The 57,671-nt window shown below is 32.4% G+C and carries 57 protein-coding genes, 1 tRNA gene and 1 riboswitch (2 of these 59 only partly in view); of the genes, 22 read left to right on the plus strand and 36 right to left on the minus strand.

What is annotated here, in order from left to right:
• On the plus strand, positions 1-515 hold the 3' portion of the coding sequence (locus tag TX50_RS08580; RefSeq protein WP_011133231.1) for a ribonuclease III family protein. It extends 235 nt beyond the left edge of the window; 515 of the gene's 750 nt are visible here — the last part of the coding sequence; its start codon lies beyond the left edge, outside the window; it ends in the stop codon at positions 513-515.
• Between the two features lie 4 nt (positions 516-519).
• Here the strand turns inward: TX50_RS08580 and TX50_RS08585 are convergent, their stop codons facing one another.
• Positions 520-705, minus strand: a complete 186-nt coding sequence (locus tag TX50_RS08585; RefSeq protein ID WP_011133232.1) for an NAD(P)H dehydrogenase subunit NdhS — start codon at positions 703-705, stop codon at positions 520-522.
• A 22-nt stretch (positions 706-727) separates the two neighbouring features.
• On the opposite strand from TX50_RS08585, the gene rimM reads away from it, so the two are divergent.
• A complete protein-coding gene (gene rimM, locus TX50_RS08590) occupies positions 728-1,267 on the plus strand; it encodes a ribosome maturation factor RimM (RefSeq protein WP_011133233.1) in 540 nt (179 codons plus the stop codon).
• A 20-nt stretch (positions 1,268-1,287) separates the two neighbouring features.
• On the opposite strand, the gene glmS is transcribed toward rimM, so the two are convergent.
• Together glmS and psaC are read right to left on the minus strand one after the other, a co-directional pair.
• Positions 1,288-3,183, minus strand: a complete 1,896-nt coding sequence (glmS, locus tag TX50_RS08595) for a glutamine--fructose-6-phosphate transaminase (isomerizing) (RefSeq protein ID WP_011133234.1) — start codon at positions 3,181-3,183, stop codon at positions 1,288-1,290.
• 81 nt (positions 3,184-3,264) lie between these two features.
• Positions 3,265-3,510: a photosystem I iron-sulfur center protein PsaC gene (psaC, locus tag TX50_RS08600; RefSeq protein WP_007099573.1), complete on the minus strand. Its 246-nt coding sequence runs from the start codon at positions 3,508-3,510 to the stop codon at positions 3,265-3,267.
• 134 nt (positions 3,511-3,644) lie between these two features.
• Here psaC and acpP point away from each other — a divergent pair, with 134 nt between their 5' ends.
• From acpP to tkt, 3 genes are read left to right on the plus strand one after another with little or no spacing between them, the layout of a single operon-like run.
• The gene (gene acpP, locus TX50_RS08605) at positions 3,645-3,887 is read left to right on the plus strand and encodes an acyl carrier protein (RefSeq protein ID WP_011133235.1); all 243 of its coding nucleotides are present in this window, start codon (positions 3,645-3,647) and stop codon (positions 3,885-3,887) included.
• Between the two features lie 6 nt (positions 3,888-3,893).
• The gene (gene fabF, locus TX50_RS08610) at positions 3,894-5,138 is read left to right on the plus strand and encodes a beta-ketoacyl-ACP synthase II (RefSeq protein ID WP_011133236.1); all 1,245 of its coding nucleotides are present in this window, start codon (positions 3,894-3,896) and stop codon (positions 5,136-5,138) included.
• Between the two features lie 42 nt (positions 5,139-5,180).
• Entirely contained in the window at positions 5,181-7,187 is a 2,007-nt protein-coding gene (tkt, locus tag TX50_RS08615; RefSeq protein WP_011133237.1) for a transketolase, read from the plus strand.
• Positions 7,188-7,194: 7 nt separating this feature from the next.
• On the opposite strand, the gene thiC is transcribed toward tkt, so the two are convergent.
• The 5 genes from thiC to ruvB form a co-directional block, all read right to left on the minus strand.
• On the minus strand, positions 7,195-8,565 hold the full coding sequence (gene thiC / locus TX50_RS08620; protein WP_011133238.1) for a phosphomethylpyrimidine synthase ThiC: 1,371 nt from the start codon (positions 8,563-8,565) through the stop codon (positions 7,195-7,197).
• Between the two features lie 34 nt (positions 8,566-8,599).
• Positions 8,600-8,698: riboswitch (TPP riboswitch) on the minus strand.
• Between the two features lie 60 nt (positions 8,699-8,758).
• Positions 8,759-8,974 (minus strand): DUF3188 domain-containing protein, encoded by a 216-nt coding sequence (locus TX50_RS08625; protein ID WP_011133239.1) that lies wholly within the window; start codon positions 8,972-8,974, stop codon positions 8,759-8,761.
• Between the two features lie 18 nt (positions 8,975-8,992).
• Entirely contained in the window at positions 8,993-10,153 is a 1,161-nt protein-coding gene (locus tag TX50_RS08630; RefSeq protein WP_011133240.1) for an amidohydrolase, read from the minus strand.
• Positions 10,154-10,156: 3 nt separating this feature from the next.
• Positions 10,157-10,945: a tetratricopeptide repeat protein gene (locus TX50_RS08635; RefSeq protein ID WP_011133241.1), complete on the minus strand. Its 789-nt coding sequence runs from the start codon at positions 10,943-10,945 to the stop codon at positions 10,157-10,159.
• Positions 10,932-11,990, minus strand: a complete 1,059-nt coding sequence (gene ruvB / locus TX50_RS08640) for a Holliday junction branch migration DNA helicase RuvB (protein WP_011133242.1) — start codon at positions 11,988-11,990, stop codon at positions 10,932-10,934. The genes TX50_RS08635 and ruvB overlap by 14 nt, the downstream gene beginning before the upstream one ends.
• A gap of 52 nt (positions 11,991-12,042) precedes the next feature.
• Between ruvB and smpB the strand changes: the two genes are divergently transcribed.
• A complete protein-coding gene (smpB, locus tag TX50_RS08645; RefSeq protein WP_036930740.1) occupies positions 12,043-12,537 on the plus strand; it encodes an SsrA-binding protein SmpB in 495 nt (164 codons plus the stop codon).
• A gap of 25 nt (positions 12,538-12,562) precedes the next feature.
• Here the strand turns inward: smpB and TX50_RS08650 are convergent, their stop codons facing one another.
• The 6 genes from TX50_RS08650 to TX50_RS08675 form a co-directional block, all read right to left on the minus strand.
• Positions 12,563-12,814 carry a hypothetical protein gene (locus TX50_RS08650; RefSeq protein WP_011133244.1) on the minus strand — a complete coding sequence of 84 codons (252 nt, stop codon included), beginning with the start codon at positions 12,812-12,814 and terminating at the stop codon, positions 12,563-12,565.
• A 27-nt stretch (positions 12,815-12,841) separates the two neighbouring features.
• Positions 12,842-14,380 carry a lysine--tRNA ligase gene (gene lysS, locus TX50_RS08655; RefSeq protein ID WP_011133245.1) on the minus strand — a complete coding sequence of 513 codons (1,539 nt, stop codon included), beginning with the start codon at positions 14,378-14,380 and terminating at the stop codon, positions 12,842-12,844.
• Positions 14,381-14,430: 50 nt separating this feature from the next.
• A complete protein-coding gene (gene rpaB / locus TX50_RS08660; RefSeq protein ID WP_011133246.1) occupies positions 14,431-15,177 on the minus strand; it encodes a response regulator transcription factor RpaB in 747 nt (248 codons plus the stop codon).
• Positions 15,178-15,349: 172 nt separating this feature from the next.
• Positions 15,350-15,889 (minus strand): hypothetical protein, encoded by a 540-nt coding sequence (locus tag TX50_RS08665; protein WP_011133247.1) that lies wholly within the window; start codon positions 15,887-15,889, stop codon positions 15,350-15,352.
• Complete coding sequence (mreC, locus tag TX50_RS08670) at positions 15,890-16,639, minus strand: rod shape-determining protein MreC (protein ID WP_011133248.1); 750 nt, start codon at positions 16,637-16,639, stop codon at positions 15,890-15,892.
• A 4-nt stretch (positions 16,640-16,643) separates the two neighbouring features.
• Positions 16,644-17,696, minus strand: a complete 1,053-nt coding sequence (locus TX50_RS08675) for a rod shape-determining protein (protein WP_011133249.1) — start codon at positions 17,694-17,696, stop codon at positions 16,644-16,646.
• A 132-nt stretch (positions 17,697-17,828) separates the two neighbouring features.
• Between TX50_RS08675 and TX50_RS08680 the strand changes: the two genes are divergently transcribed.
• Complete coding sequence (locus TX50_RS08680; RefSeq protein ID WP_011133250.1) at positions 17,829-18,200, plus strand: single-stranded DNA-binding protein; 372 nt, start codon at positions 17,829-17,831, stop codon at positions 18,198-18,200.
• Here the strand turns inward: TX50_RS08680 and TX50_RS08685 are convergent.
• Both TX50_RS08685 and ahcY read right to left on the minus strand, forming a co-directional pair.
• On the minus strand, positions 18,197-18,856 hold the full coding sequence (locus tag TX50_RS08685; RefSeq protein WP_011133251.1) for a DedA family protein: 660 nt from the start codon (positions 18,854-18,856) through the stop codon (positions 18,197-18,199). The genes TX50_RS08680 and TX50_RS08685 overlap by 4 nt on opposite strands.
• Positions 18,857-18,858: 2 nt before the next feature.
• Positions 18,859-20,277 carry an adenosylhomocysteinase gene (ahcY, locus tag TX50_RS08690; RefSeq protein WP_011133252.1) on the minus strand — a complete coding sequence of 473 codons (1,419 nt, stop codon included), beginning with the start codon at positions 20,275-20,277 and terminating at the stop codon, positions 18,859-18,861.
• 49 nt (positions 20,278-20,326) lie between these two features.
• Here ahcY and tsaE point away from each other — a divergent pair, with 49 nt between their 5' ends.
• Positions 20,327-20,764: a tRNA (adenosine(37)-N6)-threonylcarbamoyltransferase complex ATPase subunit type 1 TsaE gene (gene tsaE, locus TX50_RS08695; protein WP_011133253.1), complete on the plus strand. Its 438-nt coding sequence runs from the start codon at positions 20,327-20,329 to the stop codon at positions 20,762-20,764.
• On the opposite strand, the gene TX50_RS08700 is transcribed toward tsaE, so the two are convergent.
• Complete coding sequence (locus TX50_RS08700; RefSeq protein ID WP_011133254.1) at positions 20,722-21,720, minus strand: carbohydrate kinase family protein; 999 nt, start codon at positions 21,718-21,720, stop codon at positions 20,722-20,724. The two genes, tsaE and TX50_RS08700, sit on opposite strands and share 43 nt — an antisense overlap.
• An 89-nt stretch (positions 21,721-21,809) precedes the next feature.
• Between TX50_RS08700 and TX50_RS08705 the strand changes: the two genes are divergently transcribed.
• Complete coding sequence (locus TX50_RS08705; RefSeq protein ID WP_011133255.1) at positions 21,810-22,724, plus strand: alpha/beta fold hydrolase; 915 nt, start codon at positions 21,810-21,812, stop codon at positions 22,722-22,724.
• Here the strand turns inward: TX50_RS08705 and TX50_RS08710 are convergent.
• From TX50_RS08710 to gyrB, 6 genes are all read right to left on the minus strand, one after another.
• Positions 22,709-23,710, minus strand: coding sequence for an RpoD/SigA family RNA polymerase sigma factor (locus tag TX50_RS08710; RefSeq protein WP_011133256.1), 1,002 nt, complete (start codon positions 23,708-23,710; stop codon positions 22,709-22,711). The genes TX50_RS08705 and TX50_RS08710 overlap by 16 nt on opposite strands.
• A 100-nt stretch (positions 23,711-23,810) precedes the next feature.
• On the minus strand, positions 23,811-25,220 hold the full coding sequence (gene mgtE / locus TX50_RS08715) for a magnesium transporter (protein WP_011133257.1): 1,410 nt from the start codon (positions 25,218-25,220) through the stop codon (positions 23,811-23,813).
• Between the two features lie 42 nt (positions 25,221-25,262).
• Positions 25,263-25,628, minus strand: a complete 366-nt coding sequence (locus tag TX50_RS08720) for a CrcB family protein (protein ID WP_327077671.1) — start codon at positions 25,626-25,628, stop codon at positions 25,263-25,265.
• Positions 25,589-25,960 carry a FluC/FEX family fluoride channel gene (locus tag TX50_RS08725; RefSeq protein ID WP_011133259.1) on the minus strand — a complete coding sequence of 124 codons (372 nt, stop codon included), beginning with the start codon at positions 25,958-25,960 and terminating at the stop codon, positions 25,589-25,591. Before TX50_RS08725 ends, TX50_RS08720 begins: the two co-directional genes overlap by 40 nt.
• 3 nt (positions 25,961-25,963) lie before the next feature.
• Entirely contained in the window at positions 25,964-26,293 is a 330-nt protein-coding gene (locus TX50_RS08730) for a hypothetical protein (RefSeq protein ID WP_011133260.1), read from the minus strand.
• Positions 26,290-28,257 carry a DNA topoisomerase (ATP-hydrolyzing) subunit B gene (gene gyrB / locus TX50_RS08735; protein ID WP_011133261.1) on the minus strand — a complete coding sequence of 656 codons (1,968 nt, stop codon included), beginning with the start codon at positions 28,255-28,257 and terminating at the stop codon, positions 26,290-26,292. Before gyrB ends, TX50_RS08730 begins: the two co-directional genes overlap by 4 nt.
• 152 nt (positions 28,258-28,409) lie before the next feature.
• Here gyrB and miaA point away from each other — a divergent pair, with 152 nt between their 5' ends.
• The 4 genes from miaA to cysE all read left to right on the plus strand — a co-directional run bounded on the left by miaA (position 28,410) and on the right by cysE (position 31,744).
• Positions 28,410-29,309: a tRNA (adenosine(37)-N6)-dimethylallyltransferase MiaA gene (gene miaA / locus TX50_RS08740; protein ID WP_011133262.1), complete on the plus strand. Its 900-nt coding sequence runs from the start codon at positions 28,410-28,412 to the stop codon at positions 29,307-29,309.
• Between the two features lie 51 nt (positions 29,310-29,360).
• Positions 29,361-29,933, plus strand: coding sequence for a translation initiation factor IF-3 (gene infC / locus TX50_RS08745; protein WP_011133263.1), 573 nt, complete (start codon positions 29,361-29,363; stop codon positions 29,931-29,933).
• Positions 29,934-30,031: 98 nt separating this feature from the next.
• On the plus strand, positions 30,032-31,003 hold the full coding sequence (locus TX50_RS08750; RefSeq protein WP_011133264.1) for a GntR family transcriptional regulator: 972 nt from the start codon (positions 30,032-30,034) through the stop codon (positions 31,001-31,003).
• A 6-nt stretch (positions 31,004-31,009) separates the two neighbouring features.
• The gene (gene cysE / locus TX50_RS08755; protein WP_011133265.1) at positions 31,010-31,744 is read left to right on the plus strand and encodes a serine O-acetyltransferase; all 735 of its coding nucleotides are present in this window, start codon (positions 31,010-31,012) and stop codon (positions 31,742-31,744) included.
• 7 nt (positions 31,745-31,751) lie between these two features.
• On the opposite strand, the gene secA is transcribed toward cysE, so the two are convergent.
• On the minus strand, positions 31,752-34,583 hold the full coding sequence (gene secA / locus TX50_RS08760) for a preprotein translocase subunit SecA (protein ID WP_011133266.1): 2,832 nt from the start codon (positions 34,581-34,583) through the stop codon (positions 31,752-31,754).
• Between the two features lie 177 nt (positions 34,584-34,760).
• On the opposite strand from secA, the gene TX50_RS08765 reads away from it, so the two are divergent.
• Positions 34,761-35,216 carry a GNAT family N-acetyltransferase gene (locus TX50_RS08765; RefSeq protein WP_011133267.1) on the plus strand — a complete coding sequence of 152 codons (456 nt, stop codon included), beginning with the start codon at positions 34,761-34,763 and terminating at the stop codon, positions 35,214-35,216.
• 1 nt (position 35,217) lies between these two features.
• On the opposite strand, the gene TX50_RS08770 is transcribed toward TX50_RS08765, so the two are convergent.
• The 5 genes from TX50_RS08770 to psbZ form a co-directional block, all read right to left on the minus strand.
• Positions 35,218-35,670 (minus strand): GtrA family protein, encoded by a 453-nt coding sequence (locus tag TX50_RS08770; RefSeq protein ID WP_011133268.1) that lies wholly within the window; start codon positions 35,668-35,670, stop codon positions 35,218-35,220.
• On the minus strand, positions 35,643-36,074 hold the full coding sequence (locus TX50_RS08775; protein ID WP_011133269.1) for a nuclear transport factor 2 family protein: 432 nt from the start codon (positions 36,072-36,074) through the stop codon (positions 35,643-35,645). Before TX50_RS08775 ends, TX50_RS08770 begins: the two co-directional genes overlap by 28 nt.
• 115 nt (positions 36,075-36,189) lie before the next feature.
• Positions 36,190-36,261: transfer RNA gene (locus tag TX50_RS08780), tRNA-Gly, on the minus strand.
• A gap of 62 nt (positions 36,262-36,323) precedes the next feature.
• Complete coding sequence (gene ribH / locus TX50_RS08785; RefSeq protein ID WP_011133270.1) at positions 36,324-36,800, minus strand: 6,7-dimethyl-8-ribityllumazine synthase; 477 nt, start codon at positions 36,798-36,800, stop codon at positions 36,324-36,326.
• Positions 36,801-36,848: 48 nt separating this feature from the next.
• On the minus strand, positions 36,849-37,046 hold the full coding sequence (gene psbZ / locus TX50_RS08790) for a photosystem II reaction center protein PsbZ (RefSeq protein WP_011133271.1): 198 nt from the start codon (positions 37,044-37,046) through the stop codon (positions 36,849-36,851).
• Between the two features lie 143 nt (positions 37,047-37,189).
• On the opposite strand from psbZ, the gene mutS reads away from it, so the two are divergent.
• Positions 37,190-39,937, plus strand: a complete 2,748-nt coding sequence (mutS, locus tag TX50_RS08795) for a DNA mismatch repair protein MutS (RefSeq protein ID WP_011133272.1) — start codon at positions 37,190-37,192, stop codon at positions 39,935-39,937.
• Between the two features lie 29 nt (positions 39,938-39,966).
• On the opposite strand, the gene TX50_RS08800 is transcribed toward mutS, so the two are convergent.
• A complete protein-coding gene (locus TX50_RS08800; RefSeq protein WP_011133273.1) occupies positions 39,967-40,590 on the minus strand; it encodes a precorrin-8X methylmutase in 624 nt (207 codons plus the stop codon).
• 62 nt (positions 40,591-40,652) lie between these two features.
• Between TX50_RS08800 and holA the strand changes: the two genes are divergently transcribed.
• Positions 40,653-41,654 carry a DNA polymerase III subunit delta gene (gene holA / locus TX50_RS08805; protein WP_011133274.1) on the plus strand — a complete coding sequence of 334 codons (1,002 nt, stop codon included), beginning with the start codon at positions 40,653-40,655 and terminating at the stop codon, positions 41,652-41,654.
• Between the two features lie 39 nt (positions 41,655-41,693).
• On the plus strand, positions 41,694-43,454 hold the full coding sequence (locus TX50_RS08810) for an aspartate kinase (protein ID WP_011133275.1): 1,761 nt from the start codon (positions 41,694-41,696) through the stop codon (positions 43,452-43,454).
• An 8-nt stretch (positions 43,455-43,462) separates the two neighbouring features.
• On the opposite strand, the gene uvrB is transcribed toward TX50_RS08810, so the two are convergent.
• Positions 43,463-45,502 (minus strand): excinuclease ABC subunit UvrB, encoded by a 2,040-nt coding sequence (uvrB, locus tag TX50_RS08815; protein ID WP_011133276.1) that lies wholly within the window; start codon positions 45,500-45,502, stop codon positions 43,463-43,465.
• 29 nt (positions 45,503-45,531) lie between these two features.
• On the minus strand, positions 45,532-46,308 hold the full coding sequence (locus TX50_RS08820) for a DUF561 domain-containing protein (protein ID WP_036930743.1): 777 nt from the start codon (positions 46,306-46,308) through the stop codon (positions 45,532-45,534).
• Positions 46,309-46,393: 85 nt separating this feature from the next.
• Between TX50_RS08820 and tilS the strand changes: the two genes are divergently transcribed.
• Positions 46,394-47,404, plus strand: a complete 1,011-nt coding sequence (tilS, locus tag TX50_RS08825; RefSeq protein WP_011133278.1) for a tRNA lysidine(34) synthetase TilS — start codon at positions 46,394-46,396, stop codon at positions 47,402-47,404.
• Here tilS and TX50_RS08830 read toward each other — a convergent pair.
• The 3 genes from TX50_RS08830 to TX50_RS08840 form a co-directional block, all read right to left on the minus strand.
• Positions 47,401-49,404, minus strand: a complete 2,004-nt coding sequence (locus TX50_RS08830) for a ribonuclease J (RefSeq protein WP_011133279.1) — start codon at positions 49,402-49,404, stop codon at positions 47,401-47,403. The two genes, tilS and TX50_RS08830, sit on opposite strands and share 4 nt — an antisense overlap.
• A gap of 76 nt (positions 49,405-49,480) precedes the next feature.
• A complete protein-coding gene (gene dapA, locus TX50_RS08835) occupies positions 49,481-50,389 on the minus strand; it encodes a 4-hydroxy-tetrahydrodipicolinate synthase (RefSeq protein ID WP_011133280.1) in 909 nt (302 codons plus the stop codon).
• Positions 50,386-51,417 (minus strand): aspartate-semialdehyde dehydrogenase, encoded by a 1,032-nt coding sequence (locus TX50_RS08840; protein ID WP_011133281.1) that lies wholly within the window; start codon positions 51,415-51,417, stop codon positions 50,386-50,388. Before TX50_RS08840 ends, dapA begins: the two co-directional genes overlap by 4 nt.
• Before the next feature lie 127 nt (positions 51,418-51,544).
• Between TX50_RS08840 and tig the strand changes: the two genes are divergently transcribed.
• The 4 genes from tig to TX50_RS08860 all read left to right on the plus strand — a co-directional run bounded on the left by tig (position 51,545) and on the right by TX50_RS08860 (position 56,947).
• Positions 51,545-52,966 (plus strand): trigger factor, encoded by a 1,422-nt coding sequence (gene tig / locus TX50_RS08845; RefSeq protein ID WP_011133282.1) that lies wholly within the window; start codon positions 51,545-51,547, stop codon positions 52,964-52,966.
• Between the two features lie 65 nt (positions 52,967-53,031).
• Entirely contained in the window at positions 53,032-53,679 is a 648-nt protein-coding gene (clpP, locus tag TX50_RS08850; RefSeq protein ID WP_011133283.1) for an ATP-dependent Clp endopeptidase proteolytic subunit ClpP, read from the plus strand.
• 103 nt (positions 53,680-53,782) lie between these two features.
• Positions 53,783-55,150, plus strand: a complete 1,368-nt coding sequence (gene clpX, locus TX50_RS08855; RefSeq protein WP_011133284.1) for an ATP-dependent protease ATP-binding subunit ClpX — start codon at positions 53,783-53,785, stop codon at positions 55,148-55,150.
• A gap of 57 nt (positions 55,151-55,207) precedes the next feature.
• On the plus strand, positions 55,208-56,947 hold the full coding sequence (locus TX50_RS08860; protein WP_011133285.1) for a DNA polymerase III subunit gamma/tau: 1,740 nt from the start codon (positions 55,208-55,210) through the stop codon (positions 56,945-56,947).
• 1 nt (position 56,948) lies between these two features.
• Here TX50_RS08860 and TX50_RS08865 read toward each other — a convergent pair whose 3' ends face one another.
• Positions 56,949-57,671, minus strand: partial view of a glycosyltransferase family 2 protein gene (locus TX50_RS08865; protein ID WP_011133286.1) — the 3' portion only. 579 nt of this gene lie beyond the right edge of the window; the window shows 723 of its 1,302 coding nt (coding positions 580-1,302); its start codon lies beyond the right edge, outside the window — the gene reads right to left on this strand; it ends in the stop codon at positions 56,949-56,951.

Raw genomic sequence — 57,671 nt, forward strand, 5'->3', positions numbered from 1 at the left:
CATATAAAAGCATGAGTGTAGGTTCTAGATCAGAACTAAGATCTCAAATAGTAAGTGATGAATGGTTAACTGAATTAGGTAAAAAAATATTTATAGAAAAAGTAATAATAAAAGGACCAAAAGCAATGGGTGATGAGAATTCAAAAGATACCATAATTGCTGAAACTAGTGAAGCATTAATAGGCGCAATATATAAGTGTTTTAATTCAATAAATGAAGTCAATATTTGGTTAGATAATTTCTGGAAAAAAGATGCCGAATTATATTTACAAGCACCACATAAATATAATGCCAAGTCAGCTTTACAAGAATGGTGTCAAAGCCAAGGATTTGATTTACCTATTTATAAAATATATGAAGTATCAAAAAATCACGGAGACCCGAAAAGATTCTCTTGTGAAATATACATAAATGGATCTAAAAAAGCTTTCAGCTTTGGGCATTCTCATAAAAAAGCTGAAAAAAATGCTGCAAGTATTCTGATACAAAAGATTTTCCAGAAAAAGAAAAATTAATTATTCAAACAAGTTCCAAATTATTTAATTGAAATGTTACTAACTTATCCCAATTACCTCCCTCAAAAAGAACAGCTGCCGTTTTATTAGTTACTCTTTGTACAAATCCTTTATAACCTCTATAAATAGAATTAACATCTTTAACAACTACTATAGAACCGGGGAGTATTGGTTTATTCGAAAATTCCATAGAAATAAATTACATATAAACTATGATAAATCATAATGAGTGGTTAATTGTTGGCTTAATAACATCTCCTCAAGGCATTAATGGAAAAATCAAGATTAAGTCTCTAAGTGATTTTGAAGAAAGATTTACGAAGCCTGGTAAAAGATGGATACAAAAAGGCAACGAGACTCCTATAGAATTCGAGCTTACGCATGGTTTTAAAAAACCAGGTAAAGAATCATTCATAATTACATTTAAAGGGATAAATAATAGAACTCAAGCAGAAAATTTAAAGGGACAAAAAATCCTCGTGAAAGTTGATGCAATTCCAAAATTGAGTCATGGAGAATATCACTTAACCGAACTAATAAATTTAAATGTCAAAATTTCAGAAAATAACCAATTACACATAATTGGAAAAGTTATTAACTTATCTAACGAGAAAAATAATTTACTTGTAATTCAACTTTTGAAAAATAATAAAGAGGTTCTTATACCATTTGTTAAAGAAATAGTTCCAATAGTAGATATTAAAAAAAATTTTATATTACTTACTCCTCCTTCAGGTCTGTTAGAGTTATAAACTTCCCTTTTTTTAAATGTTTACTCTACTGTTACGCTTTTAGCTAGATTCCTTGGTTGATCAACATCAAGTCCTCTATGAGAAGCAATGTGATAACTCAATAATTGAAGAGGAACAATCGCAAGAAGAGGTGAAATCCATTCATTTGTTGAAGGTATGGTCATTAAATAATCAAATATTTCAGTCCCATTACATTGAGGGGCAACACCAATTAAATAAGCATCTCTCGCTTTTGCTTCTTGAGCATTACTAATTACCTTATCAAAGACTTGCCCTGGAGTAGCTATTGAAATTACAGGTACTTTTTTATCAAGTAAAGCTATTGGCCCATGCTTCATTTCCCCAGCAGGATAACCTGCAGCATTAATATAACTAATTTCCTTCAACTTCAGAGCTCCCTCAAGAGCAATGGGATAATTTATTCCTCTTCCTAAAAAAATAACATCTTTAATATTAAAAAAATCATGTGCAAGTTTTTCAGAAGATTCATTATGTTTTTCCAAAAGTTCTTCAACTAATCCAGGTAATTTAGTTAATTCTAAAACTAATTGATTAATATTTTCATTACTTTGACTTCCTTTAATTTGAGCGAATTTTATAGCTAATCCATAAAAAGAAAGAAGTTGCGCAAAGAAAGTTTTTGTAGCAGCAACACCAATTTCAATTCCAGCACTAATATCAATAATATTTGGTATTTGTCTACCAATTGAGCTTTCCACTCTGTTCGTAATAGCAATTAAATTTGGTTTAAAGCTTCTATCTCCTATTGAAGATCTCCTCTTAATTTCCATACTTATAGCCGCAATAGTATCGGCAGTTTCACCTGACTGAGTCACTCCTATTGTTAAGGTATTACAGAGTAATGGTGGTGGGGAGTATCTAAACTCACTCGCAAAAAAAACATTTGTTGGTATGCCTGAGAATTGTTCTAATAAAAATTTACCCACCATTGCAGAATGCTTACTCGTACCACAAGCAACAATATCTATTCTTTCAATAGAGTTTAAAAAATCTGTATCAAAGGAGTAATTAATTTGAAATTGATCAGTCTTTAAATCTTTAATTAAATATTTTTCTAGCCAATATTTAGCTATATCAGGCTGGTCATAGATTTCCTTTAACATATAGTGTTTAAAATTTTTTTTATCACTTACTTGGTCTGCAGTTTGTAGAGAAATTGGATTTCGATATTGTCTCTCGTTATTAGAATCATAAATTTCTATTCCTAAAGGAGTCAAAAGAGCTATTTCCTCATCCTCCAAAGGTAAAATAATTTTTGTAAAATCCGCTATTGCTGGCGTATCACTTGCACAAATAAATTCTCCTTCCCCTAATCCAATTATTAAAGGTGCCTGCTTCCTAGCAACAACTAATGCTTCAGGTGCACCTGACCATAATACTGCTAATGCATATGATCCTTCTAAATCGGAGATTACGTTTCTTAATGCTACTAATAAAGTTGAACCGTTACTTTCAAGCTTTAATTGCCTTAAAGCCAATAATTCTTTTTGTATTAAGTGTGGTATGACTTCTGTATCAGTATCAGAATTAAACACAATTCCTTCTTTTTGTAATTTAATTTTTAATTCCTGATAATTTTCAATAATCCCATTTTGGACAACTGCGACCTCTCCTGAACTATCAATATGGGGATGTGCATTTTTAACCTCTGGTTTTCCGTGAGTAGCCCAACGTGTATGACCTATTCCCACAGTGCCAGGTATTTCGATATTTTTTAAGTTATTTTTTAAATTTTTAAGTTTTCCTTCCGCTTTATTACAAGATACATTCTTTGTTTCAGAGTTAATTATGGCAATACCTGCTGAATCATACCCTCTGTATTCAAGTTTTTCTAATCCATTAATAAGTAATGGTAATGCTTTTTTATAACCGGTAACAGCAACAATTCCGCACATATAAATAATTTTCTTCAATTATATTGAATAAAATTAAGTATTTAATAAGACATGGACTCTCTTCCAACTGCACTATAAAAATTAATAAGCTAAGCCCATACTTCTTGACGTTTCATCACCTAAATAAACCCTGATACTTAAAAAATCTGTTGGGCATGCTGTTTCACACCTTTTACATCCAACGCAGTCCTCTGTCCTAGGAGATGAAGCTATTTGGCCGGCTTTACAACCATCCCATGGAACCATTTCCAGAACATCTAGTGGGCATGCCCTTACACATTGGGTACATCCAATGCATGTGTCATAAATCTTAACTGCGTGTGACATGTAAAAATTGTCTTTGAGAACCTCACAATATAATACTATTGTCTTACAAAGAAATTAAAAAAATTAAGATATGCTTCACTCTTGTTAACTCTAGGGCATAAAATCAAGTAGATAATTAGTAAATTCCATAAACTATGTCACAAGAAGAAATCCTTCAAAAAGTATGCTCTATTGTTTCTGAGCAACTAAGTGTTGAATCAGCCGAAGTAAAATCTGATTCAAACTTTCAAAATGATTTAGGTGCAGACTCCCTAGACACCGTAGAGCTAGTTATGGCTCTTGAAGAAGCATTTGATATCGAGATACCTGATGAAGCAGCTGAAGGTATCGCAACAGTAGGAGATGCTGTTAAATTCATCGAAGAAAAAAAAGGTTAATTTAGAATGCCAAATTTCCATCGAGTAGTTATTACCGGTATAGGGGCAGTAACCCCAATTGGTAACAACATTGATGAATATTTACTCGGCCTACAAAAGGGGTCAAATGGAGTTTCAGATATTACTCTCTTTAATCCTGAACAACATCCCTGCAAGTTTGCAGCAGAAGTTAAAAATCTTCAATCCGAAAATTTTATTGAACCTAAAGAATCTAAAAGATGGGATCGATTTTCACAATTTGGAGTAATAGCTGCAAAGCAAGCTTTCAATGATTCTGGACTTGAAATAACTGAAGACAATGAATCAAGAATTGGAGTAATAATTGGCTCTGGTGTTGGAGGCTTACTTACAATGGAAAGTCAAGCTCAAATATTGAGTCATAAAGGCCCAAAAAGAGTAAGCCCCTTTACAGTTCCAATGATGATACCCAACATGGCGACAGGGCTTGCTGCTATTGCGTTAGGAGCAAAAGGTCCAAGCTCTGCTGTATCTACCGCCTGTGCTGCTGGATCAAATGCTATTGGAGACTCTTTTAGATTGTTACAGCTGGGGAAAGCAGATGCGATGATTTGCGGAGGGGCAGAGGCAAGTATAACTCCTCTTGGAGTAGCAGGTTTTGCAAGCGCTAAAGCACTCTCTTTTAGAAATGACAGTCCTCAAACTGCAAGTAGACCTTTTGATGCTGAGAGGGATGGATTTGTGATTGGAGAAGGATCTGGGATTCTTGTTCTAGAAACTTTTGAAAGTGCAAAAAAAAGAGGCGCAAAAATTTATGCTGAAATTATTGGTTATGGGTCAACTTGTGATGCTCATCACATTACTTCGCCTTCTCCAGGGGGAACTGGAGGGGCAGAAGCAATCAAGCTAGCCATTGATGATAGTTCAATTAACCTTGATCAGGTTGATTACATAAATGCTCATGGAACTAGCACTACAGCAAATGACAAAAATGAAACTTCTGCAATTAAATCCATATTTAAAGACAGATCTTACCTCATTCCTGTAAGCTCTACTAAGTCGATGACTGGTCATCTCTTAGGGGGTTCAGGAGGTATAGAAGCTGTAGCTTGTATTCTTTCTTTGACACATAATTTTGTCCCTCCTACAATAAACTACGTCAATCCTGATCCAGACTGCGATCTTGATTATGTACCAAATAATGCTAGAGATGCTCAAATAAGAGTTGCTCTTTCTAATTCATTCGGCTTTGGTGGTCACAACGTTTGTCTAGCATTTAGCAAACTTGATTGATGAAAACCAACTCTGTATTCCAAAATTACCTTACTTAAAACAATGGTCGCTGCATCTGTTTCATTAGAATCACTATGTGTAAATAGTATAAGAATGCTGGCTGTAGATGCAGTAAATAAATCTAATAGCGGGCATCCTGGCTTACCTATGGGTTGCGCTCCTATGGGTTACGCATTATGGCACAATATCCTCAATCACAATCCCAATAATCCAAAGTGGTTTAATAGAGATCGCTTTGTATTATCAGCGGGACATGGGTGTATGTTGTTATATTCTCTTCTGCATCTGACTGGATATAAATCAGTTTCCATTGAAGATATTAAAGAATTTAGACAATGGGGATCTAAGACACCTGGACACCCAGAAACATTTGAAACTGAGGGTGTTGAGGTAACAGCGGGGCCATTAGGGGCAGGAATTTCCAACGCAGTTGGTTTAGCAATTGCAGAAGCACACTTAGCAGCTAAATTCAATAAAAAAGATTGCGAAATTGTTGATCATTATACCTATGTAATAATGGGAGACGGTTGTAATCAAGAAGGGATTGCCTCTGAGGCATGTTCACTTGCTGGACATCTTAAGCTTGGAAAATTAATAGCTCTATATGACGATAATCAAATCACAATTGATGGACGTACAGATGTTTCATTTACAGAAGATGTTTTAAAAAGATACGAAGCTTATGGATGGCATGTGCAACATGTTGAAGATGGTAATCATGATGTAAAAGGGATTACCAAAGCTATTGAGAGTGCGAAATCTGTAAAAGATAAACCTTCACTAATCAAAATTTCTACAATCATAGGTTATGGGTCACCAAACAAGTCAGATACTGCAGGGATTCATGGAGCTGCGGTAGGAGAAGAAGAAGCTTCCTTAACAAGAGAGTTTTTAAATTGGGAATATCCTCCCTTTGAAATACCTGAGGATGTATATTCTCAATTTAGACAAGCTATTACTAAAGGTGAAGAGTCTGAAAAAAAATGGAATTTAAAATTTCAAGAATATCAAAACACATATCCCTCTGAAGGAGCAGAATTCAAAAGAATGATCCAAGGTGAATTACCAGAGAACTGGGATTCAGATCTGCCTTCATATACTACAGATGATAAGGGTCTCGCAACAAGAAAACATTCTCAAATATGCCTAGGAGCTCTTGGGCCTAATCTTCCTGAATTAATTGGAGGATCTGCGGATTTAACTCACTCTAATTACACAGATATAAAAGGAGAAACAGGCTCATTTCAGGCACATTCTCCAGAAAAGAGATACTTACATTTTGGTGTAAGAGAGCATGCTATGGCAGCAATATTAAATGGAATTGCTTATCACGATAGTGGATTAATACCTTATGGAGGGACTTTTCTTGTTTTTGCAGACTATATGAGAGGTTCAATGAGACTATCTGCTCTCAGTGAGCTGGGAGTTATTTATGTACTTACTCATGATTCAATTGGAGTAGGCGAAGATGGTCCAACACATCAACCTGTTGAAACGATCCCCTCACTAAGAGCTATGCCAAATATGCTTGTATTTAGACCTGGAGATGGTAATGAAACAAGTGGTGCTTATAAGCTTGCTATTAAAAACAGAAAAAGACCTTCTGCTCTTTGCCTAAGTAGGCAAGCCATGCCAAATCAAGAGAATACCTCTATTGAAAAAGTTGCATTAGGTGGATATATAGTTTCCGATTGTGAGGGGACTCCTGATGTAATATTTATCGGTACTGGTAGTGAACTAAACCTCTGCATTGAAGCAAGTAAAGAAATCTCAAAATTAGGTAAAAAGACTAGAGTTATTTCCATGCCTTGCGTAGAACTATTTGAAGAGCAAGATGCTTCTTATAAAGAAAGTGTCTTGCCAAGTAGTATCAAAAAAAGAGTTGTAGTTGAAGCCGCCCATTCATTCGGATGGCACAAATACACTGGACTTGATGGAATTTGTATTACTATGGACAGGTTTGGTGCATCAGCTCCTGGTGGAAAATGTATGACTAGTTTTGGATTTACAGTTGAAAATGTTGTAAAAAAGACTAAAGATATTTTATAAAATTAAACTAAACTGAAGTATCGCATTTTGTCAGTTTATTATTCAATTCATCAAGAGTTTCATCAGAAATTTTGGAATTCATTGGGCAATGATTAGGTCCACACATTGAGCAAAACTCAGCTTTTTTAAATATTTCTTCTGGCAAGGTTTCATCATGGTACTGTTTAGCCCTTTCAGGATCTAAAGACAGTTCGAACTGTTTGTTCCAGTCAAAATTATATCTTGCATGACTTAGCTCATCATCTCTATCACGAGCACCTGCTCTATGCCTGGCTATGTCAGCTGCATGTGCAGCAATTTTATAAGCTATCAAACCTTCTCTAACATCTTCCGCATTTGGAAGACCCAAATGCTCTTTAGGAGTGACATAACATAACATCGCAGTTCCATACCATCCTGCCATGGCTGCACCTATCGCACTTGAAATATGATCATAACCTGGAGAAATATCTGTAACTAATGGGCCTAGAACATAAAAAGGAGCTTCTGAACATTCTTCCATCTGTTTTCTAACATTGAACTCAATCTGGTCCATAGGTACATGTCCTGGTCCTTCAACCATAACCTGAACATTATGAGTCCAAGCTCTTCTTGTAAGTTCACCCAATGTTTTCAATTCAGCTAATTGCGCGTCATCTGATGCATCATGTAAACATCCTGGTCTAAGTGAATCTCCTAAAGAAAAAGTACAATCATATTTTTTGAAAATTTCACAAATATCATCAAACCTTGTATATAGGGGGTTTTGCTTGAAATGATGCAACATCCATTGAGCTAAAATTCCTCCACCTCTGCTTACGATGCCAGTAATTCTTCCTTTGACTTTAGGTAAATGTTCTATTAATAAACCAGCATGAATGGTTTGATAATCAACACCCTGCTGACAATGCTTTTCGATAATGTGTAAGAAATCATCCTCTGTTAATCTTTCTATCGATCCATGCGCACTTTCTAAAGCTTGATAAACCGGAACAGTTCCAATAGGAACAGAAGATTCTTTGATTATTGCTTGTCTAACCTCATCAAGATTTACTCCTCCTGTGGATAAATCCATAACTGTATCAGCACCATATTTTACTGCTAATTTAAGTTTCTCAACTTCTTCATTAATATCACTTGCATTGGGAGAAGCACCAATATTTGCATTGACTTTGCATTTAGAAGCAATCCCAATTGCCATTGGTTCAAGATTTACATGATTTACATTAGCTGGAATTATTAATCTGCCCCTTGCAACTTCTTCCATAATTAATGAAGGTGGAAGGTTTTCTTTTTTAGCAACATAATTCATCTCTTCAGTAATATGACCATTTTTAGCGAAATTCATTTGAGTAATATTCTTCTGCCCAATACGTGGCTGTATCCAGGAATTTCGCATGACTTTTAAGATTTAAATTGTTTATTACTAGAGTTCGATCAAATTGAAACTTTCCTGCGTCAGTTTTAACTGTTTCAGGTTCGAAGGGTATGATCTCAGCTAAGTAATTGACTTAGCACCCCTAGTTATATTTAAAAATAGCTCTTTTTAATAAAAAGTCATCTTATATTCTCAAAAAATATAGAAAATATTTTTATTTAGGTTGTTTATAAGATTTTATTTTGTTTAAGATTTTTTTCCTCTTAATTCCTCTACTAAATTCTTTTTCAGAAATTATAAAAATTCCCATCAAACCAATTGGTATATAAAAAATCCTCTTACTTTCTTGCCTTGATAAGAATCCTATTATTGATAAAAGAATCATTAAAGGTGCCGCAAGTGAAAAGATATTAACTTTTTTAAATTTCATTTATATATCTTTATCCCATTAATTATTTAATTTTACTATAGATTCAGTTATTACTTTAACCCCTACACTAATAGCTCTTTCATCTGGATCAAATTTTGAGCTATGTAGTGGAGCGCAACCTTTCTCACCTGAGACACCAAGCCTAAACATTGCTCCAGGAACTTCATTTAGAAATTCAGCAAAATCTTCAGCACCTAAGGATGGTTTTTGTAATTCAATAACATTTTCATGACCTAAAATGCTAATTGAGGAGTCTCTTAAAACCTTATTTATTACATAATCATTATTTACAGGTGGGACAATCTCCCTGAATTTTACTTTAGCTTCAGCCCCACAACTCCTTGCTATAGAGGAAATATTAAAGTTAAGCCAATCACCCATATCCCTAAATAATTTCAAATTTGTACATCTTATTGTTCCAGTTAAATTAACCTTTTCAGACAAAATATTATATGCATTTCCCCCATTTATTTTCCCAAAGGTAACGACGACAGGATCTAGAGGATCTAATTTTCTAGTTATTGCTTCTTGAATACCAGAAATCACTTTGGATGCTGCCCATATAGCATCTACACCTTCGTGAGGTCTCGCACCATGTGCTGATTTTCCTAATATTTCAACTTTAAGTTCGCCTGCCGCTGCTGTTAGAATTCCTTCTTTAATCCCAATAGTCCCTACCAATAAGTCAGGGAAAACATGCACTCCTAAAATTTGTTTTAACCCAATAGTCACGCCATCATCAATCATCCACCTAGCACCGCTAGCAATTTCTTCAGCAGGTTGAAAAATTATTCTTGTCCCAAATTTAAGGTTTAAATCCTTAATAATTTTCGCCACACCCAAACCAATACATGTATGTAAATCATGTCCACAAGCATGCATGATGCCATCAATTTTTGAAGAAAAACTTAAATTAGTATTCTCGTATATTGGAAGGGCATCCATATCAACTCTCAAACCAATAAAACCTTTATCTTTTGGTCCGAAATCAGCTACAACCCCAGTTTTCCCAACTGATTCTGTAACTCTCCCACCAATGTTTTTAAGATAACCACTTATTAAAATTGCCGTTTGATTTTCTAAGCCACTTAATTCTGGATGAGCATGAATGTGCCTCCTCATATTAATAAGTTCATCCTTGATTGAATCAATTTTTTTTAACAATTTATCTCTTTCCATTTATTATTTCAGAGCTATAAATTTCATCAAATCTTTCGTTGGTTTTTGAGGCCATCTGCGAACGTTTATTAACCATTTCTCATCAGCATATCTTGAATCTAATTCCGTAACTACAATCCAGTTACTTTCAGCTTCACCAGACATGCCTTTTGACCAGTCCAAGGCTGTTAATGCTGCTCTCGCATCAGCAAAAGTTGGATAACGTCTGATCAAATTTTTTAATTCTTTTTCACTCTCTTCCATATTTCCTAATTGGTAGTCAGCCAAAGCCATACTTGATCTTGCCATAGCAAAACCAGGATTTGATTCTGAAGCTTTAAAAAACAAATTCCTTGCACTCTGCCAATTTGACAAAGACCCTTCAACATTAGCAAAATTATATAAAGCAGAAAAATTATCTTTATCTTTTGAGATTACATATAAATAATCGTTTTTTGCCTGTAACCAGAGCCCTAAAGATTCTTCTGCTATCCCTCTATTTATATAAGGATCAACCTCACCTGGATCTAACTCAATGGCTTTATCTTGATCCTCTATTGCACCTTTAGGATCACCATTAACAAGTTTTATATTTCCTCTATTACTTAAAGCTGCTGCATCATTAGGAAATAATTCCAAATACTTATTCCATTGCTTTAACGCGAGATTAAATTCTCCACTGGAGCTTAAATTTAAAGCATTTTTAAATAAATCTTCCTGTGGGCTTAGTGAATAACTAGGAGTGACATATACGATATTGATTAAAAAGCAAATCAATAAAAGATAAAGCTTAATCTTTCTAATACTTTTCATTTCTGGAACTAATGTATTTTTTTCCTAAAGATGTAAGTTTTCTTCCTCGGGGGGTTCTCATAATAAATCCAATTTGAATTAAATATGGCTCAACTACAAACTCTAACATTGATGATTCCTCTCCCAAACCTGCAGCAATTGAATCTAAGCCAATCGGATGATTATTATTAAGGTTTAAAAAAGACAAAAATTTCCTATCTATGTTATCCAAACCTTTATTATCTATTTTTTGAGAATTTAAAGCTTTTTCGATTATCTCCAAAGAAATTTTATTTGTATTTTTTATAACCTGAGCATAGTCTCTTACTCTTTTTAATAATCTCAAGGCAATTCTTGGAGTACCTCTAGAAATCTTTGCTAACGCGCTACAAGCATCATTTTCTAATTGAAGATTAATCAAAGTAGCAAAATTAAAAATTATTTGGTGCAATTCATCATTTGAATAAAGTTCAATTTTGTGACATAGTCCAAATCTATCTCTAAGAGGAGCACTAATTGATGCAAGTTTTGTTGTAGCCCCAATCAGAGTAAATTTCGGTAAATTAATTGTTCTGCAGCGAGTCCCTCTATTAGCTCCCATTGTTAGATCCAACCTAAAATCCTCCATTGCAGAATATAAAAGCTCTTCAGTTAATTTATTTAAACGATGTATTTCATCAATAAATAAAATCTCTCCTTCTTTTAATCCAAGAAGTAATCCCACAATATCCCTTGGCCTTTCAAGTGAAGGTGCACTTGCTACTTTACATTTTGTATTCATCTCATAAGAAATCAATAAAGCTAATGTAGTTTTTCCTAAACCTGGTTGGCCATATAAGAGTGTATGTTCTAATGCCTCTTTCCTATATTTAGAAGCCTCTATAGCTATTTTTAACGAAGATTTAATTTGCTCTTGTCCAATAAATTCTTTAAAGGAATTCGGCCGAGCTAAATTTAAATTTTTGTTTATTTTTTCTTCAGCAATTATCTTTGAATCAACTAACCTCAGCTCTTTTCTTGAGCGAGGAATATTAGATTCATCTAAACTTGAAGAAATTATTGCCATAATTAAAGATTAATGGCAATTGTTCTTTGGGGAAAGATTTTTTACAACTGCAATGGCAAAAGTTTCAAACAAAGCAAATAAAATCATAAAAAAAGAAGCGGTTTTTAAACGACTTTCAGAAAATCGATATGCAAAATTTCAGTATGAAATACTTGAAACAATCGAAGCTGGAATTGAACTTTTAGGAACTGAAGTAAAATCTATAAGAAACGGCAGTGTAAATTTAAGAGACGGGTATTGTTCTTTCAGAGATGGTGAAATACTTTTATTAAATGTTCACATATCACCACATAAAAATGTGGGCCCTTTTTTTAATCACGACCCATTACGAAATAGAAAATTATTGTTGCATAAGAAAGAAATAGTAAAGCTTAAATACAATACTGAAAAAAAGGGATTAACTATTATTCCCTTATCTATTTATTTAAAAGGGTCATGGATTAAATTAACCATTGGAATTGGTAAGGGTAAAAAATTGCATGATAAAAGACAAGCCGATAAACAAAGGGATATTAAAAGAGAAATAAAAACTGCTCTTAAGAGATAATAAAGGATATATTTCTTTAGATAATTTAATCAGAGTCTAAACTAACTGAATCGGGTGGAGGAGAAGGATCTGGATCAGCAATTAACATATGCTGCAAGACAGTTTCAGGCCTTTCGCTATCTCTCCAGCGAATTCTATAAGCAGGCATCTTAGTACCTCTACTTGTAGTTTGTTCAACTGGTTCCATAACCCAGCCTCTTCTTGATCGGCCTTGAGGATTTCTTTTCACTACTGCATCTGCGTGCTTGAAGCGGAAACCAACACGTTCACCACTCATTTAAAAATTTTCGTATTGGATCAGTTTTTATTTTACTTCATTCGAGGTTGATTTTTCAGATTTAGTAGAAGTTATTTCTGGTTTTAACAATGGGAAGGTTATGACATCTCTAATTGAAGGACTATTTGTAAGTAACATGATAAGTCTGTCAATTCCAATTCCTAAACCTCCTGTGGGCGGCATACCTATTTCTAAAGCTTGTAAAAAATCTTCATCAATACAATGTGCTTCAAGATCACCGGCATCTCGCAAAGATTGCTGTAATTGCATTCTCTTCCTTTGATCAACTGGATCTATTAATTCGCTAAATGCGTTAGCAAGTTCGCGGCCTGCAATAAACAACTCAAATCTCTGAACCATCTCTTTATTTTCAGGATGAGGTCTTGCAAGAGGAGAGATTTCAATTGGATAATCGATTACAAAAGTTGGTTCGACGAGTTGAGATTCAACCTTTTCCTCAAAAACTTCATTTAAAAGTCTGCCTAAGGTATTTATTTTTGGAGAAATTTCAATATTACTTTCCTCTAAATCCTTCATAGCTTTATTCAAATCACCATTAAAAGAATCAAAATCAATCCCTGTATATTCCATAACAACATCTTTCATTGATATTCTTTTCCAAGGCTTTGAAAAATCAATTACCTTTTCTTGATAATTTATAATTAAGGAATCACAACAACTTAATACAATATCTCTGATCAGATCTTCAGTTAAATTCATCATATCAATGTAATTAGAGAAAGCCTGATATATTTCCACTGAGGTGAATTCCGGATTATGCTTTGTACTTATCCCTTCATTACGAAAAATTCGTCCTAACTCATATACTTTTTCAAACCCTCCTACCACCATTCTTTTAAGATGTAATTCCGTAGCTATTCTTAAATACAATGGTATGTCTAAGGTATTATGATGAGTAATAAATGGCCTAGCTTCAGCCCCTCCAGCCTCAGATTGAAGGATCGGTGTTTCTATCTCTAAAAAATTTTTTTCATCCAACCACCTTCTTATTAGACTGATACACTTTGCTCTTGTTTTAAATACATTTTTTGACAACGGATTAACTATTAAATCCAAATATCTTTGCCTATACCTTTTTTCTATATCTGTTAAACCATGCCATTTATCAGGCAATGGCTGTAATGATTTGGACAACATTTCCCACTTGGATACTTTTATTGAAAGTTCCCCTTTATTAGTTTTCTTAATAGTTCCATAAACACCAATCCAATCTCCAATATCTACGATTTCTTTAAGATCTTCAAAAGAAAGTAGTTTTGCATGAATTTCAAAATCATCAAGAATTTTTTTTTCTAAATAAAGCTGAATTTTCCCTTCTTGATCAGCAATAGTATAAAAAGCAATTTTTCCCATCACTCTTTTTGCTAAAACTCTTCCCGCGATAGCAACATCTAAGTTAAAATCTTGACCATTTTCTAAATAGCCGAATTTCTCAGTGAGAAATTTAGTAGAATGAGTTATTTTAAAAGTTTCTGCGTAGGGTTCAAATCCTTTCTTGACTAGTGAATTAGCTTTTAATAAGCGAGCCTCTCTAATTTCAGACAAAATTTAATTCAATATTTATGTTTTATTTAATCAAACTATCAGAATAAGTATCAACTTGCCAAAGATGTTGCTTTTTCTCCAACTCTTTGCGAAGCATAACCTATTCCTCTAACAGTAAGTATCAACTCAGGATTTCTTGGATCTGGCTCTAACTTACCCCTTAGCCTAGCCACATAAACATCTACAACTCTCAAGTCAGCTGCTCGTCTTGGAGGATATCCCCAAAGCTGCTCTAGTATTTCAGCTCTTGGAACTACCTTACCTGGCTCATCAAATAATAATTCAAGAAGACTAAATTCAGTATAAGTTAAACTAATTCTTTCTCCAGCCCTAGAAACTTGCCTTCTATTAGTATCAACTACTAGATTTCCAAATTTCATAACTCCTTTTCCAGAAGGAACCTCTTTAGTTTCAGTAACTGTAATACTAGGACCCATACGCCTTAAGATTGTGGCTATTCTGGCTTCTAATTCCTTAGGACTAAACGGTTTTGACAAGTAATCATCAGCTCCTAAATCTAGACCGGCTACTCTTTCAGAGATAGCCTCTAGAGCAGTTAAAAATATTATAGGTACAACTGATTCAGCTCTGATTCTTCTACAAACTGCAAATCCATCCATTTTTGGAAGCATTACATCAAGAACTATTAAATCTGGAGATTCTCTGTGAAAAGCCTCAAGAGCCTCTTCTCCATTGGTGGCTTGGTGAACTTGATATCCTGCTAATTGAAGTCTAGTAACTAATACTTTCAAAACAGCTGGTTCATCATCAACAACTAAAATACTTGCTTTTGACATCGGGAAAATTTTTTTTGCTGATATTTCAAGGCAAATTTATTTTGCAATGAACATCTTATTAATATAATCTAACAATTAAAAATATAACATTATGTACCTTAAATGATAAATTCCTTAAATTTACAAAATTATTTTATTTTTGAAAAAATCCATTATTACCTTTTAGAATCTATTATTCATCTATAAAGCTTATTAATTTGTCCCTTCCTTTTGATTTTTGGAAGAGCCTAAAGAGTAAGGAACATATTAATGGAGCTAATAAACCGGTTATAAAAACTTGAGCAAAAATATTTTTTAATATTGGTAAATACAAAAAAATATTATGGTTATACCAATACTTGAACAAGGCTTGAAAAAAATATAGCGAACCACAAAAAAAACATGCAATAGAACAAATTAAACCAAATCTGAAATGCCCTACAAAAATATTATTTGAAATACTTAACTTTCCAAACCATATTCCACATAAAACCAATCCGGGAATTTGTGTGAAATTACTATCAAGACTCAATGAATCTAAAATAAGTCCTAAAAATAAACCAATTATTAAACCATTAAATGATCCATAGATCATAGACCATGGCAATAACCAAAATAAAGGCCAATAAGGCTGAACTCCTAAGAATTCCAACCAATTAGGATCCCAAAAATAAACTATTGGTATAAATAAAAAGGAAAATAAAGATATTTTTTTTTTAAAGTATTTTCCCATTTAAATTTCAACTTTTAAGATTTGTACCCAATCAATTGCTTGAGGTTTTCCTAAAAGCAAAATATTCGCTGTTTTTTTTGCTTTGAATTCTTCATCAACAGATTGAATAATACCTATGGGAATATTGGGAGGTAACAAAGTGCTTGCTGGGGAAGATAAGACAAAATCTCCCACTTTTATATCGATATCCTTATTAAAAAAAATCACTTTTGGATAATCATTTCCAGAACCGACTAATAATCCATGCATCTGAATCCTTTCAACCCATACTCCCACTTTACTTTCAGGAGAAGTTAATAATCTTACTGTCGAAGTAAATAAAGAAGTATTCTCTACTCTTCCTAATAAGCCTCCTGGACCAACAACAAAACTCCCAATTTCTACTCCGTCTTTTGCACCTTTATTTAAGATAATTTGCCTCCAAAAACTGCCGGTTTTTCTTGAAATAACACTCGCTGAAATACTTTCAGAATCAGACAATCTTTGTAGAGATAAAATTTCGCGTAATCTTTTATTATCTTTCTCCAACTGTTTTAATCTGATCAAAAACTCTTGTTCAACACTTTTAGTTAAAACTTCCCTTTGATATTGTCCTGGCCAAAAAGGTTTTGAAATTAAATAATAAAAATCTTTATATAAAGATCCTTTTGATATTCTCACAAAAAACAAGAACGATAAAAATATAAATAAACCCCAATTTTTCTTTTTATTCCACCAACGATTAGTTGATATTCGTCGAATATCTAACATTCAACTAATCTCTAATCGCATTCCTTATAAAATCAGGTGTATCAACAACTCTCTTGAGTTTTTTGAAATCGTCCAATACCACTCCACAACCGTTAACTACGCATAGTAATGGATTCTCTGCAATATGCGTAAAAATTCCAGTTTCATGGCTAAGCAAATCACTAATCCCTCTTACAAGAGCTCCACCTCCAGCGAGCATAATTCCTCTATCAACTATATCTGCCGCTAATTCAGGAGGAGTTCGCTCCAAAGTTCTTTTTACAGCTTCAACAATTTTGGAAAGAGGATCAGCCATAGCCTCTCTAATTTCTCCAGAGGTTAAAGTAATAGATCTTGGCAAGCCAGATAAAAGGTGTAAACCTCTAACTTCTATAGAAGTATTATCAAATTCATCATCTGGAAATGCGGAGCCAATTTTGATTTTAATATCTTCTGCAGTTCTCTCACCGACAACTAGATTATGTACTTTTTTAAGATAAATTGCTATCGATTCATTAAGTTCATCACCTGCTATTCTTACAGATTCGCTTAGGACCGTTCCGCCTAGACTTAAAACTGCTACTTCAGTAGTTCCACCCCCAATATCAACAATCATGGTTCCAATTGGTTCAGTTACTGGCAATGAAGCTCCTATAGCTGCAGCGACAGGTTCATCAATCAAATGAACCTCTCTAGCCCCAGCTAATCCAGCTTCTCTAACAGCTCTTCGTTCAACACTAGTAACCCCACTCGGAATACCAATAACTATTCTTGGAGCTAAAATTCCCCTTCCTTCATTGCATTTTTGAATAAAAGTTTTTATCATTTGTTCTGCCGCATCAAAATCAGCAATAACTCCATCTCTCAAAGGTCTCACAGCTCTTATATTTCCTGGGGTTCTTCCAAGCATTAATTTTGCTTCTTCACCTACGGCCAAAGGAACTCCCTCTTCAAGATCCATAGCTACTACTGAGGGTTCTTGTAGAACCACACCTTTACCTGATACATGAATAAGAGTATTAGCAGTACCCAAATCAATCCCTATATCCCTAGAAAATTTAAATCTGTTAAAAATCACAATAAGAAATCTATTAAACAAATAATATATCTATTTTCTCAATACCTCAAAAAAAACTTTTATTTAGTTATGAATAGCTTGCAAAACTTAAGCAAAAGCAAAAAAGATGAGTAATATAAAAAAAAATAGCTTATGGAAATTAACACTATTAATTTGGTTGGTAGAGCTGGAAGAGAGCCTGATGTGAGATATTTCGAATCTGGAAGTACAGTTGCCAACTTCACTCTTGCAGTAAACAGAATAAGTAGAGGTGATGAACCTGACTGGTTTAATCTAGAAATATGGGGCAAACAAGCACAAATAGCTGCTGACTATGTCAAAAAAGGTTCTTTAATTGGTATTACAGGAAGTTTTAAAATTGATAGTTGGAAAGACAAGAATACAGGAGAAGATAGATTTAAACCAGTTGTTAGAGTTGATAGATTAAATTTATTGAGCTCTAAGAAAGAAACAGATAATAGCAATTTTTCAAATAATAATAACTCTGGAGATATTCCTTTTTAAGTTATTTTTTTTTTATAAAGTCTTATAAAAAATTTTATTAAAAAATAAACAAATATCAGAATTAATATGGGTTTGACAATAAATTTAATTTGATTCAAATATGTTTCAATAATTGGATAATTTTCGCCAAAGACAAATCCTGCATAAGTTAATAATGTAACCCATATTAAACTTCCTAAACTAGTCCAAATTAAAAATTTCCGAAGTGGCATTAATTCCATTCCAGCGGGTACTGAAATTAATGTTCTTATACCAGGTACTAATCTCCCCCAAAAAACTAACGAAACCCCATATTTATCAAACCATCTCCTGCTCTTAATAAGATCATTAGAAGTTATTCCTATATATTTGCCCCTTTTATCTAAAAAGTTTGATAATCTTTTTTCATTTACTAATTTACCCAAATAATACCAAGGCATAGACCCTAGTATCGTTCCAAATACACCCCAAAAAACCAAAATATAGAAATTTAATTTTTGTTGGTAGACAAAAAATCCACCTAAAGGCATAATTATTTCCGATGGAATTGGAGGTATAATATTCTCTAAAAACATCGCCAAACATATCGTGAGGTAGGCTATTGTTGAATTTGTTTCAACAGCCTTACTAATATATTCAGGAATGGAAGTGAGTAAATTAATAAAAATTAAACTCAAATTTAATATCTATATTGCTCTGGTTTATAAGGTCCTTCAACAGAGACATTAATATAGTCTGCTTGATCTTTAGTTAGTTTTGTTAACTTAGCCCCAATTTTATCCAAATGTAACCTAGCAACCATTTCATCTAAATGTTTAGGTAAAACATAGACCTCTTTAGAGTATTCATCTGACTTATTGAAAAGTTCAATTTGAGCTAATACTTGATTAGTAAAAGAATTACTCATAACAAAACTTGGATGACCTGTTGCACAGCCTAAGTTAACAAGTCTTCCCTCTGCTAAAAGAATAATTTTATTTCCACTTGGCAAAGTAATATGATCAACTTGAGGCTTAATATTTTCCCATGGGTAATCTTTCAACGAGGCAACATCAATCTCGTTATCAAAATGTCCAATATTACAGACTATCGCCTCATCCTTCATTTTAATAAGGTTATCGTTAGTTATAACTTGATAATTACCAGTAGCAGTAACAAATATATCAATATCTTCAACAACATCATTTAATGTGACAACACTAAAACCCTCCATAGCTGCTTGAAGAGCGCATATAGGATCAACTTCAGCAACCTTGACTATTGCTCCAAGTCCTCTTAATGATTGAGCAGACCCTTTACCAACATCTCCGAATCCCATTACTAACGCAACTTTTCCTGCAATCATTACATCAGTCGCACGTTTGATACTGTCAACTAGAGATTCTCTACAACCATATAAATTATCAAATTTACTCTTAGTAACTGAATCGTTTACGTTGATAGCAGGAAATGGTAGTGCATTTTGTTTTTGCAATTGATAAAGTCTTGCAACTCCTGTTGTTGTTTCTTCAGTAACGCCGATAATATTTCCCTTAATACGAGAGTAGAAGCTACTATCTTCTTGCAATTTAGACCTAATTGAGTTGAATAATGCTATTTCCTCTTCATTACTAGGATTCTTTAGAACTGACAAATCCTTTTCTGCTTTACTACCAAGTATTAATAAACCTGTTGCATCTCCACCATCATCAAGAATCATGTTTGGAGAATCTGTACCCCAATCTAAAATGTAATGAGTATATTGCCAATACTCATCAAGACTCTCACCTTTTTTTGCATAAACAGAAATTCCTTGTTCTGCAATAGCAGCAGCAGCATGATCTTGAGTTGAGAAAATATTGCATGAAGCCCATTTAACTTGTGCACCAAGATCAACAAGAGTTTCAATCAAAACAGCAGTTTGAATAGTCATATGCAAACTACCAGCTATTTTTGCACCATTTAGAGGCTTATCCGAATGATGCTTATCTCTAAGTGCCATTAATCCAGGCATTTCAGTTTCGGCAATTTTAATTTCTTTACGTCCGAAATCTGATAAAGAAATATCTTTAATTACGTAGTTTGGTATGGAGGTTTTAATCGAATTAGCAATAACCATTTCTAAAAATATCTTATACTTAGACTATAAGCGATTTTTATATAATTTAGTGTTTGTTGGGAATTTAAAAGAAACAATTCAATTAGGAAGTGATTTTGCTCGAAGATTAAATCCAAAATCGGTTATTTTACTACAAGGTCCCATTGGAGCTGGAAAAACTTCATTCGTCCAAGGAATTGCATTAGGCCTATCTATTTCAGAAGATATTACAAGTCCAACATTTGCCTTATCGCATCATTACAATTCTGGAACAATTCCACTAATTCATATGGATTTATATCGGCTAGAAAATAGTTTGATGGCAAAAGAATTCTTTATTTCTGAGGAAGAAGAGGCTATACAAAATGAAGCTATAATGGTTATTGAATGGCCGGAATTAATAAAGCCATGTTTGAATAATTTCTGGAAAATAGAAATAAGTTACGCTACAAATTTTGGGAGAAATTATAAAATTTGGGATCCAAAAAATTTATTAACCTTTGAATAGTCTGGTTGTTGTTCAATCGCACCTTCACCAAGACAGGTGAGTAACCCACAAATACTTGCGAATTTTACACAATTTTGTATTTCTGATTCATTTGAAGGATAATCAAACGACAGTAATTGTGAAATTAATCCAGCTAAAAAAGCATCACCTGCTCCAGTAGTATCAATAATTTTTAGCGACTTAGAAACTTCAGTCGTTCCTTGTACTCCATTTATTAACCAACAAATAGGATTTGCTCCATCTGTAATTATTACATCAGGACGGTTTAACAATCTTTCAGATATTTCCAAAGGATTTTTATTTTCAAAAAATAAAATTGCTTCCTCTTTGGCCAACTTTAAAATATGCGCCTTATTCAATAAATTCCTTATTAAATCAACTCTCTCCTTTTTATTAGTTTCTGATGAAGAAGTGGCAAAATCCCAAAAAACCTCTCTCCAGTTCAAGTCAATTATTATTTTTACATCAAATTTATTAGCTAAACTCAATAAAAAGTTAATAGTATCTGCAGATATTGAAGACGATAATATAATTGTTCCACAAACTAAATATTTTGTTTTTGAAAAGAGGTTTTCCAAACTTTTCAAATCTTTTTTAATTTCATTCTTATCAAAAGCCTCATCAGCAAAAAATGTATTTAAGCTTGTATCAAAACCAGAAAAATATCGATCTCCGGAATTATCCCTATTTACCTTAACGATACGAGTGGGAAGACAATCATCCAATTGCAAAAAATTTATATTTACCTCCAATTCTTTAAATTGATTAATAAATTTCTTACCAAATTCATCACTTCCTATACGTCCAATAAAGACTGAATCTATTTGTAATTTTCTCAATGCACAAGCTACATTTGCAGGAGCTCCTCCCAAAAAATCTGTAAATTCTTGATTTGATTTATTCTTGATTCTATCTATTAAAGCCTCCCCAATACAAATAACTTTTGTTTTTTTCATAGACTAAAAATTTTTTCTAAACTAAGAATAATTAATCGAAAACGATTTTTTTTTTTTTGAATTAAAGTTTAATTAATATTTTTCTTCTAATGTCCTTTAAAAAATCCGAAAATTGGAAATGGAAAAATTGGGACATATCATGGTCTTCAACAAAACAATCCTCTAACAATAGTGATTTAAATATTTTATTAATTCATGGTTTTGGAGCATCAAAACGACATTGGAGACATAATCAAGATTTTCTCGGAAATAATCATAATTGCTATTCAATTGACCTACTAGGCTTTGGAGAAAGTAGCCAACCTGGAGCTTCATTAGATTATGAGTCTTACAAAGATAATTATGTTAAATATTCCTTTGACTTATGGGGAAGTCAGGTAGCTACTTTTTGTAATGAGGTAATTAAATCTCCTGTTTATCTAGTAGGCAACTCAATCGGTGGAGTTGTATCTTTAAAAGCTGCTGAAATTCTCAAAGAAAATTGTAATGGCCTTGTTTTAATTGACTGTGCCCAAAGAACAATGGATGATAAGAGACTTAAAAGAAGCGATGTATTAATGAACTTATTGCGTCCGGTAATAAAAACATTAGTAAGTAAAAGAATTATTAGTAACACCCTTTTTGAGAGAGCTGCCAATCCAGCAGTTATTAAACAAATCCTTAAAAAAGCATATCCCTCAGGAAAAAATATTGATGAAGAATTAATAGAAATTTTATATAATCCTTCTCAAAGAAAAAATTCAAAAGAGGCTTTTCGTGGTTTTATTAATTTATTCGATGACTATCTCGCTACAGACCTATTTTATAGGGTTAATTCTCCAATTCAGTTGATTTGGGGAGAAAAAGATCCTTGGGAATCTCTAAATGAAGCAAAATCTTGGAAGAAAAACTATAAAAATATAAAAAGACTAGATGTTATTAAAGAGGCTGGACATTGTCCTCACGATGAAAATCCTGAGGAGACTAACAATTTAATTTGTCAATTTATTCAAGAGACGAAATAAGCTTCCACACTTTCGCTAAGTCTTCTTAAACCTCTTAGACCATCTCTTTCTAGATTTCTTACCCTATCTCTACTAATACCCAAGACACGTCCAATACCCGTTAGAGACATTGGCTCATCTCCATCCATTCCATATCTCATTCTTAAGACTCTACATTGCAAATCAGGTAACTGATGAAGTAGTGAATGTAAATCACCCCTCATACAGTCCATTTCGATTTGCTCATCAGGTAAATCTTCTCCTCCAGCTAATAAATCCAGTAAAACTGTATCTTCACCATCACCTACTTTTGTTTCTAGACTTACTGGCTGCCCAGCTTTGCACATTAAATCTTTAACATCATCTTCGGGCAACTCAACATATTTAGCTAGTTCACTTATTGTAGGTGTTCTTGACATTTCTTGACTCAACTCTCTTTGACCTTTTTTTAGCTTATTAAGCATCTCTGTTATGTGGATTGGCAATCTAATAGCTCTACTTTTTTCTGCAATTGCTCTTGTAATACCTTGTCTAATCCACCAATACGCATATGTTGAAAACTTATATCCTCTAGCAGGATCAAATTTTTCTACACCTCTTACTAATCCAATTGTTCCCTCTTGAATTAAATCAAGAAGTTCCATATTTCTTTTTGTATATTTTTTTGCAACACTGACGACTAATCTTAAATTTGCAGCAACCATTCTTTCTTTTGCTCGCTGACCAGCTCTGAGTCTTTTTTTGATTTGTGAAGTAGATAAATTTAACTTTTCAGCTAATTCTTCAGGTGAAGGTTTATTATCTGTCAATTCCATTATTTCAATTTCAGCTCTCTCAACTTGCATATATTCTTGAACTTGCCTACCTAAAGTGATTTCTTGTTCGTGTGATAGTAATGGAACTCGTCCAATATCCCTCAAATAAGACCTAACCAAATCTACATCATTACTGGATTTTAAAGATGAAATAGTAGCTAATTTATTCTCAACTAATGTTTCGGGTGACATAAAAGTTAATGTTGTTTTGTAAACAATACCATTAAGAAATGTAAAGTTAAACAAAAAAACCCACAATTCTACAAAAATGAGAATAAATACCTAGTAATTCTTACAAAATTGAAGAATTAAGTAGCCAATTTGCAGTACTAAGATAAATAAATACCCCAGCAATATCTGTCACAGTAGTTATGAAGGGGGAAGACATCAAAGCAGGGTCTAAACCCATCCTTTCGAATAGTAAGGGAAGAATAGCTCCGGCGGTTGCAGCTAACGTTGTTATCGAAATCAAGCTAATTCCAACTGCGGATGCGATTAATGGTCCCTCCCCTTGCCACCAAGCAAAGGGGAAAACCACTAGCATCATTAAAATCCCTAATAAAGCACCAGTTATTGCCTCTTTAACCACTACCTTAAATGCACCCATTGATTTTAATTTTTGAGTACTTAAACCCCTTATAACAACTGTTGAGCTTTGGGCTCCAACATTTCCTCCGGTACCGATAAGCAATGGGATAAAAGCAGCTAGTAAAACTATTTCTTTCAAAATCTGATCATTCATTGCAATAACTTTTGTAGTTAAACCATTAGCTAGAACTAAAATTAATAGCCATAAAATTCTCCTTCGAGCAATTGTAAATAAACCACTTTGAAAATAATCATCCTCATCACCAAGCTGAACAGCGCCTGCAGCATAAATATCTCGAGTAGCTTCTTGCTCAATAACATCAATCAAATCATCAACCGTAACAATTCCAACTAATCTTTTTTCTTTATCTACAACTGGGAGAGCTAAAAAATCATATCTTTGAATTGCTCTAGCTACATCCTCTTGATTAGTATTAGTGGAAATATTAACGACATCCTTTGTCATAACCTCACCAATAGGCCTAGTAGGATCTGCCGTAACAAGATCTCTTAAAGATAAAATTCCAGTTAGATGCCTTTCTTTATCCGTGACATATAGACTATATATTGTCTCTGTAAATGCAGCCCTTTTTCTTACTATCGACAATGCTTCCTCAGCAGTTTGCATTTCTTTTAAATCTATGAATTCAGTAGTCATTAATCTGCCAGCAGTTTCTGGCTCATATCCTAATAATTCTGCCGTTACTTTTCTCTCACCAGGACTTAGTGCTGACAGAAATTTTCTTACAACTTTTGCAGGTAATTCATCAAAAAGTTGAACCCTATCATCAGGAGACATTTTTTCAACTATTTCTAAAACCTCCCCGGAACGAAGTCTATCTAGTAATGTTTGCTGCACTATTGGATCTAAATACTCATAAACCTCAATTGCCTCATTTTTTTTTAATAACCTAAATGCAAGAGCTTGGAGTATTAAAGGAAGACTACCAATGGCATCAGCGATATCAACGGGCTGGGAAGGTTCAAGTAATAATTTTGCTTCATCATAATTTCCTGCAATAAGTAATTCCTCAAGCTGGATTGTGATCTTTCCACGATTAGATAAATCCGAAGATAAAGAAGTACTTACCTCTATATTATTATTTTCTTCCATGATATTTCCCTTTATCGAAGTAACATTAATATTATATAAAAATTAAGTAATTTTTCTACTTAACTGAAAACCAATATACATTATTATTAAATTTAAAATAACAATTACATTCAAATAAATAAATAACTTTAGATAGTAACCTTGGATAATAAATTGATATAAAAAGTGAACAAAACCGCTAAAAGATGTAAAGCAAGCAAAGAAACCACTAAATAAAATTTCTTTTTTTGACTTACTAATTTTCCTTGAAATAAAAAAGCCATATAAAAAAGAACCTATAATAGAAATAACAAAATTATTTTTAAAATAAAATCTTAGGAATGTAGCGCAATAGGCAGTTAATAAAAAAGTTAATAAATATTTTTTATTCAATTTATAAAGGTTAAAGTAATAAAATATCCTAAACAAAAAAATAAAAAAGATAATAATATAACTTCAGCATAATAAATCAATAGGATTAAATATTTTTTTTCTCGAATCAAATTAAATAACTGATATATGAAAGATGAAAATGTACTGAAACATCCTAAAAAACCAACAAAAATAAATAGTATTAAATTCTTATTTGTTATATTCAAACCTTCGAAAATACCTAAAAATAAAGAGGCTAAAACATTTACTATTAAAATATTATTAGAATAAAATATTTTCTTTTTTCCAGAAATATATTTTATAAACATTCTTACAATCAACCCGAAGGTACTTCCTACTAAAATATAAATAAAACCATCTAGTTCCAAGATCTATATTTTAATCCAACCCCTTTTAGTTCTATTAGGATGTTCAATAAATTGATTTGTTAGCAATTCTACTCGTGCCCAAGTATCATTTTCTTTGACTACCCATTTTTGTAAAACTGATAATGAAGAACCGGTATCAAGAACCAACAATTTTTTAGCGTTAATTTTTGGAAAAGTATAAAGTGAACAATTTGAATTTAATATGATTTCTTTGGAATTATTAAGAGTATTATATTTGTTTAAATCCCTTTGTATTCCTCCTGCAGGTAATGTAATTGGGCCAATCAGAGCGAATCCGATTAAACAAATATTTTTTATCACATTTTTTATCATATATCTAATGTCGCCATATCTAAATTGGCACTATGAGTTTCAATAAACTCTCTTCTTGGTGCCACTTTATCTCCCATCAAAATATTGAAAATTCTATCTGCTTCTAGAGCATCTTCAATTTCTACTCTTTTCATCATTCGTGTCTGAGGATTCATTGTTGTATCCCATAATTGTTTAGGCATCATTTCACCTAAACCTTTAAATCTTTGAATATTATAGTTAGCTTTTTCTCCAAAATCTTCTATAGTTTGCTTCAATTGATTTTCGTTATAGCAATATTTATGATTTTTTCCTCTTTCAACTTTGTATAAAGGGGGACAAGCAATGTATATAAAACCTTTTTCAACGAGATCCCTTTGATATCTATAAAAAAAAGTTAATAGTAATGTTCTAATATGTGCCCCATCTACGTCTGCATCAGTCATAATTACAACCCTATGATACCTAAGAGAATTTACATTAAACTCTTCACCCTTTATACCCAATCCCAAAGCAGTGATTAGTGATTGAATTTCTGTATTTTTATATATTTTTGCATCATCTGTTTTTTCAATATTTAATATTTTTCCTCTCAAAGGTAAAATCGCCTGAAATCTCCTATCTCTTCCTTGTTTAGCTGAACCTCCAGCGGAATCACCCTCAACTATATAAATCTCTGCACCTGAGGGATCTCTTGAACTGCAATCTGCCAATTTGCCAGGCAAAGTTGAACTCTCAAGAACACTTTTTCTCCTTACTAAATCCCTCGCTCGTTTAGCTGCTTCTGCCGCATTAAAAGATTGAATTGCTTTTTCTAGAATTAAATCAAAAACATTAGGATTAAATTCCATATACTTTATTAATGATTCTCCTATGAGCGAATCAACAATCCCTCTCACTTCAGTATTTCCCAATTTTGTCTTTGTTTGACCTTCAAATTCCGGTTCTGGAACTTTTACAGATAATACGACTGTCAAACCTTCTCTAATATTTTCTCCTGACAAATTTTTATCAACTTCTTTTCTTTTACCTCTTTTTTTCGCGATAGCATTAAAAGTTCTAGTCAATACAGTTTTTAAGCCATCTATATGCGTGCCGCCATCTATCGTTCTGATATTATTTGCAAATCCCAATATATTATCTGAATAAACATCCGAGCACCATTGCAAAGCTGCTTCCACGTAAACATTATCTTTTTGTGAATCGACATAAATAACCTCAGAATGAATAGATTCCTTTTCTTTATTTATGTACTCAACATATTCTTTAATACCGCCATCATATAAGTAAATTTCTTCTTTGAAAGAACCATCCGATAAATTTTGCCTCTCATCTCTAAATATAATTTTGACGCCGCCATTGAGATAAGCCAATTCTCTTAATCTTGAGGATAAAAGAGCATAATCAAATTTAATACCATCAGTAAATATCGATGTATCTGGCTTAAAACAAATTGTTGTACCTTTTCTAAATGGTTTTTTTTGTTGTTTTTGGGATTTTAATTCACCTTTTGCAATTCCTTTCTCAAATCTTTGATTAAATTCATAACCATCTCTTGAAACAGTAACATGCACCCACTCACTTAGAGCGTTAACAACAGAGATTCCGACACCATGTAATCCACCAGAAACCTTATATCCACCACTTCCAAATTTTCCCCCTGCATGAAGAACAGTAAGAACAGTTTCCAGAGCACTTTTACCTGTCCTTGGATGTATATCTGTGGGAATACCCCTGCCATTATCTGAGATCAAAGCTGATCCATCTTCTTTAAGAACTATCTCAATATGATCACAATGACCTGCTAAGGCTTCATCTACAGAATTATCTACGACTTCATATACAAGATGATGAAGCCCTCTTGGACCAGTAGAACCAATATACATTCCTGGTCGTTTACGAACAGGTTCTAATCCCTCTAAAACCTGTATCTGATCAGCACCATAGTCATTGGAGATTTTATTAGATCTTTTTTCCTCACTCATTTAATATAAAAAATAAAATAAAACTTTTAAAATGTTATTTTTAAAAGGTGTTTCATTAAATTTACCATCGGGATAAGAGAAAGGCTTGAAGTAAATGCAAAATTTAATCACTTTAATCATATGAATGGAATATTTATTCCAAAAAATCACATATGTTCCAACCAAAACCATTAGTAATAGTTTTAATCGGACCTACAGCGAGTGGCAAAACTGAGCTAGGAATCGAAATTGCTAAATATTTTAATCTCAATATACATAATGTCGACTCAAGACAACTTTATCGATTTATGGACATAGGTACAGCAAAGCCAACTAAAGAACAACAAAAAACAATAAAGCATTTTTTAATAGATCTTGAAGAACCCTCTAGCCAAGTAAATGCAAAACAATTTCAAGAAATTGCTACCAAATCAATAAATCGAGAACTAAATCAAAACAGAATTCCTTTTCTAATAGGCGGGAGCGGGCTATATATGAATTCAATAATAAAGGGTTTCTTTGCTCCGAATGTGCCCCCTCAAAAAGTTTTAAGATCACAATTCGAAAAACTAGGGCAAGAAAAATGTTGGGAACTTTTAAAAATTTGTGATCCTGTCTTAACAAAAAAAATCAATTACGCTGATCAAGTTAGAACGATAAGAGCTTTAGAAGTCTTTTATGTAACGGGCAAACCAATATCCTCTCAAAAATTCCAGAACCCTCCCCCATGGAAAATATTAGAATTAGGTCTATACAGAGAAGATTTAAAAGAACGTATTTTCAAAAGAACAAAAAATATGTTTGAATTTGGAATTATAGATGAGACCAAAAAGATTATTAATCAATATGGATCAAATTTACCTTTACTAGAAACGATTGGATATAGAGAAGCCAAGGATGTAATAAAGGAAAATTTAAAACTTGAAAAAGCTATTGAAATAACTACAACAAAAACAATCCAATTTGCTAAGAGACAAAAAACATGGTTCCGTAATAAAAACAATCCAATATGGCTTAATAACAAAAACCTACTAAAAGATGCAATAATCAATATAAAGCATGCATTACGCTAGCTTTATAAAATAAGTAGATCTTTTCATCAAAACACCTTTTTAAAAAACTGAATGCCACCACGTCCACGCTTTGATCGCCGCGCTCCTGTTAGAGAGCTCCCAAATATTAACGAAAGAATTAAATACCCTCAACTAAGAGTTGTTGATTCAGATGGTAAACAACTAGGAGTGATTGATAGAATAAAAGCGCTAGAAATTGCTCATCAAAGAGGACTTGACTTGGTTTTAGTAAGCGAGAAAGCTAATCCGCCTGTTTGTAGGATAATGGATTACGGAAAATATAAATTTGAACAGGAGAAAAAAGCAAAAGAAACAAAGAAAAAATCTCACCAAACTGAAGTTAAAGAGGTGAAAATGAGATACAAAATTGATAAACATGATTATGACGTAAGAATAGGTCAAGCTGTGAGATTTTTAAAATCAGGCGATAAAGTTAAATGTACAGTTTTTTTTAGAGGTAGAGAAATTCAGCACTCAAATTTAGCAGAAACACTCCTTTTAAAAATGGCTAATGATTTAGAAGAACAGTCAGAAGTTCAACAAAGACCAAAAAGGGAAGGTAGAAATATGATTATGTTTTTAAGTCCCAGAAAAACACCTTTAATAAAAAAAGAAGAAGGGTAAATCTAGGCAATTTACAATACTAAATTCATTCAAAAATTTTAATGGATGTTAAAATATCACTTAATATCATTAAAGAAATTAATTAGGTTTTTTCTAAAGTGAGATTTCATATTCAACAAGAAATTGATATTCCTGCATCTACACAGTTATATAATCAAATTTGCTTTGCAATTGCAGCTAGATATTATCCTCCAGGTCATCGCTTGCCTAGTACTAGACAATTAGCTATGCAAACAGGATTGCATCGCAATACTATAAGTAAAGTTTATAGACAACTCGAAACGGATGGAGTGGTTGAAGCGATAGCAGGATCAGGGATTTATGTGAGAGATAATCTTAAAAAATCTTTTAATTCAAAAAACAATTTAAATACAACTCCTGCTCTAGAGACAAAAAAAGCAGTTGACAAATTAATCAAACTTGGATGCACTCTTCAAGAAACAAGAAATCTGTTGACTAATGAAATTGATTGGCGCATTAAATGTGGATCAAGAATAATAGTTAGTACCCCTCGGGAAGATATAGGTGCCTCTATGTTAATTGCAGAAGACCTCTCTCCTAACATCAACGTACCAGTAGAAGTTATCCCTATGGAAGAATTAGAAAAAGTTCTTTGCAACTCCAATAATGGGACAATTGTCACAAGTAGATATTTTTTACAACCCTTAGAAAAATTAGCAAAACAATATAGGGTTAGAGCTATTGCTGTTGATTTGAGCGACTTTCAGAAAGAATTAAAAATAATCAAAGAATTAAAACCTGGTAGTTGTGTAGGTATTGTAAGCATCAGTCCTGGCCTATTAAGAGCTGCAGAAATCATCATACATAGCATGAGAGGAAGTGATATAGTAATCATGACTACCATCTCAGATAACAGTAATAGATTATTAGCCCTTTTAAAAGCTTCCAATCATATAGTTTGCGATGGACCTAGTTTATCTGTTATTGAAAATACTCTGCTAAAAAATCGTTCTCAGTTGATGAGAGTACCACAAATTATATGTGCAAAAAATTATTTAAGCATAAAAACTATAAATCATTTAAAAACTGAGATAGGAGTAATTAATTAATTCATCATGCTAAGAACTTTCAAGTCAGATATTGAAATAATAAGAGAGAGAGATCCTGCAGCAAGAGGAATTTTAGAAATTTTTCTTTGCTATCCTGGTTTCCAATCAATTATCGTTCATAGGTTTACCCATAAATTATGGTTATTAAAGTTACCCTTAATTCCGAGATTATTAAGTCATTTAAATAGATTATTAACAGGAATAGAAATACATCCAGGTGCCAAAATCGGGGAAAAAGTTTTTATAGATCATGGCATGGGTGTTGTCATCGGCGAAACAGCTGAAATTGGTAATAACTGCTTACTTTATCAAGGAGTTACATTAGGAGGAACTGGTAAAAGTCATGGCAAAAGGCATCCAACATTAATGGAGAATGTTGTAGTTGGGGCAGGAGCAAAAGTTCTAGGCTCAATAATAATTGGGCAAAATACTAGAATTGGTGCAGGTTCAGTCGTTGTTCGTAATGTCGAAGAAAATAGTACTGTTGTTGGAATACCAGGAAGAGTAGTTCATCAAAGTGGTGTAAAAGTTAATCCCTTAGCACACTCTGCTTTACCAGACGCTGAAGCTAATGTAATCAAAAATTTAATGGACAGAATAGATCAGCTTGAAAACCAAATCCTTCAACTACAAAATACCCTTCAATGTTTGGTAAATTCAGAATCTAATGATATTTCTAAAATTGGCAATGCACAAAATCTAAAAGACAAAGAAATAATAGAATTCTTAGGAGATAACTAATTGCGAATTAATTATTAGTTACTTTTTCACTTTTAGGTTGAAACATAAACATTGAATAAATAACATTTCTTCTCATATTAGTCATCATTTCAAGAAACATATCATAACCTTCATTTTTATATTCAATCAAGGGGTCCTTTTGACCATAACCTCTTAATCCTACAGATTCTCTTAAAGAATCCATCGATTGAAGATGTTCTCTCCATAAATTATCAATTTGTTGAAGTATAAAAAACCTTTCAGCTTCCCTCATTAAACCTGGACGAAATTTCTCTATTTGAGCCTCCTTCAAATCATATGCAATACGTAATTGCTCTTGAAGATAATTTTTTAATTCTTCAATAGATAAGACACTAACATCTTCTGATTTAAGATCATTTAATAAATAAATGAATTCTTTTACTTTAGAAATCAATTGATCTATGTCCCATTCTTCTGGAGGTAAATCAGGATTGATATAAGCTTCTACAATTTCTTCCATTGTTCTTTCTCCATACCCTATGACTTGTTTCTTCAAATCATTCCCTTTTAGAACTCTTAATCTCTCATTATAAACCGCTTTTCTTTGATTATTCATTACCTCATCATATTCAAAAACTTGTTTTCTGATGTCATAATAATAAGTCTCGACTTTCTTCTGTGCACTTTCTAAAGATCTAGTAAGCATTCCTGACTCAATAGGCATATCTTCATCTACCCTAAAAGCGTTCATTAGGTTTGCTACCCTATCTCCTCCAAATATCCTTAATAGATTATCTTCCAAAGATAAAAAGAATCTGGTACTTCCAAGATCTCCTTGTCTACCTGCTCTTCCTCTAAGTTGATTATCAACTCTTCTTGACTCATGCCTTTCAGTTCCTATGACATGAAGACCTCCAGCATTCCTAACATTTTCTTCTTCATGAATTAATACCTTTTCATATTCATTTTTCACCTCTGATAAAGATTCTCTCAAAGATTGTATTAGTTTATCTTCAGTTGGAGCTTTTTCAGCAGCAGTAGCTATTTTATCGTCTAATTCCAGAATAGTTAAGCTTCTATCTCCCCAATTTTTTACAAGTTCATTGGATAATAAAGATAGTTTTCTTTTAATATCTTCGCCTAACTGACATGGGAAAAGACTGTCTACACCGCTTTTAGTATTTTTATTTGCAATTGAGTCAACATTTGCAGAAAATCCTCCCCCAGATTTTGAATTTCTTTGTTGAGGTATTGGCGGTTTATGCTCATTATCTGGCTTAACTAGTAAGGGCATTAAAGTCTCTTTTAATTTTAGCCTTGCCATATAGTCGCTATTACCACCAAGAATAATATCAGTTCCTCTTCCCGCCATATTTGTTGCGATAGTGACGGCACCAGATCTTCCAGCCTGAGCTACGATTTCTGCCTCGCGTTCTACATTCTCTGGTTTTGCATTTAGCAAATTATGTGGGATTTGCTGCTCGAAAAGAAGTGAACTTAATAACTCACTTTTTTCGACACTTGTTGTACCTACTAAAACAGGTCTACCGTTCCTATGTATTTCTGCTGTCTCATTAGCAACTGCTTTCCATTTTCCAAGCTCTGTTTTAAAAACTTGATCAGCCCAATCTTGTCTTTTTCTTATCTGATTAGTTGGAACAACTGTTGACTCTAATTTATAAGTTTTTTCAAATTCTACCTCTTCGGTCTTTGCAGTTCCTGTCATACCAGCTAATCCTGGATATAAAAGGAAAAAGTTCTGATACGTTATAGATGCTAATGTTTGGGTCTCAGGTTGAATTTTAAGACCTTCTTTTGCTTCGATTGCCTGATGTTGTCCATCACTCCATCTTCTTCCAGGCATAACCCTTCCAGTAAATTCATCAACTATTACTGCTTCATCTTTTTTAATGATGTAATTTACATCTTTAACGAATAATTCTTTAGCTTTTAATGCATTAGTAATGTAATGAGCCCAAGGATCTTTAGGATCGTATAAATCATTAACCTTCAAGGCCTCTTCACATTTAGCAAATCCTTGATCAGTTAATATACAACTACGTTGTTTTTCATCAACTTCATAATCACCCTCTGGATCAATTCCATCTTTACTCAACTCTTTCGCCTTAATTAGAGACAATGATAATTCTGCCGCTTTTTGATATTTTTCTTGTGGCCTTTCTATTTGACCAGAAATTATTAGAGGAGTTCTTGCTTCATCAATTAAAATTGAATCTACTTCATCTATAACGCAATAATTAAATTTTCTTTGAACTACTTCTTCGATTTCAGTAGCCATGTTATCTCTCAAATAATCAAAACCTAATTCAGAATTAGTGGCATAGGTTATGTCACATGCATAGTTTTTTTTTCTTTCAGCAGGACTCATATCTTGCTGAATTAGACCAACTGATAAGCCCAAAAAACGATGCACTTGTCCCATCCACTCAGCATCTCTTCGAGCTAAGTAGTCGTTCACGGTAACAACATGTACACCTTTACCAGTTAAAGCATTGAGATAACATGGTAGCGTTGCAACGAGAGTTTTACCTTCTCCAGTTTTCATCTCAGCAATTTGTCCTTCATGGAGAACCATCCCACCAATTAATTGCACATCAAAATGACGCATTTCTAAAACTCTTTTACTTGCTTCTCTGACGATTGCAAAAGCTTTTGGTAACGTTTCTTCTAATAGTTCCTTTTGTTTTTTAATATTTAACTCTGATGAAATATTTGATTTAAGATTATGAGTTTCATTCCGCAATTCATCATCAGTTAATATGGATACGTCTTCTTCTAATAAGTTTATTTCTTCAACCATTGGTTGATATCTCTTTAACTTTCGTGTATTCGGGTCTCCCAACAAAAGTTTGAGCATAATTGTTTTTCCTCTAAAAAATTTATCCTATTACAATCATTATAAATTAGTGCGTTACAACTAAAAGAGCAAATCCTATATCTCTTTATTTTTTTAAAAAGAAATCGATTAAGGTGTAAATCAAAGTTACCAACGAAGTTATTACATTTCTCTCAAAATTCTAGAATTTCCAAACTTATGAAACCAGTATTTTTAATTAAACATTCACAAGGTGCTCTTGGATTAAGATTATTTGGATTAGGTCCTAATCTCAAACCCACGAAAGGATTATTTAAACTTCAACAATTTCTTCATCGTAATGCATTTTGGGCTAAGGATAGAACAATTAAAGACCTCAAAAAATGTCTTGCTAATAGCGATGTTGTTGTAAGTATTTGGTCTAATAATGAACCAGTTGGTTTTGGAAGAGCCTTGTCAGATGGTATTTATAGAGGCGTTTTATGGGATATAGTAATTGATCAAGATCATCAAGGGAAAGGTTACGGCAAGATGATTGTGAAAAATCTTTTAGAATCAAATAAAATAAAACATACCAAGAAAATATATTTAATGACTACGAGCAAAAAAATGTTTTATTCGCAAGTTGATTTCAAAGAAGTTACTTCACAAAATCTTTTAGTACACGAAATGTAAATTACTTCTTAAATAAAAAATATTTCGAACCTAAATAATTATTTAAGGCGCCAATAAATGCTCCTATCAACCAAGCAATCTTATAATTATCAATTAATCGACTCAAAAAAATAATTACTAGAGACATTTCTAAACCTCCTAAAAAATAAATTAAACAAAAAATAAAAAAAGATTTAATTATTTTTTTTTGTGAATTATCTCTAAAAACCCAAATCTTTGCAAAAACAAATGATGATAAAAGTCCTGTCGAGTAACCCAATAAGGAAGCAAATATTATATTTTTAAAAATTAAATAAAATGAATTAAATACTAAGAAATTTATAAATGTTGCAATTAAACCCGAGATAAAAAATCTTAATATTTGATATTTATTTGCTTGAGAAATACTATTCAAAATTTTTAAAATTTTACTAACCTCTTTGATCTTTAAGATATAAATCTTGCATAAAGCCACCTTATAAATGGACCCAAAATAGGAACGGGCCCAAAAGTAGGACCACAAAAATCAAAATAATCTCTGTGTTCTTGGATTAAGCCATTGTCAGAAAATATCAAACGTGTCGTGCCAGGATATATAAATTCTTTACCCATAATTTTTAAACCCATAGTCCATTCTACAAATCCATAGTTTCCGCTGATTGATATTGCATGAGTTTCCAAATAAACATCATCGCATCTTTTAACCAGCTTTTCTTGGGCCTCTACATAAGAATCTAATCCTTTCGTTTCCTGTGTTGGATCAATGAAGGTAACATTCTCATTATAAAACTCTGCCCACTTTGCTTTTGTTGGTGCATCTGCCCCATAGGGTTTAGTAAATAATCCTCTTAAATCCTCAATAGAAACAGTAAGTGGCATTTAAAAATTTATATTTATTTATTAATTATATTTCAAATTTTGTATTTTAAAAAAGTAATCATTTAAATAATCTGATTTAGCAGAACAATAGCCAACCAATTAATACAGCTTTAAAAGCGGATGAAGAGATTCGAACTCTCGACATTCTCCTTGGCAAGGAGATGCTCTACCACTGAGCTACATCCGCATACCTAGTTCATTTTATCTTAAAAAAGGAATGAAATGAACAAAACCTTACTTTTTTTGAAACTAATTTAAATTTTTGATTAAAGAACCCATCTCAATTGCTTGTAAAGCATAGTTCCAACCAAGGTTGTTTTTTATCCCAGCTCTTTCTAAAGCCTGTTGCATACTATCAGTAGTTAAAACACCAAAAATAATTGGGACATTATTTTCATATGAAACTTGTGAAATTCCCTTACTAGCCTCAGAAATAACAACATCATAATGAGAAGTTTCTCCTCTAATAACAGCTCCAAGAGCAATTACAACGTCATAGTTAGTTTTTTTCAAAAGTGTTTTAGCTGCTATTGGCAGTTCAAATGATCCAGGAACCCAAACAATATCAAGTTCTTTACTTGTTTCTGAAGTATCTAAACCATGTCTTTTAAGACAATCAAGACACCCAGATAATATTTTATTAGTAATTAAATCATTAAATCTAGCTACAACTATACCTACTTTTAAAGTAGAAGCATTGGTAAAAGATCCCTCAAAGATAGTCATTAAATTTTCTTTCTTATATATCTACACTCTCATGAAAAGGTACTAAGTTCAAACTAAGGCTGAAACAATCCCTGTAGCAAAAACTAAAACGAGCCAAACTGCAGCAATAGAATATATTTTTCTTCTACTTTCTTTCTGTCCATCTTCCGTAGAAGGTTGAGTTACATATAAAACGGGAACTCCTACTACCGCGATAAGAGAAGCAAATAAAAGAGCATTTACGAAGAAAAAATTAACTGCCTGCATGATTCAATCTTATTTTTAAATAATTATAGATACTATGATCTCATGAAAATGAATATTTTTGGAGAAAATTTACATACTTTTAGTCAGTTTTAAAATGCAAAACTAAAATATGTTCCTAATATCTATTTATAAATAATAAAAAGATGGAAGAAGATACAATAATTCAGAAGGATTTATTTGCAATTAATCATGAACTTAAACGCCCAAACAACTCAAGTCAAATACCTGATGATTTATCTACTGAAGAATTAAAAAAAGAGTCGCAGAAAAGGCCCAGACAAAGAAAAAATTCTACTAATTTAATAAACAAATTCAAAAATAATTCAAATTCAGAAAGAAAGAATGATTGCATTAATGAAAAGTCTTACAGTTATAAAACCGTTGAAAAACAAAAATTAACTCCAATTCTCAAACATTATGTGACATTAAAAGAAGAAAACAGCAATAGATTGTTGTTATATAGATTAGGTGACTTTTTTGAATGTTTTTTTGAAGATGCTGTATTCATATCTAACCTATTAGAAATAACCTTAACGAGCAAAGATGCGGGTAAAGATATTGGTAAAATTCCTATGGCAGGAGTCCCTTATCATGCAATGGAGAGATACTGCGCCGAATTAATTAAAAAAAACCATTCAGTAGTTATATGTGATCAGTTAGAAAAAAGTACTGGAAATTACGGAACACCACTGAAAAGGGGCATAACCAGAATAATTACGCCAGGGACTGTAATTGAAGAAGGGATGTTGGTTGCAAAAAAAAATAATTGGATAACTGCAATCCACTTATCAGAAAACATTTCAGAAAACTTATATGAATGGGGTATTTCAAGAGCTGATGTGAGTACAGGAGAATTATTAACAATGGAGGGTCAATCAATCTCTAAATTATTCGATGAAATTATTAAATTAGATACATCAGAAATCATCATAGGAAGCAATGAAGAGAAAAAGTTATTAGAAAACCAAAATCAACAAATTACATATACTGTCACCCAAGAAACTTTTTTCAGTATTAATGAAGCATGTTTAACTATAAAAAACTATTTTCAAATTCTTAGTTTAGAGGGCCTAGGACTCAAGCATTTAAATAATGCGACTAAAGCACTTGGTGGCTTACTAAATTATTTAGAGAAAATAAATCCTTCAAATTTAGAGAACGATTCTTCTTTAAAAATTTCTTTAGATTTTCCACAAATACAATTTCCAAAAGATCATTTAATTATTGATTATCAAACTCAAAAAAATTTAGAAATAAAAAATACACAAAGAGAAAATAATTATGCTGGTTCACTTCTGTGGAGTATTGATAGAACATATACCTGTATGGGTGCAAGATGTTTAAGAAGATGGATAGACTCTCCATTATTAAATATTGATGAAATTAATAAAAGACAAAATATTATTTCAAACTTTTTAGAGTCTAAAAAGTTGCGGACAGACACCCAAAATATACTTAGAGCAATGGGCGATTTAGAGAGACTTTCAGGGCGAGCATGTGCGGGGCATGCCAGTCCAAGAGATTTAATTGCAATCTCAGAGGGATTAAAAAAATTACCTAGATTAAAGTCAATTGTTAAATTATTTAAGTATGAAATCCCATCCTGGACGAATCAATTAAAAAATATTGATAATGAGCTTTTAGAGTTAGCAGATCTAATAAGCTTCAAGCTAGTACAAAATCCACCTTTAAATACTAGTGAAGGAGGCATTATCCATGATGGGGTTGATAATGTGTTGGATGGCTTACGTAATTTAATTGACGACTACTCAGATTGGTTGAATCAAGAAGAATTAAAAGAAAGAAAAATTAGTAAAATATCAAATTTAAAAATTCAATTCCATAAAAACTTTGGTTATTACATATCAATTAATAAATCTAAAGTTAATTTAGCACCTGCTCATTGGATTAAAAGGCAAACTCTTACTAATGAGGAAAGATATGTAACCACAGAAATCAAGAATAGAGAAAGTAAAATATTTCAAGTCAAAAATCGCGCGGCTGCTAAAGAATATGAATTATTTTGCGAAGTAAGAAATCTTGTATCCGCCAAAACAAAAAGGATTAGATCCGTAGCAAAAGCTATTGCCTGTATAGATGCATTACTTGGTTTAGCAATTACATCATTAGAAAATAATTTTATAAAACCGACTATTTCACCCATTACTAATTCAACAGACCAACAAAGCACAAAGATTATTGGAGGAAGGAATCCTATAGTTGAACAACTATTAACTAATAGAAAATTTATATCTAATGATATTTTGTTTAATAATAAGCAAAAATTAATCATATTAACTGGTCCAAATGCAAGTGGAAAGAGTTGTTTTATTAGACAAATAGGATTAATACAAATTCTGGCTCAAATTGGAAGTTTCGTGCCTGCAAGCAAAGCCGATATTCAAATTGTAGATCGAATTTTTACAAGAATTGGAGCCGTAGATGATCAATCAACTGGACAATCGACATTCATGGTAGAAATGTCAGAAACAGCATCAATACTAAATCAAGCGACATCAAACTCTCTTGTCTTACTTGATGAGATAGGAAGAGGGACCTCTACTTTTGATGGGTTATCCATAGCATGGTCAGTAAGTGAATATCTTGCAAAAAAAATTGTATGTAATACAATCTTTGCCACTCATTATCATGAACTAAATTATCTTAAACATACAAATACAAACGTAGAAAATTTTCAGGTATTAGTAAAACAGAAGAAAGATCAACTATTTTTTTGTCATAAAATTGAAAAAGGTGGTGCGAACAAAAGTTATGGAATTGAAGCCGCTAAATTAGCCGGGGTTCCTAAAGAAGTTATTAATAAAGCTATTTTAGTTTTAGATTATTTAGAAAAAAATAATCAGTTGAATGCTCAAATTAAAATTAAATAAAATTTTAAACAGATTATATAAAAATTATTTTAAATAGATTCTCTTAATAAGGCATTAACAGCTGCTGCAGCCATTGCAGCCCCTCCTCTCGTAGAGTTCATAACAATTCTAGGATAATTAGTATTGAGTAATTTATTTTTACTTTGCCTAACACCAATAAAACCTACAGGCATTCCGATAATTAAACTAGGAATCTGTTGTGAATTCTGTATAATCTCTAATAAATTTACTAATGCAGTTGGAGAACTTCCAATAACAATAATTGGCGATTGGTTTCCTGAATTATTAGCAGATAATTCAATCCAACCTTTTTCTATCCCATAAGCAGTTTTAGTCAACTCTGATAAATCTCTATCATCAAACCAATGTTTCGCCGAAACAACTAAGTTTCCGTTTGTATTTTTTGCCATTGATTTAATAGCTGCTGCTGCCATATCAGTATCAGTCAATATTGGTGCTCCAGCTTTAAGAGATTTAACACCTTTTTCGCACGCCCCTTCACTAAACTCCAAAAGTTTCTGAATATTAAAATCACCTGAAGTATGAACTAATCTTTCTAAAACTCTATTTTCCAAATAATTGAAATTATTTTCAATCAAATTAGATTTAATAAACCTAATACTTTCTAAAAAAATAGGATGATCTTTTATCATTAAAATTTAATTTACTTTATCTTAAAGAAAGCATAATTATAATAAGATTCTTTTTTGCAGATATGCCAATACAAATAATATGGGGAAATGATTTAAATGCAAGTAATAAGTTTATAAAACAAATAATTGATGAAAAAGTATCCAAAACATGGGGAGAAATAAATATTAGTTACTTAAATGGTGATGATGATAATCAAATAAAACAAGCATTTGATGAAATACTAACACCTCCTTTGGGGGATGGATCTCGAGTAGTTGTATTAAAAAATAACCCATTATTCACAAATAAAAATGAGGAAATAAGGCTCAAATTTGAAAAAATTTATCAAAACATTCCAAGTAACACTTACTTTCTTTTACAAAATACAAAAAAACCAGATTCAAGACTAAAGAGTACAAAATTTATTCAAAATTTAATAAAAAAAGATTTAGCAATTGAAACCTCATTTTCATTGCCCGATATCTGGGATTTTGAAGGCCAGAAAAGATACTTAGAATTCACAGCAAATTCGATGAATATTCATTTAGGTAAAGGGACCGCTGATTTAATTATTGATTCAGTAGGAAATGATAGTTTTAACTTAGCTAGCGAATTATCTAAAGCAAAGATATATCTATCTGCAATAAATAATAACGAAAACAAAGGACTTATTCTAGAAAGTGATGTTGTAAAAAAAATATTCAATGATCAACAGTCAAATATCTTTAAAATAATCGATCATCTATTACAAAATAGTATTAGTGATGGTCTTATAGAAATCTATTATTTATTAAAAAAAGGGGAACCTGCTTTAAGGCTCAATGCGGGATTAATAAGTCAAATCAGAATGCATACCATAGTAAAATTACTTCATAAATCTGGTGAGCAAGATTTATCAAAAATATGCAAACTTGCAAATATATCTAACCCAAAAAGAATTTTTTTTATCCGTAAAAAAGTAAACAATATATCCTCAGATTTCTTAATTAAATTGATGAGTAATTTATTAGATATTGAATCATCACTAAAAAAAGGCAATAATCCTATTAATGTATTTGCGGAAAATCTCGTTAACTTAAGTTAATCAAATATTAAGTTTAATAATTTATATTATGATTTAAATATGGCTTTATTAATCAAAAAATTTGGCGGCACATCGGTTGAAGATATCACAAAAATTAAGGCGATTGCACAAAGTATTATTCAAAGTAAAGAAGCTGGAAATGATATCGTCGTAGTTGTATCTGCAATGGGTCATTCTACAGATCACTTAAATAAGTTAGCAGAATCAATCAGCAAAAATCCCAATAGCCGAGAATTAGATATGCTCCTCTCTACAGGGGAGCAAGTAACTATGGCACTTCTATCAATGTCATTAAATGAATATGGGATTCCTGCAATATCTTTGACAGGTAGCCAAGTGGGAATTGTTACTGAATCAATTCATGGAAAAGCGAGAATTCTAGATATCAAAACAGAACGCATACAAAACTATATTAATCAAGGTTATGTAGTAGTAGTTGCAGGGTTTCAAGGCTCAACGCTTAGTCATACTGGATCAATGGAAATCACAACTTTGGGAAGAGGGGGTTCAGATACTTCAGCAGTAGCACTATCCACAGCATTAGGTGCAGAAACTTGCGAGATATATACAGATGTTCCTGGAGTTCTTACCACTGATCCAAGAATTGTACCTAATGCAAAATTGTTAGATATTATTAGTTGTGAAGAGATGCTAGAACTTGCGAGTGTGGGTGCTTCAGTACTTCATCCAAGAGCTGTAGAAATTGCTCGCAATTATGGAATTAAATTATATGTAAAATCGAGCCAAGCCCTCTCAAATGGCACTCTTCTACATAGCAAAATTAAACCATTAGCTTTAAAAAGAGGAGGGTTAGAATTAACAAAAACTGTTAATAGTCTTGAAGTATTAGAAAAGCAAACCGTATTTAGTATTTCCAAACTCCCTGACAGACCTGGAATTGCAGCTCAAATATTTGAAACCTTGTCTAAAGCGAACATTAATGTTGATTTAATAATCCAAGCTACACATGATGGGAAGAGTAATGATATTGCATTTACAGTTAATGATTTTGAGTTAACCAAAACAATTGATCAATGTAAATTAATAACAAAACAATTAGGTGGCGAATATGATTTCAAAAAAAATATGACTAAATTAAGTATTCAAGGAGCTGGAATAATGGGGAGACCAAGTGTATCAGCTGATTTATTTGATACTTTATTCCAAGCAAACATAAATGTAAGATTAATAGCTACCAGCGAAATCAAAGTCAGCTGCGTAATTGATATTGAAAATATTTCAAAAGCTATTAGATTTGTCAGTGAAAAATTTAAATTATCTGATAAACAAATATTTATTAACCCAGTAATTGAGAGTGAAGATCAGCCTGAGGTAAGAGGAATTGCATTAGATAAAAATCAAGTTCAAGTTAGCATTAGGAACCTACCTGATAAACCTGGGGTGGCAGCTTCAATATGTTTAGCTCTCGCAGAGAATAATTTAATTTTTGATACTATTGTGCAATCTGAAAGGTTAACATCTTTAAAAACCAAAGACATAAGTTTCACCATGAGCAAGCAAGATAGAGAAAGAGCTAATACAATTTTCCACTCTTTAACAAAAAAATTGGCAGGATCATTCATCGAAGATGGACCAGCTATAGCTAAAGTAAGCACAGTTGGAGCTGGAATGGCATTTAAGGTTGGAACAGCTGGGAAAATTTTTAGAGCACTTGCTAATAAAAATATTAATATTGAAATGATTGCTACAAGTGAAATAAGAACTTCTTGTATCGTCTTAGAACAAGATTGTGACCAAGCAGTTAATGCAATTCATTCTTATTTTCAATTAGATAAATAAATAATTATTTAAGTATTTCTAGATAATTTTTGCCTGAGTTTCTTAATTCTATCTCTAAGATTTGCAGCCTCTTCAAAATTTAGTTCTTTTGCTGCATCTTTCATTTTATTTTCTAACTTATCAATTAAGCTAGGCATTTCATCTAGTAAACATTGATTATCTTTAGCATTTAAAATATCGTCCGTTTTATTACTAACAATGTTTATCAGATCTTTAGATAATCCTCCAGTATCTAATTTTCTGGAAAGCTCTAAAAAAGATAATATTGAATTTTCAATTTTCTTACCTGCAGGTTTTGGAGTAATGCCATTGATTTGATTATATTTTTTTTGGATAGTTCTTCTTCTATCAGTTTCAGATATCGCTCTTTTCATTGATTCAGTAAAGTTATCTGCATAAAGTAAAGCAACCCCCTCAACATGTCTTGCCGCTCTTCCAATAGTTTGAATTAGGGATCGCTCTGCTCTCAAAAAGCCCTCTTTATCTGCATCTAAAATAGCAACCAAAGAAACTTCAGGGAGATCAAGACCTTCTCTTAGCAAATTTACTCCAACCAGTACATCATATTCACCCAATCTAAGATCTTGAATAATCTCTATCCTTTCAATCGAATGAATTTCAGAATGCAAATATCTCACCCTTACTTTATTGTCAGATAAAAAATCCGTAAGATCTTCTGCCATCCTTTTTGTAAGAGTAGTAACCAATACTCTCTGGTTCTTTTTAGCTCTAACTCTTATTTCTGATAAAAGATCATCTATTTGTCCATCACTAGGCCTTACATCAATTATGGGATCTAAAACCCCTGTAGGTCTAATAACCTGTTCAATAAACTTGCCTTCGCATTGATCCAACTCCCATTGGCCAGGGGTTGCACTAATAAACAATGTCTGTCTGGATTTTTCCCAAAACTCTTCACACTTTAAAGGTCTATTATCTGCAGCACTCGGTAATCTAAAACCATGATCTATTAATACTTTTTTTCTAGCTTGATCTCCGTTATACATTGCATGTAATTGCGGACATGTTACGTGACTTTCATCAACTACTAATAACCAATCTTTTGGAAAATAATCTATTAGACATTCTGGAGGAGTTCCTTCTTCTCTACCAGCCAAATGACGTGCATAATTTTCAACACCATTACAATATCCAACTTCTCTTAGCATTTCCAAATCATATTTTGTGCGCTGCTCTAAACGCTGCGCCTCCAACAACTTGCCTTCATAAGCAAATTTATCGAGTTGTTCTTTTAATTCATTTCTAATAGCACTAATAGCGGAATCTAGTCTCTCTTTTGGAGTGACAAAATGCTTGGCTGGATAAACACTCACTTGATCAAGACTCTCAAGAATCTCTCCAGTTAATGGATCAACAAATCTAATAGCCTCAATCTCATCTCCAAATAATTCAATTCTTATCAATCTGTCTTCATAAGCTGGTCCAATTTCTAATACATCTCCCTTAATTCTAAATCTACCTCTCGTAATTTCTGTATCATTTCTTGTATATTGATTATCCACAAGCGCTCTTAGAGAAGAACGTAAATCTATAGATTCACCAACAGCAAATTTAACAGCAGCTTTTAAATATTCACTTGGTATTCCTAAACCATAAATACAACTAATAGATGCAACAACAATTACATCCTTCCTTTCAAATAATGATCTAGTTGCCGAATGCCTAAGCATATCAATCTCTTCATTAATTGAAGCAGTTTTTGCTATGTAAGTATCGCTTACTGGTACATAAGCTTCTGGCTGATAATAATCATAGTAAGAGATGAAGTATTCAACAGCATTTTTAGGAAAAAACTGCCTTAATTCATTACATAATTGAGCTGCTAAAGTTTTATTATGAGCCAGAATAAGTGCTGGTCTTCCAGTTTGCTGAATTACATTAGCAATAGTAAAAGTTTTTCCCGTTCCAGTTGCTCCTAAAAGTGTCTGAAACTCTTCGCCACTATTAACTCCTTGAACTAACTTCTTAATGGCTTTAGGTTGATCACCATTTGGTTGATAAGGTGCTTGAAGCTTATAGTTATTCATTCATCTAATAACTTAAGATTTTTTATATCTTAGGAGACTTTTTCTTTAATCATTGAATTTTTCAAAGATTCTTTTAGGCCTCTAACAACAGCAACCATTGATATTAAATCATCTAATTTATTTACTACAGATCCAACTCCGACTGCAGAAGCTCCACATGATACTGCCAAAGGACATGTTACCTCACTTAAACCTGAAGCACTCATGATAGGAATATTAATAGACTGTTTCTCAAATTCCTTGAATATTGCAAAAGTAGCCGCCAAAGTAGGTACTGACTTTTCTAATAATCCTTGAATTCCTGAACTATATGGGTTAGAACTTTTGCCTCCTTCAGTTTGAATGATATCAGCGCCTTCAAGAACTAATTTAATTGCAAGATCTACTTGTTTATCAATAGGCATATTATGTGGAACTGTCACTGATAGAGGAATATTAGGTAAAAGATCTTTAGTTTCTTTTGTAAGATTTAAAATTTTCTCCTCCGAAAAAGTAATTCCTTGGTCATAAAAACTATCATAATTGCCTATTTCTATTAAAGAAGCTCCTGCCTTAACTGAATTTATAAAAGACTTAGGCTCTACGGAACTTACGCAAATTGGTAATCGTGAAATCTCAATCGCGGATTCAACTAATTCAGGTTTACAAGCTATATCAATTAAATCGGCTCCGCCCATCGAGGCTGCTTCTACAATTTTGTTAACAGTTTGGGTTTCAAAATTACTTAATCCTGAAATAACTTTGAGTAAAGTTTTACTGCTAAGCTCTTCTTGAATTTTTTGTGGCAAAAGATTAATCAGACTCATAGATTTGATGAATTTATTACCTGATTGTGACATTGTTTTATTAAAACAGTGAATTTTTAAAAAAATATTATCTGAGTTAAACAATATGTCTGATAAAAATTCGTCGCAAAAAAATTGGACATCTTGGCATCATCTCCTGCACAAAGAAATTTTGGGCAATAAAACATTAATTCCTGATGGAGCAAATCTATTAATAGCAGTTTCTGGAGGACAAGATTCGATGGCTTTATTGAACCTAATCAACGATATGAAAACGCAACATAATTGGTTTGTGAATGTTTGGCATGGAGATCATCAATGGCATAAAAAATCAGCGAAATATGCACTTGAATTGAAAAGTTACTGTAATAAAAAAAATATTTCATTCTTTTTTGATCAAGCAAATAAAAATAATATTTCTTCTGAAGAAAAAGCAAGAGATTGGAGATACAAGAAATTAAGTGAAAGGGCAAATCAATTATTAATTGAGAACCAAAAGGAAATTGATATTTACTTGTTAACTGGTCACACGAATACAGATAATGCAGAAACATTTTTATTAAATTTAGCTAGAGGAAGCAATTATGCAGGACTAAGCAATATCAACAAAAAAAGATTACTTAAACATCACATTTTTTTAATAAGACCATTATTGATATTTTCTAGAGAAGATACCAAAAAGTTTTGCCAACTTCAAAACATTCCCATTTGGGAAGACCCGACTAACTGTGATCTAACAATTAAGAGAAATATTGTAAGAAAAGAAATTATTCCTATTTTAGAAACTATGTATCCTGGTTGTTCTAAGAGGATAAATAGTTTTGCAGAAAAAATGAGCAATTATAAGAATGAGCAAAATGATCTCAGTAAGCTTGCATCCCTTTATTGTGAAGATGCAATTGGTGTAAAGAGGGAATTATTAAATAGCTTATGCATTGAAGCAAGATGTACTATTTTAAATACTTTTCTAAAAAAGGATTGTACAAAACAATTAAGCTCAAAAAATTTAACTCATTTAGCTTCTTCAATTCTTGTGAAAGATAGAGGCAAAATAGATTTACCAGATGGATTTGAGATTGTTTGGAATAAGGACTATATAAATCTAGAAAAAAACTAGTTTGATACTGCAGATCTCCTTCTTCTAGTCCTACCTGCAGGTGCCTCCTCTGTCTTAGCCACTGGAGTTTTAACAGAATCTTTTACAGATTGATTATTCTTTACTTGATTTGTATTTCTAGCTGATGGATTATTTTTATAATTATTTTGATTGCGGTTTATATTTTGATTATTAACATTTGGATAATGTTTATTTTTTGGATGATGATTTTGCTCATTAACTATTTGAGGTTTATAAGCTCGGGTTCCGCTTGGAGCAGGTTGAGCTAAGCATAGAATTAATGGCTCTACTTGTAATTCTCTTCGCATTCTTCTAGTTAAACCATTTTCAATCTCTCTTTGGACCCCAATCCAATCAACTTCAAAACTATTGGGACTGGTTTGTCTTGATAATTGTTTCCAGCGGTTTTCTAATACCCAATTTATCTCCCTTTCGGTCCACATTGACATTTTTCTTGGATCAGCTGATATTACTACCCCTCTTAAACTTACTCGTGGTGGAGCTACCATATTACCATCTGTACTTATAGGGGCTAAAACAGTAACTATTCCATCATCTGCTAACTGCTGTCTCTCTTTTAGAGCTCTTGCATCTACCACACAAGTCCTTGTATTATCCAGCATTTCAATTCCAGACTTTACTGGATCTCCTTGAATCATTGAATCAGCTCTAAGCTCAATTGTGTCTCCATTATCAAGGATGAGTATATTATTGGGATCTACGCCCATCGATTCAGCGGTTTTACCATGCAAAACTTGCATTCTATATTCGCCATGTACTGGAACAAAAAACTTTGGTTTAATTAACGCTAGCATCAATCTTTGATCATCTCTACATCCATGACCAGAAACATGAATTCCATGTTCTTTACCATAAATAACATTAGCTCCCAATTTAATTAACCTATCAATACTATGCACTACAGAAATTGTATTTCCTGGAATTGGACTGGAAGAAAAAATTACTGTATCCGTAGTTTTGAGTTTAACGTGTGGATGTTCATCTCTTCCAATCCTACTTAATGCAGCCATTACCTCACCTTGACTACCTGTCATTAAGAGTAGAGTTTCTCTATCAGGTAAATCTCTTATGCTTTTAATTGGGAAAAAGAGATCGTCAGGACACTTTATATAACCTAATTCACGACATTTACCAACAACATTTAACATTGACCGTCCCATTAATCCAATTTTACGTCCATGCTTCATTGCTAATTGGATCACCATCGCAACTCTATGGGTTGAACTTGCAAAAGTGGTAAGCATAACTCTACCTTTGGCTTCAGATATTATTCGATCTAAATTTGGAAAAACAGAAATTTCTGAAGGAACAAAACCCTTTACTTCGGAATTTGTAGAGTCCGAGAGTAAGCAAAGAACACCCTTCTCTCCATAAAATGCCATTCTTTCAATATCAGCATGTTTGTTATCAGGTGGCAGATGATCAAATTTAAAATCCCCAGTAAAGAAAACAACACCTACTGGAGTAGTTAGAGCTAAAGAAAAACTATCCCCAATTGAGTGAGTATTACGTATAAATTCTAATGAAAAATGCTGGCCAAGTTTGACAACTTGCCTTGGTTCTATAGTCTGTGTTGTTGTCCTATCAGCCACACCTGCTTCTTCCATTTTTCCTTTAAGCATTGATATCGCTAAAGGTGGACCATAAATCACAGGAATATTAAATTTCTTTAAATGATGAGAAATTCCACCAATATGGTCTTCGTGACCATGGGTTACTATCATTCCACGAAATCTATTTAAGTTAGCTTGCAAATAGGATGTATCAGGCATAACAACATTCACTCCATGCATGCCATCACTTGGAAAAGCGAGTCCCCCATCTATTAAAATGATGTCATCTTGGTATTCAAAAACACATGTATTTTTACCTATTTCATGAAGACCCCCTAATGGAATAATTTTTAAAGCAGGTTCAATTGATCTTTTTGTTTGAGATAAGGTTTGAGTATTATTTGATTTGATTTGATTTGAATTCATAATAGAAGTATTTTAACAAGCTAAAAATGTGGTTATTAAAGTCAAAGTAACTTTATTAAAGCGTTAAAAAAAGTATTTACAAAGACAGATTTTGAATTATCTGAAGTAAGCTTTCTCTCTTTTCTTTAATAAGAGGCGTTAATGGATTCCTAGGAGAACCAACTTGCCAACCTCGTAGTTCTAAAGCTGCTTTGATGGGAATTGGATTTGTCGTTTCAAAGAGTGCCTTGAAAAGTGGTTGCAGTTTTTCATGAATATCAAGAGCAATAGATATTTCACCTTTTTGAAATGATTCAATCATAGTTTTAAGCTGCAACCCAACAATGTGGCTAGCTACGCTTACTACACCAACAGCACCAACAGATAACATAGGAAGCAACAATGAATCATCGCCACTATATATTGAAAGTTTAGAGCCGCACGCCGCCCTTAACTCTGTCACTTCCTCTATTCTACCGCTTGCTGCTTTAATACTGAGAATATTTGGGAAATTCATAAGTTTATTTACAGTGGTGGGTAATAAATTACAACCAGTTCTTCCAGGGATGTTATACAACATTAAAGGCAAATCACTAGCTGCATTAGCTATAGAACTAAAGTGTTTATAAAGACCTTCTTGAGGGGGCTTATTGTAGTAAGGGACAACAACTAAAGCACCATCCGCACCAAATTCATAAGCTTTTTGGGTAGCTTCTATAGCCTCACTGGTACAGTTACTACCTGTACCAACAATAACTTTAGATCTAGAATTTAAAGAACCTTTTACTGCAACAAACAAATTATGTTGTTCAGCCCATGTAAGAGTTGGAGACTCTCCTGTGGTCCCACATAGCACAATTCCATCAGAGCCATTTTCACAAAGGTAATTAGAAAGTTTAATAGCTAATTCATAATCAACTGCACCATTTTTTTTAAATGGAGTAACCATAGCTGTCAAAATTCTTCCGAATAATGGATTAGAAAATTTAGTATTGTTGGGAATCATTTTTTTGCAATTAATAATTCTGCTATTTGAACAGCATTAAGTGCTGCTCCTTTCCTTATTTGATCTCCACATAACCATAATTCTAATCCATTAGAATTACTAATATCAGTTCTTATTCTTCCTACCGCAATATTATCTCTTCCCATCACATCATTTGGCATCGGGAACCTATTTTTTTCATAATCTTCTATTATTTCTAAACCTTTAGCTTTTTTCAATTGATTAATAGCATAAGAAGGTTTGATAACATCATCAAATTCAACATTCACTGATTCAGAATGAGCTCTAAGAACGGGAACTCGAACGCATGTTGAAGACAGTTTTAAATCAGTAATATTTAGTATTTTGCGAGTTTCATTTGTCATTTTCATCTCTTCTTCGCAGTAATTATTTGAAAGCATTGGTGAATTATGTAGAAAGAGATTAAATGCTAAGGAATATGGTAAGACTTCACTTTCTTTGGGATCTCCCTGCAAATATTTCTTAGTTAAAAACTGTAATTCCTCCATTGCTAATTGACCAGCTCCACTTACCGATTGATAAGTTGAAACGATTACTCTTTTAATCGGAGAAATTTTATTCAAAGGAGCTAAAACTAGAGTCAGTAATATTGTTGTGCAATTCGGATTAGCGATGACACCATTATGCTTTAAAGCTTCACAAGCATTTACTTCCGGAACAACAAGAGGAACATCATTTTCTAATCTGAATGCACTTGAATTATCAATTAGTACAGCATTTTGATCTTTAACTGTAGATAGCCACTGTTTTGAAATACTTCCACCTGCGGAAGCAAGAACTAAATCAACATTCAAAAATTCTTCTTTTGAAGCTTTTTTAGTAATAATTTCTTCTCCTTTCCATTTGACTATTTTCCCTTCTGACCGCTGAGATGAAAGCAAAACTAATTCTGAGATAGGAAAGTCTCTTTCTTCAAGAATTTTAAGAAGTTCAGATCCAACAGCACCTGAAGAACCTAAAACAGCTACTTTTAATGGTCTATTTGGTAAAAAAGGAGAATTTCTCACTATATAAATTAAAAAATTATAAGATTTAATATTTTTCTTACTGTATCAAAAAAGTTAACTTCAAGGAAATCACTTAATGTGGAATAATTAAGATTCTGCCTATTGTAATAATTTTAAAAACTCAAACATGATTAAAGAAGAATTAATAGTAAAAACTACCGCACTACCCCAAAGTAGAATTGCACTTGAATTAGAAATACCATCTAATACATGCAAATCATGCGTAAATGAGACAATAAATTCAATTAGTCGTTCGGCCAAAATTCCTGGGTTTAGGCTTGGCAAAATTCCAAAACAAGTATTAATACAACGAATCGGCATTACACAACTACATGCCTCTGCCCTAGAAAAAATAATTGATAAATCTTGGAACCAAGCTTTAAAGATGGAATCAATAGAGCCACTAAGTGAACCAGAATTAGTTGATGGATTTGAATCAATACTAAAATTTTTTAATCCGGAAAAACCTTTAAAAATTACTCTACAAACTGATATTGCACCCGAATTTAAATTAAAAAAATCAAAAGGTCTATCAGTTGAGATTAAAAAAAGTAAGTTTGACCCCAAATCCATAGATGAAGCTTTGGAAAAATCAAGAAATCAATTAGCAAATATTATTCCAGTTAATAACAGGCCTGCTAAGTTAGGAGACATCGCGGTAGTTAGTTTCAAAGGTGTTTACAAAGATTCCAAAAAAGAAATCGACGGGGGATCTAGTGATTCAATGGATCTTGAATTAGAAAAGAACAAAATGATTCCAGGCTTCGTTGAGGGAATTGTTGGTATGAAAATTGATGATAATAAAACTCTTACTCTAAGATTTCCTGAAGACTATTCTCATGAAGATTCCAGAGGTAAAGAAGCAATTTTTGACATAAGTCTTAAAGATCTTAAAGAAAAAGAATTACCCGAACTTAATGATGATTTTGCAAAACAATCTGGAAATAAAGATTCATTAAAAGAACTAAAAAAAGATATAGAAAAACAACTAAAGGAGAATTTTGATAATACTCAAAAAAATATAAAAGTTGAAGCTTTAATGGATGCACTATCCAAAGAGTTAGATGCCGAGATTCCAAAAGCAATGATTGATATTGAAGTTAGAAATAATATTGAACAAACAGCGCAAAGATTTGCTCAACAAGGCATGGATATTAAATCAACATTTACTCCAGAATTGGTGAAATCTTTAGCAGAATCAACTCGTCCTCAAGCTGAAAAAAATGTTCAAAGAAATTTAGCTTTAAAAGCATTATCAGAAAGAGAAAAAATCACAGTCGATAATGAAGAAATAGATCAGAAAATGAAGGAATATGAAGATGAAATTTCTAAATCACCAAAACAAATTGACATTCAGAAATTAAAAGATGTAGTTCGCAACGATCTCCTACAAGAAAAGTTAATCACTTGGCTTGAAGAAAATTCAGCAGTAAAAGAAATAAATGAAAAAGCAACAAAATTAACCACAAAAACAACCACAAAAGCAACTACCAAAAAAGGAGTTAAAACTAAAAGTAAACCCAAGGTAAACAAAAAAGAAAAAAATTAATTTATAAAAAATTTAACTATTCAGCAAAAAAACCCTTAAATTAGATTAAGAAAGAGATTAACTAAGTGTATTCTGAAAAAAAACATTTAATCCAAAGCTCAATAAATTCTCGCGATATTGATAAATCGAGATCTGCTGTTCCTACTGTAGTAGAACAATCTGGAAGAGGAGAAAGAGCATTTGATATTTATTCAAGATTATTAAGAGAAAGGATAATATTTTTAGGTACCGGGATTAATGATCAAGTATCAGATTCATTAGTTGCACAATTATTATTTCTAGAAGCAGAAGATCCTCACAAAGATATACAAATATATATTAATTCTCCCGGTGGCTCTGTTACTGCTGGATTAGCTATATACGATACAATGCAGCAAATCTCTCCAGACGTTGTAACAATCTGTTTTGGTGTAGCTGCAAGTATGGGGGCATTCCTCCTTAGTGGGGGGGCGAAAGGGAAAAGGTTAGCTTTACCTAATTCGAGAATAATGATTCACCAACCACTTGGAGGTGCTCAAGGCCAAGCAGTTGAAATTGAAATACAAGCAAAAGAAATACTATTTCTCAAAAAAACATTAAATTCTCTTTTAGCAAAACATACTAATCAATCTTTAGAAAAAATTAATGAAGATACTGAAAGAGACTATTTTCTATCGCCTGAAGAAGCAGTTGAATACGGACTAATTGATAAAGTCATAAAAAATGACAAGTAAAAGGAATATTTTAAGAATATGATGACGAATCCAATTTTATAAGCAATCCTAATAAGTAAGGGATATTTAACCTTTTTTTATTCTACACAAGCTTTGATAATCGATGGCTAAATTCGACGCCCATCTAAAATGTTCTTTTTGTGGTAAATCACAAGATCAAGTTAGAAAACTTATAGCTGGTCCAGGGGTTTACATTTGTGATGAATGCATAGACCTTTGTAATGAAATTCTTGATGAAGAATTAATTGATACTCAAGCAAAAATCAATAACTCACCTCAAGTAAAGAAAAAATTACCAACTAATAATTCTGATAAATCTATTCCTTTAGAATTAACTTCTATCCCCAAACCACTTGAAATTAAAACTTTTCTTGATAACCAAGTTGTAGGTCAAGAATCTGCAAAAAAAATACTATCAGTTGCTGTTTATAATCACTATAAAAGACTAGCCTGGAGATTAAAAGAAGAAAATAAAGAAAATGATTCTAATGATTTACAAGCAACTAAACTACAAAAATCAAACATCTTACTAATCGGCCCAACTGGAAGTGGTAAAACGTTATTAGCACAAACTTTAGCTGAATTTCTTGATGTTCCTTTTGCAGTAGCTGATGCAACAAGTCTTACTGAAGCTGGATATGTCGGCGAAGATGTTGAAAATATCCTCTTGAGACTTCTACAAAAATCAGAAATGAATGTGGATTTAGCTCAAAAGGGGATCATATACATTGATGAAATAGACAAGATCGCCAGAAAGAGTGAAAACCCATCAATTACAAGAGATGTATCTGGAGAAGGAGTTCAACAAGCATTGTTAAAAATGCTTGAAGGAACAATTGCCAATGTTCCACCACAAGGAGGAAGAAAACACCCCAACCATGACTGTATTCAAATCGATACAAGCCAGATTTTATTTATATGTGGAGGTGCATTTATAGGTCTAGAGGATATTGTTCAAAAACGTTTAGGGAAAAATTCAATTGGATTTACTACCAACCCTGATGAAAGCAAAATAAATGCAAAAAAAATAATTGATTCCCGAGATGCTCTCAAGAATTTAGAACAAGATGATCTAGTCAAATATGGATTAATTCCAGAATTCATTGGAAGAATTCCTGTATGCGCGGTATTAGATCGTCTTTCTAAAGAAACTCTTGAATCAATTCTGACAGAACCAAGAGACGCATTGGTAAAGCAATTTAAAACTTTATTAAGTATGGATAACGTTGAATTAAATTTCGAACCAGAGTCTGTGGAAGCAATCGCTAATGAAGCCTTTAAAAGAAAAACGGGCGCCAGAGCTCTTAGATCAATAATTGAAGAATTAATGCTTGATTTAATGTATACACTTCCATCACAAGAAGAAGTTAAAGAGTTTATCATTACGAAAAAAATGGTAGACAAACTCTTCTTGTCGAAAATTGTTAAACTTCCAGCAGGATCTCAAAGGATTATTAAAGAATCTGCATAAAAATTAAGGTTTTCGTTTTCCATAATTCAACTTTAATCATGTAATTAAAAATAATAAATGCTTAATATACATAAACCTTTTCATCAAAAATATAGGCCTCTTAACCTTGATGAGCTGGTTGGTCAAGAATTTATATCAATCACTCTTAAACAAGCATTAATATCACAGAAAATTGCACCTGCTTATCTCTTTAATGGACCTAGAGGGACAGGGAAGACATCAAGTGCAAGAATATTTGCAAAATCATTAAATTGTCTATCATCTAAACAACCTACGCCAAATCCATGTGAAAAATGCGAATTATGTATACAAATAGCGGAAGGTAATGCCTTAGATATTATTGAAATTGATGCCGCATCTAATACTGGAGTTGAAAATATACGAGAAATAATTGATAGAGCAAGATTTGCCCCGACTCAAGCTAGATGGAAAGTATATGTTATCGATGAATGTCATATGCTTTCAACAGCTGCATCAAATGCTTTACTCAAAACTATTGAAGAACCTCCTGAAAGAGTTGTTTTTATTCTTGCAACAACAAATCCTGAAAGAGTCATAAATACCATTCAAAGTAGATGTCAGAAATTTGATTTTAAAAGAATAAGCGCAAATACTATTTTCAACAACCTTTCTGCAATAGCAAATAAAGAATCAATTAAATTTGAAGATCAAGCTCTCAAACTAATTGCAAAAAGATCAAATGGTGGAATGCGAGATGCACAAAGTTTACTAGATCAATTAAGTCTTCTTCCTAATGGCGTTACTACTAAAAATGTTCAAAGCTTACTTGGAGAAGTATCCGAAAATGATTTGACTGATTTAATCAATGCATTAATTAATAATCAGCCTGAGTCGTTATTAATTAGTTGTAATAACTTATATGATGCAGGAAATGAACCAAATGAGATATTAGTTGGACTATTAAATATTACTAGAGACCTTTTACTTAAAACTTTAAATAATAATTATTCTGAAATGTACTATACCTCTATTGAATTTCAAAATGAATTAAATAAATTCTCTTACAATGTTAGTAAGAACAGAATTATTGACTGGCATAACAAGCTTAAGAATGTTGATTATCAAATAAAAACAAGCGACAATCCAAGATTATGGTTGGAAATACACTTAACAAGTCTTCTTGAAAAAAATATCAATCAAACAATAATTAATAAGAAAGAATTAATTAATAAACAAGTTATCTCAGAAGATAATAAAAACCAAAATGAATCAGGAGATTTCAATAAGAAAGAATTAATTAATAAACAAGTTATCTCAGAAGATAATAAAAACCAAAATGAATCAGGAGATTTCAATAAGAAAGAATTAATTAATAATCAGGACATTAACCAAAATTCTAAAAATGATAATCAAACTGATTATTTAAAAGAAAAGTGGGAGCTAATTCTTTCTAAATTAGAATTGCCATCAACAAAAATGCTACTTTCTCAGCAAGCAGAACTTGCCAGTATTGATTCGAATGAAGTTTTAATAGCATTATCTCCCAACTGGGAAAATATGATCAAAAGTCGAAAAGTAATAATTGAAAATGCTATAAAAAAAGTATTTGGGGATAAAGTAAAACTTAACTTTTCTAGCAAAAAAATTAATATTACTAAGACTGCAAACTTACAAGATAAAGTAATCAAGAAATTAAATGACAATTATGAAAAGCAAAGCACTAATTTTCATGATTCACCCTCCCCCACTAATAAACCTAAACCAGAATCCTATAATAATAGTCCCGAAAATTTAGCAAATTTTTTTAACGGAGAAATTGTTGATTTAGATGAATAACTTAAACACCAGTATGAAGTGTTTTCTTCCAGAGAATCTTTTTAGGAAAAAGAGACATTTTTATTGTTACCCATGGTATAACTAAAAACCAATGAGATAGATATACAAGAGAAACTAACATCATCATCAAATTGAGATTTTGTAAAACTGGACCCTCACTCTTGCATGAAGAGCCATACCAAACTGCAATTCCAGACAAAGTAAATGCTGTTATGGAGATTGGCCAATAACTGGGTGATTCCGTTAGAGCAATACTTAAAATCAAATCAACCAAAGAAATAATAGGCAAGGCATATTGCAAGATAAAGAAAAAGGTTAAATCAAACTTTTGAATAAGTTCAATTTTTTTTGAAAATAATTGCTCCCCATAATCAAAAAATCTTTGCAAACCACCTTCAGCCCATCTTTGTCTCTGTGAAAATAAAGCAGATATATTTTCAACTGCTTCTTCCATAACAGGAGGATCCCAGAGAATCCCAATTTTTGATTTAGAAAGTAAAAGCCTAAGGCTTAAATCCAAGTCATCAGTAACTGTATCTTCATTAAACGAACCACATTTAAGTAAAACTTCTTTATTAATTAATTGACCATTACCTCTCAATTCAGATACTCCCGCAACAGATAATCTCCCATATTGAAAAATTGCATCCATTGCCATTTCCATAGACTGACAAGTGGTTAAAAAATTCTTACTTACATTTATGACGGATTTTCTTAATTGCAC

The sequence above is a fragment of the Prochlorococcus marinus subsp. pastoris str. CCMP1986 genome (assembly GCF_000011465.1).
In the GTDB taxonomy this organism is placed as follows: domain Bacteria; phylum Cyanobacteriota; class Cyanobacteriia; order PCC-6307; family Cyanobiaceae; genus Prochlorococcus_A; species Prochlorococcus_A pastoris.

Coding starts and splice junctions, on each gene's coding strand:
- TX50_RS08700 (WP_011133254.1), bottom strand. CDS start 21,720: ATGAAAAAAACAAAAGTTATTTGTATTGGGGAGGCTTTAATAGATAGA.
- TX50_RS08800 (WP_011133273.1), bottom strand. CDS start 40,590: ATGATAAAAGATCATCCTATTTTTTTAGAAAGTATTAGGTTTATTAAA.
- secA (WP_011133266.1), bottom strand. CDS start 34,583: ATGCTCAAACTTTTGTTGGGAGACCCGAATACACGAAAGTTAAAGAGA.
- cysE (WP_011133265.1), top strand. CDS start 31,010: ATGCTAAGAACTTTCAAGTCAGATATTGAAATAATAAGAGAGAGAGAT.
- fabF (WP_011133236.1), top strand. CDS start 3,894: ATGCCAAATTTCCATCGAGTAGTTATTACCGGTATAGGGGCAGTAACC.
- rpaB (WP_011133246.1), bottom strand. CDS start 15,177: ATGTCAAAAGCAAGTATTTTAGTTGTTGATGATGAACCAGCTGTTTTG.
- glmS (WP_011133234.1), bottom strand. CDS start 3,183: ATGTGCGGAATTGTTGCTGTTACCGGTTATAAAAAAGCATTACCATTA.
- TX50_RS08665 (WP_011133247.1), bottom strand. CDS start 15,889: ATGGGAAAATACTTTAAAAAAAAAATATCTTTATTTTCCTTTTTATTT.
- uvrB (WP_011133276.1), bottom strand. CDS start 45,502: ATGAATAACTATAAGCTTCAAGCACCTTATCAACCAAATGGTGATCAA.
- ahcY (WP_011133252.1), bottom strand. CDS start 20,277: ATGGTTATTGCTAATTCGATTAAAACCTCCATACCAAACTACGTAATT.
- tig (WP_011133282.1), top strand. CDS start 51,545: ATGATTAAAGAAGAATTAATAGTAAAAACTACCGCACTACCCCAAAGT.
- miaA (WP_011133262.1), top strand. CDS start 28,410: ATGTTCCAACCAAAACCATTAGTAATAGTTTTAATCGGACCTACAGCG.
- acpP (WP_011133235.1), top strand. CDS start 3,645: ATGTCACAAGAAGAAATCCTTCAAAAAGTATGCTCTATTGTTTCTGAG.
- TX50_RS08775 (WP_011133269.1), bottom strand. CDS start 36,074: ATGCCACTTACTGTTTCTATTGAGGATTTAAGAGGATTATTTACTAAA.
- rimM (WP_011133233.1), top strand. CDS start 728: ATGATAAATCATAATGAGTGGTTAATTGTTGGCTTAATAACATCTCCT.
- dapA (WP_011133280.1), bottom strand. CDS start 50,389: ATGATTCCCAACAATACTAAATTTTCTAATCCATTATTCGGAAGAATT.
- TX50_RS08730 (WP_011133260.1), bottom strand. CDS start 26,293: ATGATAAAAAATGTGATAAAAAATATTTGTTTAATCGGATTCGCTCTG.
- psaC (WP_007099573.1), bottom strand. CDS start 3,510: ATGTCACACGCAGTTAAGATTTATGACACATGCATTGGATGTACCCAA.
- TX50_RS08810 (WP_011133275.1), top strand. CDS start 41,694: ATGGCTTTATTAATCAAAAAATTTGGCGGCACATCGGTTGAAGATATC.
- TX50_RS08830 (WP_011133279.1), bottom strand. CDS start 49,404: ATGAATTCAAATCAAATCAAATCAAATAATACTCAAACCTTATCTCAA.
- gyrB (WP_011133261.1), bottom strand. CDS start 28,257: ATGAGTGAGGAAAAAAGATCTAATAAAATCTCCAATGACTATGGTGCT.
- mutS (WP_011133272.1), top strand. CDS start 37,190: ATGGAAGAAGATACAATAATTCAGAAGGATTTATTTGCAATTAATCAT.
- mreC (WP_011133248.1), bottom strand. CDS start 16,639: ATGTTAGATATTCGACGAATATCAACTAATCGTTGGTGGAATAAAAAG.
- holA (WP_011133274.1), top strand. CDS start 40,653: ATGCCAATACAAATAATATGGGGAAATGATTTAAATGCAAGTAATAAG.
- TX50_RS08635 (WP_011133241.1), bottom strand. CDS start 10,945: ATGAAAAGTATTAGAAAGATTAAGCTTTATCTTTTATTGATTTGCTTT.
- TX50_RS08765 (WP_011133267.1), top strand. CDS start 34,761: ATGAAACCAGTATTTTTAATTAAACATTCACAAGGTGCTCTTGGATTA.
- TX50_RS08585 (WP_011133232.1), bottom strand. CDS start 705: ATGGAATTTTCGAATAAACCAATACTCCCCGGTTCTATAGTAGTTGTT.
- tkt (WP_011133237.1), top strand. CDS start 5,181: ATGGTCGCTGCATCTGTTTCATTAGAATCACTATGTGTAAATAGTATA.
- TX50_RS08630 (WP_011133240.1), bottom strand. CDS start 10,153: ATGGAAAGAGATAAATTGTTAAAAAAAATTGATTCAATCAAGGATGAA.
- tilS (WP_011133278.1), top strand. CDS start 46,394: ATGTCTGATAAAAATTCGTCGCAAAAAAATTGGACATCTTGGCATCAT.
- TX50_RS08650 (WP_011133244.1), bottom strand. CDS start 12,814: ATGAGTGGTGAACGTGTTGGTTTCCGCTTCAAGCACGCAGATGCAGTA.
- TX50_RS08860 (WP_011133285.1), top strand. CDS start 55,208: ATGCTTAATATACATAAACCTTTTCATCAAAAATATAGGCCTCTTAAC.
- ruvB (WP_011133242.1), bottom strand. CDS start 11,990: ATGGCAATAATTTCTTCAAGTTTAGATGAATCTAATATTCCTCGCTCA.
- thiC (WP_011133238.1), bottom strand. CDS start 8,565: ATGCGAAATTCCTGGATACAGCCACGTATTGGGCAGAAGAATATTACT.
- TX50_RS08705 (WP_011133255.1), top strand. CDS start 21,810: ATGTCCTTTAAAAAATCCGAAAATTGGAAATGGAAAAATTGGGACATA.
- TX50_RS08710 (WP_011133256.1), bottom strand. CDS start 23,710: ATGTCACCCGAAACATTAGTTGAGAATAAATTAGCTACTATTTCATCT.
- ribH (WP_011133270.1), bottom strand. CDS start 36,800: ATGACTATCTTTGAGGGATCTTTTACCAATGCTTCTACTTTAAAAGTA.
- TX50_RS08820 (WP_036930743.1), bottom strand. CDS start 46,308: ATGAGTCTGATTAATCTTTTGCCACAAAAAATTCAAGAAGAGCTTAGC.
- mgtE (WP_011133257.1), bottom strand. CDS start 25,220: ATGGAAGAAAATAATAATATAGAGGTAAGTACTTCTTTATCTTCGGAT.
- smpB (WP_036930740.1), top strand. CDS start 12,043: ATGGCAAAAGTTTCAAACAAAGCAAATAAAATCATAAAAAAAGAAGCG.
- psbZ (WP_011133271.1), bottom strand. CDS start 37,046: ATGCAGGCAGTTAATTTTTTCTTCGTAAATGCTCTTTTATTTGCTTCT.
- clpX (WP_011133284.1), top strand. CDS start 53,783: ATGGCTAAATTCGACGCCCATCTAAAATGTTCTTTTTGTGGTAAATCA.
- TX50_RS08625 (WP_011133239.1), bottom strand. CDS start 8,974: ATGAAATTTAAAAAAGTTAATATCTTTTCACTTGCGGCACCTTTAATG.
- TX50_RS08680 (WP_011133250.1), top strand. CDS start 17,829: ATGGAAATTAACACTATTAATTTGGTTGGTAGAGCTGGAAGAGAGCCT.
- infC (WP_011133263.1), top strand. CDS start 29,361: ATGCCACCACGTCCACGCTTTGATCGCCGCGCTCCTGTTAGAGAGCTC.